Source organism: Lentzea terrae (genome assembly GCF_003265345.1).
GTDB classification, from domain to species: Bacteria; Actinomycetota; Actinomycetes; order Mycobacteriales; family Pseudonocardiaceae; genus Lentzea; species Lentzea terrae.
Genome location: NZ_QFWW01000034.1, coordinates 124,652 through 180,186 on the forward strand (window position 1 = coordinate 124,652; position 55,535 = coordinate 180,186).

At 68.5% G+C, this 55,535-nt stretch carries 59 protein-coding genes, 1 tRNA gene and 1 riboswitch (2 of these 61 running past the window's edge); of the genes, 35 read left to right on the plus strand and 25 right to left on the minus strand.

The window, feature by feature from the left end:
• The 3 genes in view from DI276_RS42320 to DI276_RS42330 are tightly spaced (each overlapping or abutting the next) and all read right to left on the minus strand, a layout consistent with a single transcriptional unit that may run on beyond the window.
• Positions 1-723, minus strand: partial view of an ABC transporter permease gene (locus DI276_RS42320; protein WP_112274593.1) — the 5' portion only. It extends 174 nt beyond the left edge of the window; only the first 723 of its 897 coding nucleotides appear in the window; it begins with the start codon at positions 721-723; its stop codon lies off the left edge, out of view.
• The gene (locus tag DI276_RS42325; protein ID WP_232837295.1) at positions 720-1,790 is read right to left on the minus strand and encodes an ABC transporter ATP-binding protein; all 1,071 of its coding nucleotides are present in this window, start codon (positions 1,788-1,790) and stop codon (positions 720-722) included. Before DI276_RS42325 ends, DI276_RS42320 begins: the two co-directional genes overlap by 4 nt.
• Positions 1,787-2,980 (minus strand): extracellular solute-binding protein, encoded by a 1,194-nt coding sequence (locus DI276_RS42330; protein ID WP_112274595.1) that lies wholly within the window; start codon positions 2,978-2,980, stop codon positions 1,787-1,789. The genes DI276_RS42325 and DI276_RS42330 overlap by 4 nt, the downstream gene beginning before the upstream one ends.
• 193 nt (positions 2,981-3,173) lie before the next feature.
• On the opposite strand from DI276_RS42330, the gene DI276_RS42335 reads away from it, so the two are divergent.
• Both DI276_RS42335 and DI276_RS42340 read left to right on the plus strand, forming a co-directional pair.
• Positions 3,174-5,249, plus strand: a complete 2,076-nt coding sequence (locus tag DI276_RS42335) for a PQQ-dependent sugar dehydrogenase (RefSeq protein ID WP_232837296.1) — start codon at positions 3,174-3,176, stop codon at positions 5,247-5,249.
• A 152-nt stretch (positions 5,250-5,401) separates the two neighbouring features.
• On the plus strand, positions 5,402-6,589 hold the full coding sequence (locus DI276_RS42340) for a glycosyltransferase (RefSeq protein WP_112274597.1): 1,188 nt from the start codon (positions 5,402-5,404) through the stop codon (positions 6,587-6,589).
• A gap of 40 nt (positions 6,590-6,629) precedes the next feature.
• On the opposite strand, the gene DI276_RS42345 is transcribed toward DI276_RS42340, so the two are convergent.
• A complete protein-coding gene (locus tag DI276_RS42345; RefSeq protein WP_157985311.1) occupies positions 6,630-6,953 on the minus strand; it encodes a hypothetical protein in 324 nt (107 codons plus the stop codon).
• A gap of 263 nt (positions 6,954-7,216) precedes the next feature.
• Between DI276_RS42345 and DI276_RS42350 the strand changes: the two genes are divergently transcribed.
• The 4 genes from DI276_RS42350 (at position 7,217) to DI276_RS42365 (ending at position 10,985) form a co-directional block, all read left to right on the plus strand.
• The gene (locus DI276_RS42350) at positions 7,217-7,444 is read left to right on the plus strand and encodes a ribbon-helix-helix domain-containing protein (RefSeq protein ID WP_112274601.1); all 228 of its coding nucleotides are present in this window, start codon (positions 7,217-7,219) and stop codon (positions 7,442-7,444) included.
• A gap of 136 nt (positions 7,445-7,580) precedes the next feature.
• Positions 7,581-9,155, plus strand: coding sequence for an FAD-binding oxidoreductase (locus DI276_RS42355; RefSeq protein ID WP_112274603.1), 1,575 nt, complete (start codon positions 7,581-7,583; stop codon positions 9,153-9,155).
• Between the two features lie 25 nt (positions 9,156-9,180).
• Positions 9,181-10,347: a sensor histidine kinase gene (locus tag DI276_RS42360; RefSeq protein ID WP_112274605.1), complete on the plus strand. Its 1,167-nt coding sequence runs from the start codon at positions 9,181-9,183 to the stop codon at positions 10,345-10,347.
• Positions 10,344-10,985, plus strand: coding sequence for a response regulator (locus tag DI276_RS42365; protein WP_198681250.1), 642 nt, complete (start codon positions 10,344-10,346; stop codon positions 10,983-10,985). The genes DI276_RS42360 and DI276_RS42365 overlap by 4 nt, the downstream gene beginning before the upstream one ends.
• Here the strand turns inward: DI276_RS42365 and DI276_RS42370 are convergent.
• Positions 10,942-11,493: a TetR/AcrR family transcriptional regulator gene (locus tag DI276_RS42370; RefSeq protein ID WP_112274845.1), complete on the minus strand. Its 552-nt coding sequence runs from the start codon at positions 11,491-11,493 to the stop codon at positions 10,942-10,944. The genes DI276_RS42365 and DI276_RS42370 overlap by 44 nt on opposite strands.
• A 100-nt stretch (positions 11,494-11,593) precedes the next feature.
• Here DI276_RS42370 and DI276_RS42375 point away from each other — a divergent pair, with 100 nt between their 5' ends.
• Positions 11,594-12,475: an alpha/beta hydrolase family protein gene (locus tag DI276_RS42375; RefSeq protein ID WP_112274607.1), complete on the plus strand. Its 882-nt coding sequence runs from the start codon at positions 11,594-11,596 to the stop codon at positions 12,473-12,475.
• Here DI276_RS42375 and araD read toward each other — a convergent pair.
• The 3 genes from araD to DI276_RS42390 are packed head-to-tail and all read right to left on the minus strand — an operon-like array spanning position 12,437 to position 15,679.
• Positions 12,437-14,143 (minus strand): L-arabinonate dehydratase, encoded by a 1,707-nt coding sequence (gene araD / locus DI276_RS42380; protein WP_408610627.1) that lies wholly within the window; start codon positions 14,141-14,143, stop codon positions 12,437-12,439. The two genes, DI276_RS42375 and araD, sit on opposite strands and share 39 nt — an antisense overlap.
• The gene (locus DI276_RS42385) at positions 14,140-15,045 is read right to left on the minus strand and encodes a dihydrodipicolinate synthase family protein (RefSeq protein ID WP_112274612.1); all 906 of its coding nucleotides are present in this window, start codon (positions 15,043-15,045) and stop codon (positions 14,140-14,142) included. The genes araD and DI276_RS42385 overlap by 4 nt, the downstream gene beginning before the upstream one ends.
• A complete protein-coding gene (locus DI276_RS42390) occupies positions 15,032-15,679 on the minus strand; it encodes a GntR family transcriptional regulator (protein ID WP_232837297.1) in 648 nt (215 codons plus the stop codon). The genes DI276_RS42385 and DI276_RS42390 overlap by 14 nt, the downstream gene beginning before the upstream one ends.
• Before the next feature lie 246 nt (positions 15,680-15,925).
• Between DI276_RS42390 and DI276_RS42395 the strand changes: the two genes are divergently transcribed.
• The 4 genes from DI276_RS42395 to DI276_RS42410 all read left to right on the plus strand — a co-directional run bounded on the left by DI276_RS42395 (position 15,926) and on the right by DI276_RS42410 (position 18,872).
• Positions 15,926-16,432: an anti-sigma factor gene (locus tag DI276_RS42395; protein WP_112274614.1), complete on the plus strand. Its 507-nt coding sequence runs from the start codon at positions 15,926-15,928 to the stop codon at positions 16,430-16,432.
• Between the two features lie 124 nt (positions 16,433-16,556).
• Positions 16,557-17,480: a DUF1996 domain-containing protein gene (locus tag DI276_RS42400; protein WP_232837298.1), complete on the plus strand. Its 924-nt coding sequence runs from the start codon at positions 16,557-16,559 to the stop codon at positions 17,478-17,480.
• Between the two features lie 133 nt (positions 17,481-17,613).
• Complete coding sequence (locus tag DI276_RS42405; protein WP_109637237.1) at positions 17,614-18,165, plus strand: sigma-70 family RNA polymerase sigma factor; 552 nt, start codon at positions 17,614-17,616, stop codon at positions 18,163-18,165.
• A complete protein-coding gene (locus tag DI276_RS42410) occupies positions 18,162-18,872 on the plus strand; it encodes an anti-sigma factor family protein (RefSeq protein WP_112274616.1) in 711 nt (236 codons plus the stop codon). The genes DI276_RS42405 and DI276_RS42410 overlap by 4 nt, the downstream gene beginning before the upstream one ends.
• A 110-nt stretch (positions 18,873-18,982) precedes the next feature.
• On the opposite strand, the gene DI276_RS42415 is transcribed toward DI276_RS42410, so the two are convergent.
• Positions 18,983-19,927, minus strand: coding sequence for a zinc-binding dehydrogenase (locus tag DI276_RS42415; RefSeq protein WP_112274618.1), 945 nt, complete (start codon positions 19,925-19,927; stop codon positions 18,983-18,985).
• A 79-nt stretch (positions 19,928-20,006) separates the two neighbouring features.
• On the opposite strand from DI276_RS42415, the gene DI276_RS42420 reads away from it, so the two are divergent.
• Entirely contained in the window at positions 20,007-21,821 is a 1,815-nt protein-coding gene (locus DI276_RS42420) for a penicillin acylase family protein (RefSeq protein ID WP_112274620.1), read from the plus strand.
• 45 nt (positions 21,822-21,866) lie between these two features.
• Here the strand turns inward: DI276_RS42420 and DI276_RS42425 are convergent, their stop codons facing one another.
• Genes DI276_RS42425 through DI276_RS42440 form a run of 4 tightly spaced genes read right to left on the minus strand, consistent with a single transcriptional unit; the run spans position 21,867 to position 27,298 of the window.
• Positions 21,867-23,255 (minus strand): aminobutyraldehyde dehydrogenase, encoded by a 1,389-nt coding sequence (locus DI276_RS42425; protein WP_112274622.1) that lies wholly within the window; start codon positions 23,253-23,255, stop codon positions 21,867-21,869.
• Entirely contained in the window at positions 23,252-24,868 is a 1,617-nt protein-coding gene (locus DI276_RS42430) for a thiamine pyrophosphate-binding protein (protein ID WP_112274625.1), read from the minus strand. Before DI276_RS42430 ends, DI276_RS42425 begins: the two co-directional genes overlap by 4 nt.
• 52 nt (positions 24,869-24,920) lie before the next feature.
• Complete coding sequence (gene speB, locus DI276_RS42435) at positions 24,921-25,859, minus strand: agmatinase (protein ID WP_112274627.1); 939 nt, start codon at positions 25,857-25,859, stop codon at positions 24,921-24,923.
• Positions 25,856-27,298: a sodium:solute symporter gene (locus DI276_RS42440; protein ID WP_112274629.1), complete on the minus strand. Its 1,443-nt coding sequence runs from the start codon at positions 27,296-27,298 to the stop codon at positions 25,856-25,858. The genes speB and DI276_RS42440 overlap by 4 nt, the downstream gene beginning before the upstream one ends.
• A gap of 82 nt (positions 27,299-27,380) precedes the next feature.
• Here DI276_RS42440 and DI276_RS42445 point away from each other — a divergent pair, with 82 nt between their 5' ends.
• From DI276_RS42445 to DI276_RS42490, 10 genes are all read left to right on the plus strand, one after another.
• Positions 27,381-28,715 carry a PucR family transcriptional regulator gene (locus DI276_RS42445; protein WP_198681251.1) on the plus strand — a complete coding sequence of 445 codons (1,335 nt, stop codon included), beginning with the start codon at positions 27,381-27,383 and terminating at the stop codon, positions 28,713-28,715.
• 144 nt (positions 28,716-28,859) lie between these two features.
• A tRNA-Glu gene (locus DI276_RS42450) sits at positions 28,860-28,931 on the plus strand.
• 119 nt (positions 28,932-29,050) lie between these two features.
• Positions 29,051-29,716, plus strand: coding sequence for an SAM-dependent methyltransferase (locus DI276_RS42455; RefSeq protein WP_112274633.1), 666 nt, complete (start codon positions 29,051-29,053; stop codon positions 29,714-29,716).
• Positions 29,717-29,743: 27 nt separating this feature from the next.
• Positions 29,744-31,207: a LuxR C-terminal-related transcriptional regulator gene (locus DI276_RS42460; RefSeq protein WP_112274635.1), complete on the plus strand. Its 1,464-nt coding sequence runs from the start codon at positions 29,744-29,746 to the stop codon at positions 31,205-31,207.
• A 79-nt stretch (positions 31,208-31,286) separates the two neighbouring features.
• Entirely contained in the window at positions 31,287-31,718 is a 432-nt protein-coding gene (locus tag DI276_RS42465) for a hypothetical protein (RefSeq protein WP_112274637.1), read from the plus strand.
• Positions 31,719-31,793: 75 nt separating this feature from the next.
• Positions 31,794-32,096, plus strand: coding sequence for a hypothetical protein (locus DI276_RS42470; protein ID WP_112274639.1), 303 nt, complete (start codon positions 31,794-31,796; stop codon positions 32,094-32,096).
• 36 nt (positions 32,097-32,132) lie between these two features.
• On the plus strand, positions 32,133-32,768 hold the full coding sequence (locus DI276_RS42475) for a DUF4383 domain-containing protein (protein ID WP_112274641.1): 636 nt from the start codon (positions 32,133-32,135) through the stop codon (positions 32,766-32,768).
• A gap of 81 nt (positions 32,769-32,849) precedes the next feature.
• Positions 32,850-33,524, plus strand: coding sequence for a M50 family metallopeptidase (locus DI276_RS42480; protein ID WP_198681252.1), 675 nt, complete (start codon positions 32,850-32,852; stop codon positions 33,522-33,524).
• Positions 33,525-33,828: 304 nt separating this feature from the next.
• Positions 33,829-35,562 (plus strand): arginine--tRNA ligase, encoded by a 1,734-nt coding sequence (gene argS / locus DI276_RS42485; protein ID WP_112274645.1) that lies wholly within the window; start codon positions 33,829-33,831, stop codon positions 35,560-35,562.
• Positions 35,563-35,631: 69 nt separating this feature from the next.
• Positions 35,632-35,931 (plus strand): WhiB family transcriptional regulator, encoded by a 300-nt coding sequence (locus DI276_RS42490; protein WP_112274647.1) that lies wholly within the window; start codon positions 35,632-35,634, stop codon positions 35,929-35,931.
• Here DI276_RS42490 and DI276_RS42495 read toward each other — a convergent pair whose 3' ends face one another.
• Positions 35,932-36,720 carry a SigB/SigF/SigG family RNA polymerase sigma factor gene (locus DI276_RS42495; protein WP_112274649.1) on the minus strand — a complete coding sequence of 263 codons (789 nt, stop codon included), beginning with the start codon at positions 36,718-36,720 and terminating at the stop codon, positions 35,932-35,934.
• Positions 36,717-37,115: an ATP-binding protein gene (locus tag DI276_RS42500; RefSeq protein WP_232837299.1), complete on the minus strand. Its 399-nt coding sequence runs from the start codon at positions 37,113-37,115 to the stop codon at positions 36,717-36,719. Before DI276_RS42500 ends, DI276_RS42495 begins: the two co-directional genes overlap by 4 nt.
• A gap of 131 nt (positions 37,116-37,246) precedes the next feature.
• On the opposite strand from DI276_RS42500, the gene DI276_RS42505 reads away from it, so the two are divergent.
• Positions 37,247-37,921, plus strand: coding sequence for an ATP-binding protein (locus DI276_RS42505; RefSeq protein WP_157985312.1), 675 nt, complete (start codon positions 37,247-37,249; stop codon positions 37,919-37,921).
• On the opposite strand, the gene DI276_RS42510 is transcribed toward DI276_RS42505, so the two are convergent.
• Positions 37,918-38,280, minus strand: coding sequence for an STAS domain-containing protein (locus DI276_RS42510; protein ID WP_232837300.1), 363 nt, complete (start codon positions 38,278-38,280; stop codon positions 37,918-37,920). The genes DI276_RS42505 and DI276_RS42510 overlap by 4 nt on opposite strands.
• 142 nt (positions 38,281-38,422) lie before the next feature.
• Entirely contained in the window at positions 38,423-39,088 is a 666-nt protein-coding gene (locus DI276_RS42515; protein ID WP_112274655.1) for an ANTAR domain-containing protein, read from the minus strand.
• 253 nt (positions 39,089-39,341) lie between these two features.
• Here DI276_RS42515 and DI276_RS42520 point away from each other — a divergent pair, with 253 nt between their 5' ends.
• The 9 genes from DI276_RS42520 to gcvP all read left to right on the plus strand — a co-directional run bounded on the left by DI276_RS42520 (position 39,342) and on the right by gcvP (position 47,350).
• The gene (locus DI276_RS42520; protein ID WP_112274657.1) at positions 39,342-39,545 is read left to right on the plus strand and encodes a hypothetical protein; all 204 of its coding nucleotides are present in this window, start codon (positions 39,342-39,344) and stop codon (positions 39,543-39,545) included.
• A gap of 110 nt (positions 39,546-39,655) precedes the next feature.
• On the plus strand, positions 39,656-40,237 hold the full coding sequence (locus tag DI276_RS42525) for a CDP-alcohol phosphatidyltransferase family protein (protein WP_112274659.1): 582 nt from the start codon (positions 39,656-39,658) through the stop codon (positions 40,235-40,237).
• Positions 40,238-40,279: 42 nt separating this feature from the next.
• A complete protein-coding gene (gene gcvH, locus DI276_RS42530) occupies positions 40,280-40,663 on the plus strand; it encodes a glycine cleavage system protein GcvH (RefSeq protein ID WP_112274661.1) in 384 nt (127 codons plus the stop codon).
• A 113-nt stretch (positions 40,664-40,776) separates the two neighbouring features.
• Complete coding sequence (gene garA / locus DI276_RS42535; protein WP_030476302.1) at positions 40,777-41,235, plus strand: glycogen accumulation regulator GarA; 459 nt, start codon at positions 40,777-40,779, stop codon at positions 41,233-41,235.
• Between the two features lie 3 nt (positions 41,236-41,238).
• The gene (locus DI276_RS42540) at positions 41,239-41,826 is read left to right on the plus strand and encodes a MerR family transcriptional regulator (protein ID WP_408610628.1); all 588 of its coding nucleotides are present in this window, start codon (positions 41,239-41,241) and stop codon (positions 41,824-41,826) included.
• A 124-nt stretch (positions 41,827-41,950) separates the two neighbouring features.
• The gene (locus DI276_RS42545; RefSeq protein ID WP_030468959.1) at positions 41,951-42,424 is read left to right on the plus strand and encodes a bifunctional nuclease family protein; all 474 of its coding nucleotides are present in this window, start codon (positions 41,951-41,953) and stop codon (positions 42,422-42,424) included.
• Positions 42,425-42,729: 305 nt separating this feature from the next.
• Positions 42,730-43,296, plus strand: a complete 567-nt coding sequence (locus DI276_RS42550; protein WP_112274664.1) for a MerR family transcriptional regulator — start codon at positions 42,730-42,732, stop codon at positions 43,294-43,296.
• A gap of 79 nt (positions 43,297-43,375) precedes the next feature.
• Entirely contained in the window at positions 43,376-44,146 is a 771-nt protein-coding gene (locus DI276_RS42555) for a Clp protease N-terminal domain-containing protein (protein ID WP_157985313.1), read from the plus strand.
• 56 nt (positions 44,147-44,202) lie between these two features.
• Positions 44,203-44,298: riboswitch (glycine riboswitch) on the plus strand.
• A 160-nt stretch (positions 44,299-44,458) separates the two neighbouring features.
• Positions 44,459-47,350 (plus strand): aminomethyl-transferring glycine dehydrogenase, encoded by a 2,892-nt coding sequence (gene gcvP, locus DI276_RS42560; protein WP_112274668.1) that lies wholly within the window; start codon positions 44,459-44,461, stop codon positions 47,348-47,350.
• 43 nt (positions 47,351-47,393) lie between these two features.
• Here the strand turns inward: gcvP and DI276_RS42565 are convergent, their stop codons facing one another.
• From DI276_RS42565 to DI276_RS42580, 4 genes are read right to left on the minus strand one after another with little or no spacing between them, the layout of a single operon-like run.
• On the minus strand, positions 47,394-47,573 hold the full coding sequence (locus DI276_RS42565; RefSeq protein ID WP_112274670.1) for a hypothetical protein: 180 nt from the start codon (positions 47,571-47,573) through the stop codon (positions 47,394-47,396).
• Between the two features lie 12 nt (positions 47,574-47,585).
• On the minus strand, positions 47,586-48,179 hold the full coding sequence (locus tag DI276_RS42570) for a class I SAM-dependent methyltransferase (RefSeq protein ID WP_112274858.1): 594 nt from the start codon (positions 48,177-48,179) through the stop codon (positions 47,586-47,588).
• A 22-nt stretch (positions 48,180-48,201) separates the two neighbouring features.
• Positions 48,202-48,861: a maleylpyruvate isomerase N-terminal domain-containing protein gene (locus tag DI276_RS42575; RefSeq protein WP_112274672.1), complete on the minus strand. Its 660-nt coding sequence runs from the start codon at positions 48,859-48,861 to the stop codon at positions 48,202-48,204.
• A 2-nt stretch (positions 48,862-48,863) separates the two neighbouring features.
• The gene (locus DI276_RS42580) at positions 48,864-49,241 is read right to left on the minus strand and encodes a DUF3224 domain-containing protein (RefSeq protein ID WP_112274674.1); all 378 of its coding nucleotides are present in this window, start codon (positions 49,239-49,241) and stop codon (positions 48,864-48,866) included.
• 49 nt (positions 49,242-49,290) lie between these two features.
• Here DI276_RS42580 and DI276_RS42585 point away from each other — a divergent pair, with 49 nt between their 5' ends.
• Both DI276_RS42585 and DI276_RS42590 read left to right on the plus strand, forming a co-directional pair.
• Positions 49,291-50,262, plus strand: a complete 972-nt coding sequence (locus DI276_RS42585) for a helix-turn-helix transcriptional regulator (RefSeq protein ID WP_112274676.1) — start codon at positions 49,291-49,293, stop codon at positions 50,260-50,262.
• Positions 50,250-51,062 carry an aldo/keto reductase gene (locus DI276_RS42590; RefSeq protein ID WP_112274678.1) on the plus strand — a complete coding sequence of 271 codons (813 nt, stop codon included), beginning with the start codon at positions 50,250-50,252 and terminating at the stop codon, positions 51,060-51,062. Before DI276_RS42585 ends, DI276_RS42590 begins: the two co-directional genes overlap by 13 nt.
• Here DI276_RS42590 and DI276_RS42595 read toward each other — a convergent pair.
• The 3 genes from DI276_RS42595 to DI276_RS42605 all read right to left on the minus strand — a co-directional run bounded on the left by DI276_RS42595 (position 51,049) and on the right by DI276_RS42605 (position 54,905).
• Entirely contained in the window at positions 51,049-52,206 is a 1,158-nt protein-coding gene (locus DI276_RS42595) for a glycosyltransferase (protein ID WP_112274680.1), read from the minus strand. The genes DI276_RS42590 and DI276_RS42595 overlap by 14 nt on opposite strands.
• A gap of 111 nt (positions 52,207-52,317) precedes the next feature.
• The gene (locus DI276_RS42600) at positions 52,318-54,024 is read right to left on the minus strand and encodes a substrate-binding domain-containing protein (protein WP_112274682.1); all 1,707 of its coding nucleotides are present in this window, start codon (positions 54,022-54,024) and stop codon (positions 52,318-52,320) included.
• A gap of 65 nt (positions 54,025-54,089) precedes the next feature.
• On the minus strand, positions 54,090-54,905 hold the full coding sequence (locus DI276_RS42605; protein ID WP_232837309.1) for a 3-methyladenine DNA glycosylase: 816 nt from the start codon (positions 54,903-54,905) through the stop codon (positions 54,090-54,092).
• A 76-nt stretch (positions 54,906-54,981) separates the two neighbouring features.
• Here DI276_RS42605 and DI276_RS42610 point away from each other — a divergent pair, with 76 nt between their 5' ends.
• Positions 54,982-55,428 carry an iron chaperone gene (locus DI276_RS42610; RefSeq protein ID WP_112274686.1) on the plus strand — a complete coding sequence of 149 codons (447 nt, stop codon included), beginning with the start codon at positions 54,982-54,984 and terminating at the stop codon, positions 55,426-55,428.
• On the opposite strand, the gene DI276_RS42615 is transcribed toward DI276_RS42610, so the two are convergent.
• A protein-coding gene (locus DI276_RS42615; RefSeq protein WP_112274688.1) for a hypothetical protein crosses the window boundary here: on the minus strand, positions 55,425-55,535 show its 3' portion. Its footprint extends 135 nt past the window's final position; only the last 111 of its 246 coding nucleotides appear in the window; the start codon falls outside the window, past its right edge; its stop codon occupies positions 55,425-55,427. The genes DI276_RS42610 and DI276_RS42615 overlap by 4 nt on opposite strands.

The window sequence follows — 55,535 nt, forward strand, 5'->3', positions numbered from 1 at the left end:
GGCCGGGTTGCCGACCATGACCGCCGAGGGGAACACCGAGAACGCGAGCACGAACGACAGGCAGAACGTGACCGCGAGCCCCGGTGCCAGCAACGGCATGGTGATCGTGCGGAAGCGTTGTCTCCTGGACGCTCCCAACGTCGCCGCCGCCTGTTCCAGCGTCGGGTCGATGCCGGAGAGGTACGACAGCGTGAGCAGGAAGGCGAACGGGAAGCCGGTGATGATCAGTGAGAACAGCACACCCCAGTAGTTGTGGGTGAGCTTCGCCGGTTCGTCGGCGCCCAGCGCCAGCCAGATGCGGTTGAACCACCCCGTCGGGCCGAAGAACGCGAGCAGTCCCTCCGCCGTCAGCACCGTGCCGAGCGTGATCGGGATGACCAGCAACGTGGTGAGCGCTCGCTTGCCGCGGAACCTGCCCCGCATCCGGAACGCGATCGGGATGGACGCAAGCACGTTGAACAGCGCCGCGGGCAACCCGAGCCGGAGCGTGATCCAGACGGTCTCCGCCAGGTACTCGTCGGAGAAGAACGTGATGTAGTTCTGGAACGGGTTGCCGCCGCCTTTCGGCTGGAACGACAGCTGCAGCCCGTACAGAAACGGGTAGACGAACAGGAGGATGACGAACACCGCGCCCGGCACCAGCAGCCACAGGACGCGGTCGACGCCCTTCTCGGCCAGCCGGTGCCTGACCGAGGCTTTCGGTTGCTCAAGCGTCGCCGTCACGAGAACACCAGCACACGCTCGACCGGCACCTTCAGCCTGATGGTGTCGCCGGGTGCGAGCCGCGAGTTCGTGCGGATGTGCAGCGGCGAGCCGTTGCGCAACCGGGCTTCCACCGCCTGCTCGCGGCCGTGGTACTCGACGATCTCCACCACCGCTTCGAGAGTGTTCTCGCCGACTTCGCTCACCACGGTGAAGTCTTCTGGCCGGACCGCGGCGACGGCTTGCCCGGTGAGTTCTTCCCGTTTGACGCCAACGAGTTTGATGCCGTCATCGGTGTGGACGGTCGCGTGCTCGCCTTCCTGGGACGTGACGTCGACCGGGATCATGTTGCGGTAACCCATGAATCCCGCCACGTACTGGTTGACCGGGTGCGCGTAGACCTCCTCCGGCGAGCCGACCTGCTGCACCTCGCCGAGCCGCAGCACCACGAGGCGGTCGGCGAGGGCCAGCGCCTCCTCCTGGTCGTGCGTCACGTAGACGGTCGTGAGGCCGAGTGACTGGTGCAGCCGACGGATCTCCGTGCGCATTTCGAGCCGCAAAGCAGCGTCCAGGTTGGACAGCGGCTCGTCCATGAGCACCAGCGGCGGTTCCAGGACGATCGCACGGGCGATCGCCACACGTTGTTGCTGGCCACCACTCAGCTGCGCCGGGAACTTGTGCTGGTGCTCCTCGAGCTGCACGAGCCGCACGGCCTCGTCCACCCGCCGCTTCAGCTCGGCCTTGGGCGTCTTGCGCATGGACAGCCCGAACCCGATGTTGCGCCGCACCGACATGTGCGGGAACAGCGCGTAGTTCTGGAAGACCATGCCGAACCCGCGCTTCTCCGGCGGCAGGTCGTCGATGCGCTTGCCGTCCAAGGTGATCCGACCGCCGGTCAACGGCAGCAGCCCCGCCAGGCAGTTCAACGCGGTGGACTTGCCGCACCCGGACGGCCCGAGCAGGGCGACGAACTCGCCGCCCTTGATCGTCAGGTCCATGCCCTTGAGGGCAACGGTGTCCCCGAACGCGCGCTGCACGTGGTCGAGGTGCAGCTCCGCGAAGCGTTGTCCAGAGATGTGCGAGGTCACTTCTTGCCGATCTCTCGGTCCCACCGCTGGAACGCCTTGACCTGCTGCGCGGCCGGCAGCGACGTCTCCTTCGGGTTCTCCGCGATCAGCTTGTCGTACTCGGGCCGCCCGAACTTCGCGATCGCGTCCTGTGACTCCTGCGGCGCCATCTTGAGCGTCACGTCCTTGACGGCGGGACCGGGGTAGAAGTAGCCCTTGTCGTACGCCTTCGCCTGCTGCTTGGGGTCCAGCATGAACTTGACCAGCGCCAGGTTCGCCGACAGCACGTCGCCTGATACGCCCTTGGGCACCACCGCGTAGTGCGCGTCGGTGACCCAGTGGAAGCCCTTGAACGTCGCGATCTTCATGCCCTCCGGCACCGAGCCGAGCACGCGCGGGTTGATGTCCCAGCCTGTGGTGGACGCGACCATCCACGACGTGCCGTTCGCCAGGTTCTTCATGACGTCGGTCGTGCCGCCGGGGTAGTTGTCGACGTACTGGCCGAGCTCCTTCAGGTACGCCCAGGTCTTCTCCCAGCCCTTTTCCGGGTCCTTGGGGTCGGAGTCGCCCAGCAGGTACGGCAGTCCCATGAGGAACGTCCTGCCCGGACCGGAGTTCGCGGGGCGCGCGTACTGGAACTTGCCGGGGTTGGCCTTGGCCCACGCGAGCAGTTCGGCCGGAGAGGTCGGAGGTGTGGGCACCTTGGCCGGGTCGTACTCCAGCAGCGGGCCCGCGGGGTAGTAGGTGACGGCGACGCCCTGGCCCTGGGCGAGCTTCTGCATCTCCCACGCGGGCGGGAGGTAGGTCTTCTCGAGGTCCGGCAGCTTCGCCGAAAATCCGGGGAGCAGTTCGTAGACCAGTTTTTGCTCGATGACCGACGACAATCCGTCGGTACCGGTCAGCACGAGGTGGGTCTGGGAGGTGCCGGAGTTCTGCTCGGCCTTGAGCTTGCCCGGCATGTCCGGCGCGGTCGCCTTGGTGTAGTTGACCTTGCTGACGTGGTCGGGGTTCGAGCGGACGAACTCGTCGATCATGCCCTGGGTGAGCTGCAGGTTGCCGGCCACGTCGAGCACGTTCAGCTCGACCGGTTTCGACGGCTTGTCCGGGACTGTCGTGGGTGCGTTCTGCGCCTGCGGGGCTTCCGGCGCACCACACGCCGTCACGACCAACAGGGCGGGGATGACGAGCTGTAACTTCCTTGTCCAGCGCATCTCGTGGCTCCCTAACTGACTCTGGACCTGGCGCTCGAAAACGTTTACGGTTTTTCTGTAACGGTCGAATGCCTACACCTGGTCTCCACAGTGAGTCAACAGATTGCGAGCATTCCTCCGATGACTGGCCCGCCGCCCGGTCGAACGCACTGCCGCCGCACAACCCATCCCCGAACGAAAGTGGGAGGCTCCTGTGGCACCCCGTTCCCGGCGGTTGCTGGTCGCCAGAACCGGCATCCTGGCCACTGCGCTCGCAGTGGCGGTGACCTCGCTCGTATCCGCCGCGCCGCACGCGGCCGCCGCGGATGTCCTGCTGTCCCAAGGCAAGCCCGCGACCGAGTCGGCGTCCGGCGGTGCGAACTACGCACCGAAGAACGCCGTCGACGGCAACTCGGGCACGCGCTGGGCCAGCAAGTCGAACACCGACCCGGCCTGGATCCGCGTCGACCTCGGCGCGTCCGCGAACATCAGCCGGGTCCGGCTGCAGTGGGACCTCTCGTGCGCCAAGGCGTACCGGGTCGAGACCTCTGAGAACGACTCGAGCTGGACGGCCATCCACACCACCGCCGACGGCAAGGGTGGGGTCGAGGACCTGACGGTCACCGGGCGGGGCCGTTATGTCCGGGTGTACGGCACGACCCGTTGCCGCACCGGCACGTCGTACGGCTACTCCTTGCAGGAGTTCCAGGTCTTCGGCAACAGCGGCCCCGTCGACGGTGAGCCGCCGACACCGCCGTCGAACCTCGTCGCGTCCGACATCAAGCACGACTCGGCGAAGCTGACGTGGAAGGCCGCGACGGACAACGTCGCCGTCGTCGCGTACGACATCTACAACCTCGGTCAGTTCCAGAAGTCCGTGCCGGGCACCGACCTGACGACGGTCATGACCGGCCTGAAGCCCAACGTGAACTACGGCTTCTACGTCAACGCGCGCGACGCCGCGGGCAACGTCTCGCAGGCCTCGAACACGGCGGAGTTCAAGACCCCGCCGGCGCAGGACGACCCGATCCCGCCGACCGCGCCGAAGAACCTCCGTTCGACCGGCGCGACGGCGAACTCGGCGTCGCTCGCGTGGGACGCGGCGACGGACAACGTCGGCGTGACCCGCTACGAGGTCTACACGGGAGCGACGAAGGTCGGTGACGCGACCGGCACGTCCGCCACGATCGGCGGCCGCACGGCGAACACCGAGTACACCTTCACCGTCAAGGCTTTCGACGCCGTCGGCAACGCCGGCCCCGCTTCCAACGCGGTGACGGTGCGCACGAAGTCCGGCGGCGACCAGGTCGGTGCCGTCACGCAGGTCGCGAGCGACAACGACGTGCCGTGGGGCCTCGCGTTCCTGCCCAACGGCGACGGCATCTACTCGCGCCGCGACGCGCAGGACATCGTGAAGATCACGCCGTCCGGCCAGAAGACCACGCTGGGCAAGGTTCCTGGTGTGAGTGGCACCAACGGCGAGGGCGGCCTGCTGGGCATCGAGCTCTCGCCGACGTTCGCCGCGGACGGCCTGATCTACGTCTACCACACGTCTTCCAGTGACAACCGGATCGTGCGGGCGAAGATCGAGGGCAACTCGCTCACCGGCTGGACGACGCTGCTGACCGGCATCCCGCGCAACAAGTTCCACAACGGCGGCCGCATCCGCTTCGGTGCGGACGGCAAGCTCTACGCGGGCACCGGCGACGGTCAGAACAAGAGCACGCCGCAGAACAAGCAGTCGCTGGGCGGCAAGGTCCTGCGGCTGAACCCGGACGGTTCCGCGCCGGCGGACAACCCGTTCTTCGGCGAGGGCGGCAACGCCCGCTACGTCTGGACCTACGGCCACCGCAACGTCCAGGGCCTCGCCGTGGACTCGCAGGGCCGCATGTGGCAGGCCGAGCTCGGCGACGGCACGATGGACGAGGTCAACCTGCTGCAGAAGGGCGGCAACTACGGCTGGCCTTCGTGTGAGGGAACTTCCGGCTCCTGCGGCGGTTTCATCGCGCCGAAGAAGACCTTCTCGGTCGGCTCCGCGTCCCCGTCGGGTCTCGCGATCGTGAACGACGTGCTGTTCCTCGCCGCCCTGCGCGGCGAACGCCTGTACCGCATGACGATCAACGGCTCGTCGGTCGGCACCACCACGTCGCACTTCCAGGGCACCTACGGCCGGCTGCGGACGCCCGAGCCTGCTCCGGACGGTTCGCTGTGGGTCACCACGTCCAACGGTGACAAGGACTCCACAGCGGGCAACAGCAACACCAGGCTCTTGAAGGTCGCGCTGAACTAGCTCTCGTACGAACGGAAGAGGCCCCGGACATCACGTCCGGGGCCTCTTCCCACTTCAACATATAGCGCACAGGGGGCCTTGCGGCAAGACCCCGTTCATGCCGCACACTCTGCGACCTCAGCAGGAATCAGTGAGGACTGGGGAGTCGCGAAGTGCGTGTTGTGCTGGCCGGGTACGGATCGCGTGGAGATGTGGAACCGCTGATCGCGCTGGCGGTGGCGGTGCAGAACGCGGGCGCGGAGGTGGTGGTGTGCGTGCCGCCGGACGAGGAGTTCGTTACCCGCCTGGACGAGTTCGGCGTGCCGTTCGTCGCGTTCGGACAGTCGGTGCGCGACCTGGTGACCAGCCGCCCCGTGGACCCGCCGCGCGTTGCGGCAGCGCTGGTCGACGAGTGGTTCGGCCCGGTCGCTCGTGCGGCCGAGGGAGCTGACGTGCTGGTGGCGTCCGGCCTGATGCCCGCCGGTGCGCCGACGGTCGCCGAGCAGTTCGGCCTCCGGTACGTGCTTGCGGCGTTCCACGACATCTCGCTGCCGTCGCCGCACCGCGCGCCGGGTCAGCGGCCGGGCAAGCCGTTCCCGCCGGGGGAGACCGACAACCGGGTGCTGTGGCGCATCGACGCGGAGAACGTGAACGCGATGTACGGCCCGGCGCTCAACACCCACCGTGCGGCGCTCGGCCTGCCGCCGGTGGACAACGTCCGCGACCACGTCTACGAGGGCCAGCTGTTGCTGGCGGCGGATCCGGTGCTCTGGCCGGTGCCGGAGCTGACGAATCTCGAGGTCACGCAGACCGGCGCGTGGATCCTGCCGGACTCCCGACCGCTCTCGCCCGAGCTGGAGGCGTTCTTGGCCGCCGGTGAGCCACCGGTGTACGTCGGCTTCGGCAGCATGCCGATGCACGCCTCGAAGGACGTCGGCCAGGTAGCGGTCGACGCGGTCCGCGCGCAGGGCCGTCGGGTGCTGCTGGCTCGCGGGTGGGCCGGCCTGGCCGAGCTCTCCGGTGACGACTGCTTCGTCGTCGGCGAGGTCAACCAGCAGGCGCTGTTCCCCCGAGTCGCCGCCGCTGTGCACCACGGTGGCGGCGGCACGACGACGACCGCGGCACGTGCCGGTGCGCCTCAGGTGCTCGTGCCGCAGATGGTGGACCAGCCGTACTGGGCACGGCGGGTGGCCGACCTCGGCATTGGGGCGGCGCACGACGGTCCGACACCGACGTTCGAGTCGTTGTCGGCCGCGCTGAAGACGGCACTGGACCCGGAGACTCGGGTTCGCGCGGCCGAGGTGGCGGCCCAGGTCCGGGCGGACGGGGCGGCGGTGGCCGCGAAGTTGTTGGTCGGCTAGAGAAACGCCTTGAGGGGCACCCGCGCGGTGCCCCTCATCGTCAGGCGGGTCGAGCCCGCCATCGGCGCACGAAGATCGTCGTGACCACGTACGTCAGAAACACCAGCTGCGCACCGGTCAGAGCCGCTGTCGCCCACACCGGCGTTCCCTCGGGAAGTGTTCCCAACGCCAGTGTCGGACCGGCCACGCCACCAACGGCGGCAACGGCCAACGACATCGAGTCGGTCAACTCGTGCAACCGGCTCGACGGCCCCTCGACGTGCACGGCATTGTCAGCGAACTCGATGCGCAGCTGTGCCGTGTCGCCAGGCTCCTCGTTCGGCTCCGGCTCGCCCACTTCCGGAGTCACAACACCTGTGCTCACAAGTGTTCCTTTCACCCCCTGGCGCAACCATTGCGCCCAATCTGAGCGCGGCGGCCAGATGGACCTCGGCGGTGTCTGAGTCGGACACCGCGTCACGCAACGCCAGCCGGAGGCCAGTCCCCCCGAACTCGGCCTGCAGCCAGTGCTTGCGCACGGTCCACCCCATGAGCATAGCGCTGCGGCCGACCGCAAAGTCAACCGATTTGCCACATTTTCTGTGTCAAAAAGTGGCCGAGGATGTGTTGATCTGCGAGGATGGAGGCATGACTCAGCAGGACAAGCCGGCCGTCGTCGAGCGGGTCAACGTCGCGTTGATCGCCGACTCCGCCGCAGCGCTGGGCAAGCTCCAGGCGCGCACCGGCATGAAGAAGGTCGACATCGTGAACCGGGCCGTGCAGCTTTACGAGTTCCTCGAAGCGGAGATGCGTGAGGGCAAGGAACTCGTCGTGCGGGACCCGGACGGCATCGACCGCCTGGTCAAGATCTTCTGACGAAGACAACCAGACGGTGGAGAACTCCACCGGACGGTGGACGCCCACGTTCCACCGCTGTTTCAGCAGCCGGGCTGATGCGTGCCGAGCCGTGCGATTGGGAGGTTGAAGACCTCACAGTCGTAAGGAGCGAGGCATGCGAGAAAACCAGGTGAGCCGGCGCGGCCTGCTCGCCGGCGCGGGCGCCGCGGCGGTCGTGCTGGCGGCGGGCCGGGGCGAGGCGGCAGCGGAGACCAGTGCAGCGGTGATCGTGCGCCCCGGCGACTCCCGCTACGAGAACCTGTTGCGCGGCAACAACTTCCGCTTCGTCAACCGGCCGGACGAGATTCGCGTGGCCGCGTCGGCGGACCAGGTGGTGCGGGCGGTGCGGGATGCGGTGCGCTCAAACCGGCGGATCGCCATGCGCAGTGGCGGGCACTGCTTCGAGAACCTCACCGCGGGCCAGGACGTCCGGCTGTTGCTGGATCTTTCGCCGATGAACGCGGTCGGGTACGACGCGGGGAAGCGGGCGTTCTTCGTCGAGCCGGGAGCGACGCTGGGCCAGGTGTATCGGGCGTTGCTCACCGGCTGGAACGTGACGATCCCCGGTGGCGGTTGTCCCGAGGTCGGTGCGGGCGGCCACATCGCGGGTGGTGGGTACGGGCCGTTGTCGCGGCGGTACGGGTCGGTGGTGGATCACCTGTACGGCGTGGAAGTCGTGGTGGCAGACGGCCGCACGGTCACGGCCACCCGCGAACCGGATGACCCGAACCGCGACCTGTGGTGGGCGCACACCGGGGGCGGCGGTGGGAACTTCGGTGTGGTGACGCGGTACTGGCTGCGGTCGCCGGGAGCCACCGGCGGGCCGGGGCAGCTGCTGCCCCCGGCGCCGAAGGAGATGCTGCAGCACGTCATTTTCTGGTCGTGGGAACACCTCACCGAGCAGACCCTCGCGAGACTGATCCGCAACTTCGGCGAGTGGCATGAACGCAACAGTGCGCCCGGTGCAAGAGAAGCCGGGGTGTACGGGATTCTCGAGGCGTCGCACCGCACGGGCGGCACTGCGTTCCTGTCCGTGCAGCTCGACGCGGGGCTGCCGGACGCCGACGGCCTGGCAACGCGGTTCGTCGAGGCGGTGACCGCGGGCGTCGACGTGCCCCGCGCTCTCGATCTGCGGCGCACGATGCCGTGGCTGCACCGGATGACGTGGCCGGGCACCGGTGAACCGGGTGACGTGCTCACCCGGCGCTACAAGATCAAGACGGGCTACCTGCGCCGCCAGTTCACCGAGGCGCAACTCGCAGCCGTGTGCCGCAACCTCACGAACGACGGTGTGCCCGGAGGCAGTCTGCTGCTCGTCGGTTACGGCGGCCAGGCCGGCGCGGTGGCGCCCGATGCCACCGCGATCGCCCAGCGCGACGAGGTGATGAAGGCGGTCTACCAGGCGATCTGGGCCGACGAGGCCGACGACGCGGCCAACCTGGCCTGGGTGCGCAACTTCTACCGTGACGTGTACGCCGAGACCGGTGGCGTTCCGGTGCCCAATGACGTCAACGACGGTTCGTACATCAACTACGCGAACGCCGACCTCGCCGATCCGGCGTGGAACACCTCGGGGGTGTCCGCGCAACGGCTCTACTACAAGGACAACTACCCGCGCCTGCAACGGGTGAAGGCGAAGTGGGATCCGCGCAACGTCTTCCGGCACTCCCTGTCCGTGCAGCCGCAGTAGATTGGCGGCCGGGGGAGGAGAGCGCATGTGGCCGATCCGGTTGTCGTGGTGGCCGTTCGCGTTGCTGGCGGCGCTGACCGCGGCCTGGACGATCGGCTGGGCGGCCACGCTCGCCGACCTGATTCTGGCCGCGTCCGTGGCCCTGTGGATGCTCGCGCCGCACGCGTTGCGGCCCGACTGGCAGGAGCGGGCATGGGTGCGCATGACGTTCTGCGTCGTACTCGTCCTGTTCGCGGCGGTTCTGGTGCTCAAGAACCCGTTGTTCGGGTTCTTCACGCCGGTGGCGTACTTCTGGGCGTTCCGGCTCGTCGGCTGGCCGTGGCAGCTCGTGGCCGTCGCCGCGGTGGCAGTGGTGGCCGGCACGGCGCAGTCGTACGGCGTGGACCGGACGACGCTCGGCGGCGTGGCGCTCTGGGCCGCGGTGGTGGTCGGGAACGCCGTGCCGTTGTGTGCTTACGCCTTCGTCGCCCGGCAGGCCGACCGGCAGAGCGACGAACGCGAGCAGGCCTACCGCAGGCTGGCGGAGTCGTTGGCGGAGAACGAGGCCCTGCACGAACAACTGCTCGCGCAGGCGCGTGATGCCGCGGTGCGGGACGAACGGCAGCGGATGGCGCGGGAGATCCACGACACCCTGGCGCAGGGCCTCACCGCCATCATCAGCCAGCTCCGCGCGGCCGAGACCGCCGGCGACGAGTGGCGCGGACATGTCGCCACCGCAACGGAACTGGCGGCGGAGAGCCTGCGGGAGGCCCGGCGGTCGGTGCACGCGCTGCGCCCGGAGCCGCTGAGCACGGCGCGGCTGAGCGAGGAGTTGCGGGGCGTCGCCGAACGGTGGTCGGCACTGCACGGGATTCCGGTCGAGGTCACGACGACGGGCCCGGCGCGGCGGATCCGGCCGGAGGCGGAGACCGCGTTGCTGCGGATCGCGCAGGAGGCGTTGACGAACGTGGCCAAGCACGCGCGGGCTAGCCGGGTGGGCGTGACGCTGTCGTACCTCGATCGCGAGGCGGCGCTGGACGTGCGTGACGACGGCACGGGGTTCGGGGCGCTGCCGGGCACCGGTGGGTTCGGGCTGATCTCGATGCGCCAGCGGGTCGAGAGCGTGTCCGGCACCCTGGAGATCGAGTCCGAACCGGGTGGCGGCACGGGCATCTCGGCCCGCGTGCCCGTCGAAGCGGAGGTGCACGCGTGATCACGCTGCTGGTCGTGGACGACCATCCGGTGGTGCGGGACGGGCTGACCAGCATGTTCGCCCGCGATCCAGACTTCGAGGTGCTCGGCGAGGCCGCGGACGGTGCCGAGGCCGTGCGGCTGGCGGTGGCCCTGCGCCCGGACGTGGTCCTGATGGACCTGCAGATGCCGGGGGTCGACGGCTTGAGCGCGATCAGGGAGCTCACCGAGGGGGCGTGCGAGTCGCGTGTGCTCGTGTTGACCACCTACGACACCGATGATCATGTCCTGCCCGCGATCGAGGCGGGTGCCACCGGTTACCTGCTGAAGGACGCCGGACGCGACGAGCTGGTGCGTGCGGTGCGGGCGGCGGCCCGTGGCGAGGCCGTGCTCGCACCGTCGGCGGCCGCCGTGCTGATGAACCGGGTGCGCAAGCCGGCGCCCGGACTGCTGAGCCAGCGCGAGCTGGAGGTGCTGCGGCTGGTGGCGGCCGGGGCGACGAACCGCGAGGCGGCGGCCAAGCTCTTCCTCACCGAGGCCACCGTGAAGTCCCACACGCTCAACATCTACGCCAAGCTCGGGGTGAACGACCGCGCGGCCGCCGTGGCCGAGGCGTTCAACCGCGGTCTGCTGGTCGCAGGCCGTCGAGGAGCAGAGTGATCAACCGGCGCGGGTTGTAGCGCGGGTCGTCGTCCCTGCCGATGCAGAGGTTGCCGATCCCGCGCATCAGCTCGTACGGCTGGATGTCCTCGATCCCGCTCGCTTCGAGCAACTTGCCGCACACCGGCCCGAGCCGATCGATGAAGTACGCGTGCAAAGACTCGAACCCGCTGCTGTCCGACTGCATCGCGCCGGCCAGCCCGTGCTTGGTCACCAGGAAGTCCACGAACAGGTCGATCCACGCGCGCAACGCCGCGAACGGCGAGTCCGAAGTGGACAGCAGTGCCGGGCCGGCCTCGGCGCACGCCTCGACCTGGTGCCGGTAGACGGCGACGACGAGGTCCGCGCGGGTGGGGAAGTGCCGGTAGATCGTGCCCATGCCGACGCCGGCCTCGGCCGCGATCTCCCGGATCGGCGCGTCGACGCCGGACCTGACGAACACCTCGGCCGCGGCCGCGAGCAACGTCTGCTCGTTGCGCACGGCGTCAGCTCGCTTGCGTGGTGGCACGCGCACTCCCCTCGAGCCCGGTTGACAAAGCGGAACAGCGCTCCGTATCGTTCCGGAACGTCGCTCCACTTACGGCGACAGACTACTCGAAGGGGAACCAATGACCGTGTTCACGGTTAGTCCTGTCGTGCTCGAAATCCCCGAAAGGCCCGTTGACCTGCAGTTGAAGGTGTCCGCGCCGACCGAGGGCAGCGGGTTGCCGATCATCCTGCTGTCCCACGGGCAGGGGCACTCGAACCACCTGTCCTCGCTGAACGGCTACGCACCGCTCGCGAACCACTGGGCCGAGCAGGGCTTCGTCGTGCTGCAGCCGACCCACCTGAGCTCCCGCACGCTCGACCTGCCCGCCGACACCCCTGGTGCACCCATGTTCTGGCAGGAAAGGGCCGAGGACATGGCGCACATCATCGACCGGCTCGACGAGATCGAGAAAGCCGTGCCACAGCTGCAGAACCGGCTCGACCGCACGAAGATCGCGGTCGCCGGCCACTCGATGGGCGGGCACACGGCGAGCCTGCTGCTGGGCATGAAGACCGAGGGCATCAGCCTCAAAGAGCCCAGGATCAAGGCAGGCGTGCTGCTCGGCACCACCGGCCGCGGTGACGGCCTCACCGAGTTCGTCGCGACCAACTACCCGTTCATGCTGAGCGCCGACTTCACGGACATGACCACGCCCGCACTCGTCGTCGCGGGCGACAAGGACGGGTCGGAGCACCTCACGGTCAACGGCCCCGAGTGGCACACGGACCCGTTCCACCTGTCGCCCGCCCCGAAGGACCTGCTCGTCCTCGAAGGCGGGGAACACGGGCTCGGCGGCGTCTCCGGGTACGACGTCGCCGAGACCACGGACGAGAGTCCCGAACGGGTCGCGGTCGTGCAGCAGCTGACCACGGCCTACCTGCGCAGTCAGCTGCTCGGGACGGCTGACTGGCAGCAGCAGGCCTCAGTGGGCGTTGGGTTCCGGGTTGACTCCCGGCCGTGACAGGAACTCGAAGTCGCAGCCCTCGTTGGCCTGCGTGATGTGCTCGTAGTACAACGCGCCGTACCCGCGTTCGAACTTCGGCGGCGGCGCGATCCACTCGGCTCGACGCCGTGCCATCTCCTCGTCGGAGATCTCCACGCGCAGCACGCGCGCCTCGACGTCCAGCGTCACGAGGTCGCCGTCCTGCACCAGCGCCAGCGGCCCACCGACGTGCGCCTCCGGTGCCACGTGCAGAACGCAAGCGCCGTAAGAAGTTCCGCTCATCCGCGCGTCTGACACGCGCACCATGTCCCGGACGCCTTCTTTCAAGAGCTTGTCCGGGATCGGCAGCATCCCGTATTCCGGCATGCCGGGCCCGCCCTTGGGGCCACCACCGGCCAGCACGATCACCGAATCCTTCGTCACGTCCAGCGAAGGCGAGTTGATGCGTGCCTGCAAATCCTGGTAGCCGTGGAAAACCACGGCGGGCCCGGTGTGCTTCCACAGCAAAGGATCAGCCGCCACGTACTTGATCACCGCACCGTCCGGCGCCAAGTTGCCGCGCAGCACCGCCAATCCACCTTCCGGCGAGATCGGGTCGTCGACTGACCGGATCACCGAGGAGTCGTACACCTCGGCACCGTCGAGATCCTCGCCGAACGTCCGCCCCGTCACCGTGATCCGCTTGAGGTGCAACGAATCCCGCAACCGTGACAGCAACCCGCGCAGCCCGCCCGCGTAGTAGAAGTCCTCCATCAGACAGGAGCCTGCAGGCTGAACCGAGGCCAGCACCGGCACTTCCCGCGACAACCGGTCGAAGTCGTCCAGGGACAACGGAATCTGCGACCGGCCGGCCATCGCGATCAGGTGGATGTACGAGTTCGTCGAGCCGCCCAACGCCAGCACGGTCCGGATCGCGTCCTCGTACGCATCAGCCGACAACACATCACCGATGGTCAGACCCTCGCGAACCATCTCCACGACTCGCATGCCCGAAGTCGCGGCCATCCGGTAGTGCGCCGAGTCCACAGCTGGAATCGACGACGCCCCAGGCAAAGTGAGGCCGAGCGCCTCAGCGGCGGCCGTCATCGTCGACGCCGTGCCCATCGTCATGCACGTGCCAGGGGAACGGGCCAGCCCGGACTGGATCTCCGCCCAGTCCGCAGAAGAGATCGTCCCCGCGCGCTTCTCGTCCCAGAACCGCCACATGTCGGTGCCGGACGCGAGCTTCTCGCCACGCCAGTTGCCGCGCAGCATCGGTCCGGCAGGCACGAAAACCGTTGGCAGCCCAGCCGAAGCCGCGCCCATCAGCAGTGCGGGCGTGGTCTTGTCACAGCCACCCATCAGCACGCAGCCGTCGACCGGGTACGACCGGAGGATCTCCTCGGTCTCCATCGACAGCATGTTCCGGTACAGCATGGGCGTCGGCTTCTGGTACGTCTCCGACAGCGTGGAGACCGGGAACTCCAGCGGATATCCGCCCGCTTCCCAGACACCGCGCTCGACCTGCTTCGCGCGCTCGCGCAAGTGCATGTGGCACGGGTTGATGCCGCTCCACGTGTTCAGGATCGCGATCACGGGCTTGCCGAGGTGTTCGGCGGGGTTCATGCCCAGCTGACGCATGCGGGCGTTGTGCGAGAACGCCCGCAGTCCCTCGCCGTCGAACCACTCCGCGCTGCGCAGGGTCACAGCATGCTCCACGAGTTCAGCAGCACACCGACAGCCGACCGGTCGGCCTCACTCAGCACGCTGGCGGGCGGCCGCACGTCCCGGCGGCACAACCCGAGCTGTGCCAACGCTTCCTTCACCACCGACACGTTGTTCGCCGACTCGTTCGCCGCCCGGAGCTCCTCGAACTTCCGGATGAACTCCCAGAACTCCGTCGCCGCACCGAACTCGCCGACCTTCAGCGCGTTGAACATCCGCACCGACAGCTGGGGCGCCACGTTCGCGAGCCCGGACGTGAATCCCGTTGCCCCGACGGCGAAGTAGCCCGGCGCCGACAGCTCGGCCAGCCCGGCGACCCACGTCAGCCGGTCAAGCCCGGCATCCCGCGCGACCGTGGCGAAGCGAACCGGGTCCGGCACCGCGTACTTGACGCCCACGACGTTCGGGCAGTCGTCCGCCAGTGCGGCGATCTGCGCGCCACCGATCCGCGGGTTCCGCACGTAGAGGATCACGCTCAGCTCGGGTACCGCAGAAGCGATCGTGCGGTGGTAGTCGACCCACCCGTCCAGCGACACGTACGGGTGCACCGGCTGGTGGATCATGATGCCCTGCGCCCCGGCCCGGTCGGCGAACCGAGCGGCCGCGACGGCGGTCCCGAGATCATGGCCGACCCCTGCAACGATCGCGGCGCGGTCCCCGACCGTGTCGACCGTGATCTTCAGCGCGCGTTCGGTCTCGGCGGCGGACAGCGTGTAGAACTCGCTGGTGTTGCCGTTCGGCGTGACGACCGAGACGCCGCCCTCCACCATCCGGTCCACGATCGCGGCGTAGTTCTTCTCGTCGATCGCGCCGTCGGCGTCGAACGGCGTGACGGTGATCGCCACGACGGAGGCGAGCTGCTCGGACAGGTCATCGAACGCCATCGGGAAGCTCCTCGACTACTCGGTCGGCGAAGGTCTGGATGTGGCGGCGGAGCAGCTCGAACGCGAGGTCGGCTTGGCGTTCCAGCGCGGCGGCGAGGATCGCGTGGTGCTCCGCGGCCTCCTCGTCCCAGGTAGGGCAGATGCCCCAGCCGGCGACGGTGATCAGCGCGGCCTGGTCGCGCAGGCCGTCCAGGATCTCGACCAGCAACGGGTTGCCGCACCCGGCGTAGAGCGCGCGGTGGAAGCGGCGGTTGGCCAGCGAGCGTTGCGCCAGGTCGGAGACGTCCTGGAGAGCCAGCGCGGCGTCCTCGAACGAAGCCCCGAGCTGGATCGAGCGCCGCAATGCCTCGGGTTCCATCAGCATGCGCACGTCGTAGACCGAGTCGGCCATGGCGGCGTCGACCGTGCGGACCGCGGCTCCCTTGTACGGGCTCATCACGACGAGCCCCGACCCGGCGAGCGTCTTCAAAGCCTCGCGCACCGGCGTCTTGGAGACGTTCAACGCGGCCGCGAGATCTGTTTCCACGAGCGCCTGACCGGGCTTCAGCTTTCCGTTGAGAATCGCTTCTTTGATCGATTCCAGAACGAAGTCGGTACGCGACGCGGGAGGCGCTTCCACCCGGTCATACATCATATACGAGACCCTAGGAGCTGGCGGAGGCCCAGGTCAAGCGTCTCGTGTGGGCTGCACAACTGCCCTGTATCTGCGTTGAACCAACTTCCTCGCGGGCTCGTTTTGAAGGTGTCGGTCACCGCAACTGCGCGGGACTGGAAGAAGGAGAAATGAGTGAGTCGTTCCGCGTAACCGTGTCCATTGCCGCGTCCGCCAGCGCATGGCACCGAACGTCCTGGGCACCAACGAGTTGAACGAGATCGACACATGCTGATGGAAGAACTGCCACCGGAGGCCGCACTCGACGGCGCTCCGCGCGACGCGGACCACCTGCTGCAGCGCACGCTGGGCACGGTCCGCGCCGAGAGACACCAGGCCGTGCGACGCCGAGGGCGCGTCACGGCCCTGACATCGACCTTCGTGGTCGCCGGCGTGCTCGCTGGAGGCGTCTGGCTCGGCCAGGGCCTGGGCGTCGGTGGCACGGACGTTGCCGCGGTTCTGCAGGGGACCTCGGCCGCTGGGGCGCACCTGGCCGTGAAGGTCACGGACACCGAGGGCGGCCTGCGCCTGGTCGCCACCGTCGACGGCATGCAGGACGGGGAAGCCTGCTGGCTGGTCGTGCACACGAAGGACGGCCGCACCTTCACCGCCGGCTCCTGGCGGGCGCACGCCGGTGAGGTGACGCTGGCCGGGTCCGCGATGGTGCGGTCAGGAGACGTGGCCGGCGTCAGCGTCGTGAACCACGATCACCAGCCGCTGGTGACCGCGAACTAATGCTCGATGAACGGTGCTTTTGTCCACGTCAGGTGTACAAAAGCGCCGTTCATCGAGCAACGGTGAATGTTCGAAGTGAGACATTGGGCTGTTGTCTTGATGGCGTGCTTGGCAAGCTGTGGCCGTGGCCCCGAACAAACCGATGACCCTCGCAGTCGCGGCGGTCGCGGTCATCGTCCTCGTGGCCTCCGGCGTCCTCCTGTGCGGGAAATCCAGCGCTGACCAGTACGTGAGCGACCTCGACCAGGTGCAGACCGAGCCGCAGACGCCCAACTTCGTCATTCAATGCGGCACCAACGAAGAGCGGCACCTCAACGCGGACAACCCCGTCGTCTCGCCCGGCATCCCGTTCGGCGCCCACCACACACACGAGTACGTGGGCAACAAGTCGGCCGATGCGAAGTCGACGAACGCCTCTCTTGAAGCCGCGCCCAGCACGTGTGAGAAGGACGACCGCTCCACCTATTACTGGCCGGTGTTGCGCCTTACTGACGGCACGGGCCACGACGCGCACGCCGAGGGCGGTGGCCTGCACGGCAACACCGGCCAGGTGCTCAAGCCGACGAGCGTGGAGATCCGGTACGAGGGCAGCCCGGTGAGCAACGTGCTGCCGATGCCGCGGTTTCTGCGCATGATCACCGGCGATCCGATGGCGTTCACCAACAACTACGGCCCAAACACCAGGGCCAAGTGGGGCTGTGCGAACCAGCCGGGCCGGTACACCAGCAGGTACCCGCTGTGTGGGAGCGCGACCACGCTGCGTACCTACGAGTTCGCCAGCTGCTGGGACGGCAACAACACCGACAGCGCGTCGCACCGCACGCACGTGGTGTTCCCGCTCGCGGGTGGTGCGTGCCCCGCGAAGACGTTCCCGATCCCGCGGTTGCGCATCACGGTCGGCTACGACATCCCGGCGGGGCGCCCGTTCGCCATCGACAGCTTCCCCGAGGAGCTGCGCGATCCGGCGACCGACCACGCCATGTTCATCAACGTGCTGCCGGAGCCGTTGATGAACGCGCTGGTCGGGCACCTCAACCGGTCGCGGTGACGCCACAGCACTAGCATTCGCCTCAATCTTTTGAAACCTCGTTTGAACCGAAGCCCGCCGTTGCTCGTGTGTCGGCTGAGGTCTTGAACAGAACGCCCGCAAGAGGTGTTCGCGGGCGGGGAGGAGTGGGTGGATGGCGGCTTTGTTCTCCCGCAAACGGGAGACCGCGGCCGACGAGGCACTGATCCGGTCGCTCTACGAGGAGCACGGTCGGGCGCTGCTGGCGTACGCGACGCGGCTGACCGGCGATCGGGCGGCTGCCGAGGACGTGGTCCAGGAGACCCTCGTCCGAGCGTGGCGCCATCCCGACGCCCTCGTGAACGGCAAGGGATCGGTGCGCGGCTGGTTGTTGACCGTGGCGCGCAACATCGTCACCGACCGGGTGCGGGCCAAGGCGGCGCGCCCGCAGGAGGTGGCCGAGTCTCCGGCGACGCCACCGATCGAGCGCGACCACGCCGACCAGGTGGTCGACTCGGTCGTGGTGCTGGAGGCGTTGGACAGGTTGTCCTCCGACCACCGCGACGTGCTGATGGAGATCTACTTCCGCGGCCGCAGCGTGACGGAGGCGGCAGAAGCGCTCGGGGTACCACCGGGCACGGTTAAATCAAGATCGTATTACGCGTTGCGAGCCCTGAGAGAGACGTTCGTCGGTCAACAGGTCGCACTGAAGGGGGTGGCCGGATGACCACGCAGCACGACCCGCAGCTGCTCGGTGCCTACGTTCTCGGAGCGATGGACGAGCAGGAGGTGCGCGAGATGGACGAGCACTTGGCGTCCTGCCCCGACTGCACGCGTGAGCTCGAGGACCTCCGCGCGATGGAGGCCTACCTCGGCGAAGTGCCGCCGGAGGCCATGCTCGACGGGCCACCAGAAGGCGGCGATCTGTTGTTGCAGCGCACGCTTCGCCAGGTGCGTTCGGAACGAGGCGGCGTCGCGCGACGTCGCCAGTTCGCGTTGGGTGCCGCGGCAGCCGTTGTCGCAGCGCTGGTGCTGGGTGCCGGCGTCTTCGTCGGTAAGGCCACCTCACCGGACAACATCGGGGCGGCACCCCCGCCGACCACGACGGCCCCGGACCCGACGGGAACGAAGCTCGCCACGTTCACCGACCCGGTGACCAAGGCGTCGATGACCGTCAAGGTCGTCCCCGCCGCGGGCTGGGTGCGCACGAACATGTCGATCAACGGCATCCCCGAGGGCGAGAAGTGCCGGATCTTCGTGGTCGCGAAGGACGGCAGCCGTCAGGAGGCGGGTTCCTGGGTGGTGTCCAAGAAGGGCGCCGCCGAGGGCACGAACCTGGACGGTTCCGCGTTGGTGGCTCCCAACGACGTCAAGTCGGTGGTGGTCGAGAACTTCGCGGGCAAGAAGTTCGTCGAGGTGCCGGTCCAAGCCTGACCGAGGGGTTGGAAATGGAGGCGGCGGTGACGTCCCGCTGTGGGACGCCACCGCCGCCGCCGACGTGGCCAGGATGCGCGGTGTTCTCCCGCCACGTCGCTCCCCCGGTGTTATGGCTTGAGCACCACTTTCCCCACGGTGGCGCGCGATTCCAGCGCCTCGTGCGCCAGCGCGGCGTCCTTCAGTGCGAACGGCGGGTTCACCAACGGCACGAACCGCCCGCTCGCCAGCCCCGCCATCGACTCGTCCTCCAACACCCGCAGCCCGCGCCGCATCAGCCCGGGCCCGAGCGCGACGGTCGCGGTGAGGCTGTTGGCCCACAACGCTTCCGTGCTGATCTGCGTCATCTCCCCGGACGCCCAGCCGTAGATGATCTGCCGCCCGCCCACGCCCAGCGTCTTGAGTGCCGCCGCACCGACCTCGCCCCCGACGCCGTCGAGCACCACGGTCATGTCCTTGACGCCGTCCGCCCAGTCCGGCCGGGTGTAGTCGATGGCGGCGTCGGCGCCGTTGTCCATGACGTGGTCGAGCTTCTCGCCGCCCGCGAGGCCGATGACCTGCGCGCCGACGTTGCGCGCCTCCTGCACGAACAACGCGCCCATGCCGCCCGCCGCCGACGTCACGAGCACCACGTCGTCCTTGGTCAGCTTCGCGGCGTGGAGGACTCCGACGACCGTGCGGCCGGTGCCGATCATCGCCACCGCCGCCTCGAACGACACGTCGTCGGGCAACGCGTGCAGTGCGGACACGTTGGCGACGGCGAGCTCCGCGTAGCCGCCGTTGGCCTGGCCGAGGTGGGCGGTGACGCGGCGGCCCAGCCAGTCGGGCGAGACGTCGTCGCCGAGGGCCGTGACGACGCCGGCCACCTCGCGGCCCGGCGTCATGGGGAAGTCGACGGGGCCGAAGCCGCCCTTGCGGATCGTGGTGTCGACGAGGTGGACACCGGCGGCGGCCACGGTGATGCGCACCTGGCCCGCCGCGGGCTCCGGGTCGGACACCTCCTCGAAGAGCAGGTTCGACGCCGGACCGAACTCGTACTGCCGAATCGCGAACATGCCGGCGACGCTATGAGCTCGACCTAGCTGGAGGTCAACAGGTGGCCTGTTATGACACGAGTGTGCTAAAAACGGTGATGTGTGGAACACCGTCATCGCGAGCCTGCTCCTGGTCACATCGGCGCCTGTTGCCGTGGCCGGTCCGGAGCAGGTGCCGCACGTCGTCGCGTCGGACTACCGCGGCCTGGGGGACGGCATCGGGTTCGGGCAGGCCAAGGCCCGTCTGTGCGATCTCGCCGAGCTGTTCACCGACTTCGCCGCCGACCCGCAGTTCCGGGATCTCGAGCAGAGGCAGGTGGTCGAGCGGATAGTCGCGCAGCCACCGCCCATCGGGCCCACGAAACAGGTCCGCGACCTGTTCACCGGGTACGTCCGCGGCTACAACCGTTACGCCGCAACACATCCGAGGTGCAACAGGCAGATCAGCGAGGCCGAGCTCTACCGGTTCAACCACGTGGCCTTCAACGAGGGGATCTTCCGGGCGTACGAGGGCATCTGGCCGGCACCGCCCAAGCCGGTCAACGAGCGGGGCAGCAACACGATCGCCGTTGGTTCTCGGGGTACCAGCGGAGGTCGTGGCGTATTGCTGGGCAATCCGCACGTGCCGTGGCACGGCATGATCTCGTTCTGGCACGCCCGGTTGACCATTCCGGGCAAGGTGGACGTCGACGGCGCCATGCTGCTCGGCATCCCGGTCGTCTTCAACGGGTACAACCGCGGTGTCGCGTGGTCGGCCACCGTGTCGACGGCGACGAGCTACACGCTCACGAAGCTGAAGCTGGTCGACCGGTACACGTACCTGGTCGACGGCAAGCCGGAGCGGATGATCGACCGCGGCACCCACTGGGACACCCGCTACGGACCGGTCACCAGGCTCATCCGCACGAACCCGCACCTGACCGGCCACGAGATGACGCCGCTGCCGTGGACCGACGCCGAGGCCTACGCGGTCACCGACCTCGCGGCCGACCGGCTCGCGGCGGTGAACGCGGCGGCGGGCTTCCTGGAGGCGCGGACCACTACCGACCTCAAGGCGAGCCTCGACCGGTACGGCGGCACGGTGCGCACCAACATCGTGGCGGCGGACAAGCGCGGCCAGACCCTCTACGCGGGCATCCAGGTCGTGCCGGACGTGGCCGACGAGTGCGTGGTGGACCAGGAGTTCCTGACCCGCACCAGCGTGGCGATCGTCGACGGCGCTCGTTCGTCGTGCCGGGCGGGACTGCTGGCCATGGACAAGATGCCGTGGATCGAGAGCGACACCTACGCGACGAACTCCAACTCCACGCACGCGTTCGTGCGGGCGGACAAACCGTTGACCGGGTTCCCGCGCGTGTTCGGGGACGAGAGCGTCGCGAACATGCGGACCTCGTTCGGGCTGAAGGAGATTCCACGTCACCTCGGGCGCTATGACGCCGCGACGATGCAGAAGCTGGTGTTCGAGAACAGGAACACCGCCGCCGAGATGTATCTCGATCAGCTGCCGTGCACTCGTGAGGAGTGCGAGGTGTTGCGGAAGTGGGATCGCCGCAACGAGATCGACAGCGTCGGAGCGTTGCTGTTCGACCGGTGGTTCGCGGCCGGTGGTACGGCGGAGGCCTTCGACGAGGTGGTGCGTGAGCTCGGGCCGAAGATCCACCAGCCGTTGGGGGAGGTCCAGTACGTGGTGCGGGACGGCAGGAAGATCCCGCTCCACGGCGGGCCCGGATCGTCCGGGGTCTACAACCTGATCAACATGGACTGGCAGCACCAGGAGGTGAGCGACGGGTCGAGCTTCGTCTTCGCGGTCGAGTACACGGACAAGGCCTGTCCGACCGCGTACACGTTGATGGCGCCGGCTCGCCCGGATCTCTACTCCGCGAAGAAGTGGCAGAAGGGGGCTCTCTGCCACTAGGTGCTTGAGGCTCGCGTCGTCGGGGGCGCGAGCCTCAAGTTCCGGCTAGTGGGCGATCATCACGTGCTTCACGCGCGTGTAGTCCTCCAGGCCGTGCATCGAGAGGTCCTTGCCGTAGCCCGAGGCGCCGAAACCACCGTGCGGCATCTCGGACGCCACCAGGCCGTGCGTGTTGACCCACACGATGCCGAAGTCGAGCCACGCCGTCAGCGTCGCGGCCCGACCCGCGTCACGGGTCCAGATCGACGACGCGAGCCCCTGCGGTACCCCGTTGGCCAGCGCGACGGCCTCGTCGTCGTTCGCGAACGATTGCACGGTGATCACCGGCGCGAACGGTTCCTCCTGCACCAGCTCGTCCTCCTGCGCGAGCCCGGAGATCACGGTGGCCTCCAGGAAGAACCCGGCCGGGCCGTGCTGCTTTCCTCCACAGTGGACCGTCGCGGCCGAACGCGACAGCATCCCGAGCACGCGGTCCAGCTGCGCCTTGCTGTTCAGCGGACCGAAGTCGGTGCCCGGCACCTGCGCCGACGCCGCTTTCGTCAGCGCGGCAACGAACTCGTCGTGGATCGCGCGGTGGACCAGCACGCGCGTGGCGGCAGTGCAGTCCTGGCCGGCGTTGTAGAAGGCCGCGCCCACGATCCCTTCGGCGGTGGCGGTCAGGTCCACGTCGTCGAACACCAGAACCGGCGCGTTGCCACCGAGTTCGAGGTGCGTGCGCTTCACGGTCGCGGCGGCGCTGCGGGCCACCTCGATGCCGGCCCGCGTGGAGCCGGTCAGCGAGACCATGGCCGGCACGGGGTGCTCGACCAGCAGCCGGCCGGTGTCGCGGTCGCCCAGCAGCACGTTGAACACGCCCGCGGGCAACACCTGCGCGGCCAGCGACGCCAGGAGCACCGTCGACGACGGCGTGGTGTCGGCGGGCTTGAGCACCACCGTGTTGCCCGCGGCCAGGGCCGGGGCGATCTTCCAGACGGCCATCATCAGCGGGTAGTTCCACGGCGTGATCTGCGCGATCACGCCCACCGGCTCGCGGCGCTGGTACGAGGTGGCGCCGGGGACGTACTCGCCCGCCGCAGCGGTGCCCAGGGCGCGGGCGGCACCCGCGAAGAACCGGATCTGGTCCACGCACTGGGGGATCTCGTCGCCGAGGACGACCTCGCGGATCTTGCCCGTTTCGCGGATCTCGGCGTCGGCGACCGCGGCAGCGTTGGCCTCCACCAGGTCGGCGAGCTTGAGGAGCGCGAGCTGGCGTTCGCCGGGGGTGGTGCGCGACCACGCGGGGAACGCCGCTTCAGCCGCACGAACAGCGGCCTCGACCTCGCCGGCACCGGAGATGACGGCGCGGCCGAACTCCTCGCCGGTGGCGGGGTCGACGAGTGGAGAAGTCTCGTCGGCGGAAACAGAGGTGCCGTTGATGAAGTTCGCGACGATCACGTGTGCTCCAGATGCGTGGGGGCGAACATGCGCAACACCGCGGGCAGCACGACCACGTGCGGACCGTCCCCGGCGAACGCCTTGGCGAGATCTTCGCGCAGCGTCTCGGGCGTGCTGCGGGTGGCGGGCACCCCGAACGCCTCGGCGAGCGCCACGAAGTCAGGACGGGCCAGCTCGGTGGCGGTGGCCTGGCCGAACGTGTCGGTCATGTACTCGCGCAGAATGCCGTAGCCGCCGTCGTCGACGATCAGCCACACCACCCGCGCGCCGTGCTGCGCGGCGACGGCCAGCTCCGAGATGCCGTACATCGCGCCGCCGTCACCGGACACCGCGAGCACCGGCCCGTCCACCGCCGCCGCGACACCGAGCGCGGCCGGGAAGCCGTAGCCGAGCCCGCCGGCGCCCTGGGCGGAGAACTGCGCACCACCGCGCGGATCCCACGCCGACCAGGCCCAGTAGGCGAGGATCGTCATGTCCCAGCAGGTCGGCGTGCCGTCCGGGACCGCCGATCGCAGCGCGGACAGCACCTGCCACTCCAGGTCCAGCGATTGCTCGGAAAGCCGCGCCCGCACCAGTTCCAGCAGTCGACTGACGAGCGACTCCGAGACGCCGTCCGCGGCCCGTGCCGTCACGCCGGACGTCAAGGCGCGCAACGCGTGGCGGGCATCGGCGTGGATGCCCAGCGCGGGGTAGTTCGACTCCAGCTTGCCCAGGTCGGCCTCGATCTGGATCACGGAACCGGTGGGGCGGAACGTCCGGTAGTTGCTGGACAGCTCGCCCAGCCCGGACCCGACGACGAGCAGCACGTCGGCGGAAGCCAGGAACTCCGTGGTGTGCCAGTCCTCCAGCCACGACTGCGCGGACAGCGGGTGGTCCCACGGGAAGTTGCCCTTGCCGCCGAACGTCGTCACGACCGGCGCCCGCAGCTTCTCGGCCAGCTCCAGCAGCTCGTTCGAGGCCCGCAAGGCACCACCGCCGGCGAGGATCACCGGCCGGGACGCCCCGTCCAGCAACCGAACCGCTTCCGCCACCAGCTCCGCACGCGGGTAGAGCTCCCGCGAGGACCAGGAAACCGACGTCACCGGCGGCACCGAAGCCGGGCCGAGCAGCACGTCCTGCGGGATCTCCACCCACACCGGCCCGAACGGCGCGGTCAGCGCGATCTCCCACGCCTCGGCCAGCGCCGACGGGATCTGCGACGCGTGCCGCACCACCCGCGCGTGCTTCACGACGTCCCGGAACGACGCCAGCTGGTCGGTGAGCTCGTGCAGGTAGCCGCCGCGCACGCCACCGAGGCCGGCCGAGGGGATCTGCGACGAGATGCCCAGCACCGGCGCCGAGGCGGCGGCGGATTCCTGCAGTCCGGCAAGGGTTTGCAACGCGCCGGGCCCGGTCGACACCAGCAACGGTGTGACAGAGCCGGTGATGCGGGCGTGGCCGTCGGCGGCGAACGCGGCGTTGACCTCGGTCCGCGAGCCGACGTACCGCAGTTCGGAACGGCGAAGCGCGTCGAAGAGGCCCAGTGCGTGCTGACCGGGGATGCCGAAGACGGTGTGCGCGCCGAGAGCCTCCAAGGTCTCGACCACGACATCGCCGCCGTTGCGGGTGCTCACTTGCTCTCCTTCAACGCCAGCACGCTCAGCAGGTCGGTGGCCGCGCGGGGGATCACTGCCCCTCCTTCAACGCCATCAGGCTCACCAAGTCATAGGCCAGGTGCGATGCCGCCACCGACGTGATGTCCGCGTGGTCATAAGCAGGCGCCACCTCGACCACGTCAGCTCCGACCAGGTTCAACCCGCGCAGTCCCCGGATGATCTCCAGCAGCTCCCGCGACGACATCCCACCGGCCTCGGGCGTCCCGGTACCGGGCGCATGCGCCGGATCCAGCACGTCGATGTCGATCGACACGTACAACGGCCGCGACCCGATCCGCTGCCGCAACGCGTCAACGGTCTCGTCCACACCCCGCCGCATGACGTCCGACGAGGTGACGATCCCGAACCCGAGCCGCCGGTCGTCCTCGAGATCCTTCTTGCCGTACAACGGACCCCGCGTGCCGACGTGCGAGATCGCCTCCGTGTCCAGGATCCCGTCCTCGACCGCGCGCCGGAACGGCGTCCCGTGCGTGTACGGCTCGCCGAAGTAGGTGTCCCACGTGTCGAGGTGCGCGTCGAAGTGCAGCAACGCCACCGGCCCGTGGATCCGCGACACGGCCCGCAGCAACGGCAGCGCGATCGTGTGGTCGCCGCCGATCGTCACCAGCTTCGTGCCCTCGCGCTGCAGGTCAGCGGAAGCCTGTTCGATCGTCTCGATGGCCTCGCCGATGTGGAACGGGTTGACCGCGATGTCCCCGCCGTCCGCGACCTGGATGCGCTCGAACGGCGACACGTCCAGACCGGGGTGGTACGGACGCAGCAGCCGGGACGCCTCCCGCACGGCCGAGGGCGCGAACCGCGCTCCCGGCCGGTACGAGACGCCGGTGTCGAACGGGACTCCCACCACCGCGACGTCCGCGTGCGCCACCTGGTCGAGGCGCGGCAGCCGGGCGAAGGTCGCCGGTCCCGCGTAGCGCGGGACCTGGGAGGAGTCAACGGGGCCGATCATGCCTTCACCAGTTCCTCTTCTGATCCTTCACCCGCCACCCTGCGGTCCCACTGAGCCAGCACTGCCGGATCGGTGGCCGGGGTGGCCAGACTGACCACGACGTACGTCACGAGCGACGCGCCGAGGCTGTAGTAGATGGCTTCGTTGGCGTAGACGTCCACGAACACCATGAACCAGATCGCGGTCAGCGACCCGACCGCCATCGACGTCATCGCGCCGAGCCGCGTACCGCGCTTCCAGACCAGACCGCCGATGATCGCGACCAGCAGCCCGCCGACGAGGATGTTGTAGGCGACGGTCAGCGCGGCCACGACGTCGTTGAGAGCCACCGCGATCGCGATCGCGACGACACCGATCCCGAGCGTGAACATCCGGTTGTCGTGGACGTCCGAGGCAGCGTTGCGACCGGCCTTGGCTTTGCGACGCCAGATGTCGTTGGACGCCACCGTGGCGCAGGCGATGAGGGCACCCGACGAGGTCGACATCATCGCGGCCAGCGCGGCGGCGAGGACGAGCCCGCGTACCCCGGTCGGCAGCAGGCCTTCCACGATCGTCGCGAACGCCTCGTCCTTGTTGGCGATGTTCGGGTACAGCGCCTTGCCGGCCAGGCCGATCAACGCACCCGCGACCGCGTAGACGAGGCAGTAGAGCCCGGACGTGATGCCGCCCCAGGTCGCGACCTTCGGCGACTTCGCGGTGAACACGCGCTGCCAGATGTCCTGGCCGATCAGCAGGCCGAACACGTAGATCAGCAGGTAGGTGATGATCGTGCCGGTGCCGATGTTGGTGGTCTCGAACAGCGCCGGGTCGTCCAGCCGCGCCTGGATGCCGTCGATGCCACCCGCCGCGAACAGCGAGATCGGCAGCAGCAGGAACAGGATGCCGATCGTCTTCACGACGAACTGCACGATGTCGGTCAGCGTGATCGACCACATGCCGCCGAGAACGCTGTACAGCACCACGATGCTGCCACCGATGATCACGCCGACGGACTTCGGCAGTCCGAAGAGGACGTTGAAGATGGTGGAGTACGCGATCGTGGACGTGACGGTCAGCATCAACGTGTACGCGGCCATCACCAGGCCGGAGATCGTGCTGGAGTTGCCGCCGTACCTGAGATCCAGCATCTGCGAGACGGTGTAGACCTTCAACTTGACGATCCGGCGCGCGAAAAGTGCACTCAGCAGCAGGATGCCGAGGCCGATGGCGAACACCATCCAGGCGCCGGAGATGCCGTACTTGTAGCCGAGCCCGACACCGCCGATGGTCGACGCGCCACCGAGCACGACGGCCGACATGGTGCCGGAGTACATCGCGAATCCGAGCCTGCGTCCAGCGACCAGGTACTCGCTCTTGGTGGTGGCGCGGCGCATGCCCCACCAGCCCATGCCGATCATGCCGAGCACGTAGGCGGCGATCACCGCGTAGTCGAGAGCCACTGTTGGACCTCCTTGGGTTGCAGGTCACAGTAGGAACGCGTGCTGGCGCTGGTAAGTGGTTGTTATGCACAATCGTCGGACCATGGTTGTGCAAACCGTCCCACTGCGCGATCTAGTCGCGCGAGTCGATCTCGGGCTGACCGTCCTGTGTGGATCGGACGCTCTGGACCGGCCGATCCGCTGGGCGCACGTGTCCGAGCTCGAGGACCCGACGCCGTACCTGGTCGGCGAGGAGTTGCTGCTCACGGCCGGGGTGCGCTTCCCGTCCGACGTGCCGGCGTACGTGCGCGGATTGGTGTCCTCTGGCGTCTCCGCGATCGGGTTCGGCGTCGAGCCGGAGTTCCCCACGGTGCCGTCTTCGCTGGTGGAGGTGTGCTCTGAGCAGGGGATGCCGCTGGTGGAGGTGCCGCCGTCGACGCCGTTCCTCGCCGTGTCGCAGGCGCTCGGGGCGTTGCTCGCGGAGATCGCCGTGCAGGAGCAGCGGATGCTCGCGGACAGCCAGCGCGCGCTGACCCGTGCAGCCACGCGCGTGCGGCCCGTGGAGTCCGTGCTGACCACTCTGGCCGTTGTTTTGAACTGTCGCGCGGATCTTGTGGACGCTTCGAACGCGCCTGACGACGTTTCCTCTCTCGTGGCGCGCGTTGCGTCGGGCACCGGACCTCGTTCGGCTTCGGCCCAGGTGGGTGAAGACCACGTGACGCTGGACCCGGTCGAGGCCGCGGTGCTGGTGGTGCGGCGGTCGTCGCCGCTGTCTCCTGCCGAACGGGCGGTGGTGGCGGTTGCGCTGGCGTTGCTCGGGTTGCTGCGGCGCGATGTGGAGAGTGAGCGCGGCCAGATCGCTCGGCTCGCGGCCTCGGCGTTGTTGCGCTCGACCGCCACGGGCCTCGGGGGAGTGCTGGGAGCCGGCCCGTACCGGGTCGTCGCGGGGGAGTCGCGGGCTGACTACGACGTGTTGGCGCAGAGGTACGGGCCGTTGGTGTCGAAAGACGGGGACGGGTTCCTCGCGCTGGTGCCCGCAGCCTTCGAGGTCTCCGGTCCTGTCGGAGTGTCCACACCGACCGAGGACGCAGGCCTCGAGCACGCCGTGAACGAGGCTTCGGCGCTTCTCGCGCGAGCCAAGGCCACCGGAGAGCCGGCGTTCCCCGCGTCCGATTTGTCCTCGCTCGTCGACCCCGTGGCCGCCCGCGAGTTCGCCCGCCGCGAGCTCGCCGCCCTCCTCAACCGTCCCGAACTGATCGACACCCTCCGGGCCTGGCTCGGCCAGCACGGCAGCTGGGACCGCGCCGCAGCGGTTCTCGGCGTGCACCGCAACAGCGTTCGGCACCGAATCTCGCACGTCGAGCGACTGCTCGGTCGTGATCTTGGGACGGCCGACGCGCGGGCCTCGCTGTGGCTTGCGCTGACGTGGCTCGATTAATTCCTTTGCGACGTGCCTGCGTCGTCGGTCATCATTGTTCCATGATTACCGCAGAGGAATGGGCCGGAGCGCCCTCGAAGCTGTGACCTGCTAGTTCACTTTCTTCTATTTCCTGCGAGCATTTGTGTATCAATGCTCGTTCCAGGCGTGTTCGTCTAGTGGTCAGGACGCTGGACTCTCAATCCGGAAACACGGGTTCGATCCCCGTACGCGCTACGTGGCCCGGTCTCTGTGGGGTGGACCGGGCCCTCCCGCATCAGTGCCTGCCTCAGACGGGCCCAAAGAATCTTCCAAAACTTCGCCCGAATGGTCTAGGCGCCAGTTACGCTCTGCGAATGGCTGCGGTCCCCGCCTTCGCACGCTACGAGGTCGACGTACGTCGGCCGAACGCCGCACGGATCCATGACTTCTATCTGGGCGGCGCGCACAACTACGCCGCCGACCGGGCCTTCGCCAAGCAGGCGGTCCGGATCGACCCGGAGCTGCCGCTCGCGACCCGAGCGCACCGGGCGTTCCTCAAGCACGCCGTCCGGCACTGCTGGGCGGCCGGCGTCCGGCAGTTCCTCGACCTCGGTTCGGGCATCCCGACGTGCGGTGCGACGCACCAGACGTTGCCGGACGCCCGTGTCGTCTACGTGGACTCGGACGCGGTGACGGTGGCGTTCGCGCGCGGTCTGCTGCGCGGCGAGCCGCGGACGTGTGCGATCGAGGCCGATCTCCGCCGTCCCGAGCAGGTGCTGCGGCATCCGGGCGTGGTGTCCCATCTCGACCTGCGCGAGCCATACGCGGTGTTGATGGTCGACGTCCTGAGATACGTCGACGACGCCACCGGGCCAGGGCGGGTGGTGCGCCGGTATCGGCACGCGATGCCGGCTGGAGGGTTCCTGGTGGTGTCGCATCCGGCGCCGGTCGAGCAGCTCATGGAAGGGCTGTCGATCGAGGCGCCGTGCGTGGTGCCGGGCGCGTACGCGGGGATCGGTCGCAAGCCCGGTCGTATCTGACCGTCTTCGCGCGCCTCCTAAGGGAACGTGCGGGAAGCACTCGAGCGGGCGAAGGCGTTGCGGTGGGCGGGACGGCCGGAGGACGCGGCTCTGGAGCTGCGCAGGGCACTCGCTCACGAGGGTGACCGGTGCGAGCTGCTGTACCTGTTGTGGGACTGCCAGTACGTGCTGGGCGACCGGGCCGCGGCGTACGAAACCCTGCTGGAGGCCAAGGGATTGGCCACGGGAGCGATGGTGCCGCGCATCGCCGTCGCCGAGGCCAGCTGGCTCATGTCGCAGGGCGACTACGCCCAGGCAGTGCGGAAGATCGAGGCGGTCGTCACCGACGACGACGCGATCCTCGCTTACGCGTTGAGCGTGCGTGGTGTGTGCGAGGCGTTCCTGGGTGATGTGGAACGCGGCACCGCCACTTTGGCGGACGCGCGCACGGCCGCGCATCGCAGCGGTTGCATCCGTGAGCTCACCAGGGCCGTTGGCAACCTGACTTACGTACTCAGCAGCTCCGGCCAGCACGAACGCAGCGCGCGCATCGGCAAGGAAGCGTTGACGCGCCTCGGGATTCAGGGGCTGGCGCCGACGTTCAGCGCGGTGATCCGCTACAACCTCGCCGCCAGCCTGCTCGCGCTCGGACGGTGGCAGGAGTTGGACGCCCTGGCGGTACCGGACGCCATCCCCGGCAACAAGGCCGCGCGGATCATGTTGTTCCAGGCGGAAGCGCTGGCGTTGCGCGGGCAGGACGCGGACGACCTGATCGAGCAGGCCGAGAAGGCCATCGACGGGCCGGACGCGCTCTTCCTGGCCCAGTGCGCCTACACGAGAGCCGTTGCGGCGCGGGCGAAAGGTCAGTTCCGGGCCGCTGTCGAGCTGTGCCGCGAGACGGTCGCCGACCTGCCGGAAGCGTTGACCGGCGGCGAGGTGCTGCGGCTGTGCGCGGCAGGTCTCGGTGCTGCACGCGACCTTCAGGCGGCCGGGGGTCGCGTCACCAAGCTCGATGATCCGGAAGCGACGGTGCAGGAGCTGCTGGCCCGGTTGCCGCCGCCGCACGGGCCGGAGGACGAGGTGTGGCGCCGGCTCGCGCTCGCGGAGGCCGACCTCGACTCGTGGGAGGAAATCGCCGCCGCCTGGGATCGGCTGAAGATGCCGTACCCGGCCGCGTACGCGCGAACCCGTTGTGGTGAACCGGAAGCGCTGCGTCACGCCGACCGGGCCGCGCGGCGCCTCGACGCGCTGCCGTTGGTCAAGATGATCGACCGCGAGGGGCGGCGGCAACGCATCCCGTTGCTGCACAAGGACAAGCCGCGGCTGGGCACGTTGACCCCGCGTGAGCGCGAAGTGCTGGAACTGCTGGGCTGGGGCCGCACCAACAAGGAAATCGCCCAGGAGCTCGTGCTCAGCGTGCGGACGGTGGGGCTGCACGTGTCGCACGTCCTGGCGAAGCTCGGCGCGAGCAACCGTTCGGAGGCGGCGCGGATCGCGCGCGACCAAACCTAGGTATTGCTCTGGATGTGCCGGTGGTCGTCCATGAGTTCTCCTTGAGGGGTAACGGAAAACCCTGCTTAAGGAGAACGAGATGAACCTCAAGCGCTTCGCGGCCGTGATGTCTCTTGCGGGCGGCATCGCTGCTGCCACCGCGGGAACGTCGCACGCACAGACGGCCATGGCCGGTGGGTGCGAGCTGCGCATCACCGAAGTGCGGGCGCTGGACCTGCAGGAGACGCCCACGGACGAGATCTACCTGCGGGTCGGTGACGAGAGAACCAACACGCGCACGTTCACCGAAGGTCAGACGAGGGAGGCGACTGACCTCGGAAACGCCGACCAGATCACGGAGTTCATCGCGCCCGGCGGCTTCGTCGTGGTGTCCGTGCTCGAGGACGACGCGGTGGTCGACACGACCATCGGCACGTTCCGGGTGCCGTGCCGCACCGCGTCCGTCGAGAAGGACGTGGCCGGTGCCGGCGCGTTCTACCGGGTCTCGTACGTCGTGACCCAGCTGCCGTAACAGAATTCCGGGGCGCCGAGCGGTGGGCGCGGCGTCCCGGAGCCCACCATTCCTGCGTTGAGGGGGAAACCGCCCATGAATCCGATCGATCCACCGACCAACCTCGAGCTCTGGGCCGTGCTGAACGTGGACGAGTTCCAGTTCCGCCTGGTCAAGCCGTGGAACCTGGACACGCTGGCCGCCGCACTGCGCAACGCCGCCGCACGCGGCACGCAGGTCGAGGTCCGTGCGTACAACGACCAGAACGCCGAGATGACGGTCCTCGTGAACCCCGCGCGGGCCCGTGTGGTGCACATCGGCAAACGCAATGTCGTAGTACCGCGAAACGGCATGCCGGACGTGTCGCTGAACGGTTTGACCGAGGTCAACGCGGGGTAGTCAGCCGGGCGACAAGTACGGAGCCTGGAGGGCGTCATGACCCACCGCGTCACTGTCAAGGTCGCCGGTCTGCAACCGGTGCAGATTCTGGCCGCGCTGGCCGGTATCGCGTTCATCGTGTTCGGCGTCGTGGGCTTCACCCGCACCGGGGTGGGCGACTGGTCCACCCACTCGTTCGTGCTCGGGTTCTCGGTGAACCCGCTGCACAACCTGGTGCACGTGGCCGTCGGCGTGCTCGGTCTGCTCATGGCTCTCGGGTCGGGCCTCGCCCGGCTGTACGGATGGCTGCTGTTCCTCGGCTTCGGCGCGATCTTCGTGTGGGGCCTGATGATCACCGGAATCCTGGCGCAGAACCCGGCGTCGGAGTTCGGCAACCCGTTGGCGCTCAACACGAACGACAACTGGCTGCACCTCGGGATCGCGCTCTTCGGTCTGCTGCTCGCGGTGCTGCCCGCGCGCCGCAAGGTGATCGAGGAGGAGGAGCCGGTGCTGCCGGAGCAGCGTTCGATGGCGTTCCGCGACTCGTACGACGAGAAGCCGCGCGAGCACCGGATCGAGGAGATGGACCCCACGGTCAGCCCGCGGGAGCCCATCACCAAGGAGCAGGCCGTGGTCGACCCGAAGACTGACCGCGTGAGCAAGGACAAGATCAAGGACAGGATCAAGCACTGAGGAGCCCGCTCCCTCTGTCGGGGAGGACGCGCCGTGAGAGCCCACATGCGGCTCTCACGGCGCGTCTGTTTCTATGTGCCGATGCCTGAGCTGACTCATGAGGTTGTGATCACCTGGGGTACCGCGCTGGCCGCGTTCCTGGCGGTGGCGTTGCACGGGATCTGGCGGTTGACCCGCAACGTCATCACCATCGCCCATGAGGGTGGGCATGCGCTGGTTGCTGTGCTTACTGGGCGTCGGCTCAGTGGGATCAAGCTGCATTCGGACACCAGTGGGCTCACTGTGTCTCGGGGGAAGCCTCGGGGGCCTGGGATGGTGCTCACTGCTCTTGCCGGGTATGTCGCGCCGTCGCTGTTGGGGTTCGGGGCGGCTGTTTTGATCACCAACGAGCAGATTCAGTTGATGTTGTGGATCAGCATCGGGTTCTTGCTCGCGATGCTGGTGATGATTCGGAACGTGTTCGGGGTGCTCTCGATCATTGTTACCGGTGGGGTGTTCTTCTTCGTCTCGTTCTACGCGTCTCTTGAGGTTCGGGACACGGCTGCGTACGTGTTTGCCTGGTTTTTGCTGCTTGGGGGCGTGCGGCCGGTTTGGGAGTTGCAGGTCAAGCGGTGGAGGCGGCAGGCTCCTCGGTCGGATGCTGATCAGCTGGCTTGGCTCACCGGGGTGCCTGCGCTGGGGTGGGTGACGTTCTTCGGGCTGGTCAGCGTTGCTGCTCTGGTGGGTGGAGGGGCGCTGCTGCTCGGGCGGTGGTGATTTGGGGTGCGCGCCGGTTTCGTAGCGTTCCCCAGTTGGGCTGGCGGGTTGCTGTTGCGTAGGTGGTGCGGTCCGAGCGGGCACGGCTCGTGACGGGGACCCGCCCGCACCGCGTTTCAAGCTTTCAAGCGCCTCGGCTTCGCCTTTGGGGCGGCTCGGCTGCGCCATCGCCGCTTGGCCTCGCCTTCGCGGGAGGTCTGGTGTCTGCCGGTGCTGCCAGCTGTGGCGTTGGCGGGCGCTGTGGGTATTGGGTTGGCCGGGGTGAAATACTGAGCTGAACTAGCCGTGGTGAGAGGTGGGTTCAGTGCTGCGTGGGGATGTCGGGCTCGAACTGGGCCAGCGGGTCGCGCGGGCGTTGCGCGTCGCGTTGGATGTGGACATCACTGCTGAGGAAGCGCTGATCCGACCGTCCAACCGCGACGGTGCGGACTACCAGTGCAACGTGGCCATGAGTCTCGCCAAGAAGGTCGGGAAGAACCCGCGTGAGGTCGCCGCGTTGATCGTGGAGCACCTCGACTCGGCGGACGCGGTCGAGGCGCCTGAGGTTGCTGGGCCCGGCTTCATCAACCTCAAGCTGAAGCGTGAGTGGCTGGAGCAGCAGGCGGCTGGCTTGCTCGCTGACGACCGGCTCGGCGTGCCGGTGACGGCAGAGCCTCGGCGGATTGCGATCGACTACAGCAGCCCCAACGTCGCCAAGGAGATGCACGTCGGGCATCTGCGGTCGACGATCATCGGTGATGCGTTCTGCCGGTTGTTGACGTTCGCCGGGCACGAGGTCATCCCGCACAACCACCTCGGAGACTGGGGAACGCCGTTCGGCATGCTCATCGAGCATCTGACGGATGAGGGGCACGGGGCTGATCATGAGATCAGCGACCTCAACCAGTTCTACCAGCAGGCTCGGCAGAAGTTCGACAACGAGCCCGGCTTCGCGGATCGGGCGCGTCGGCGGGTTGTGCTGCTGCAAGGCGGCGACGAGGCGACGCTCAAGTTGTGGCACGAGCTGGTCGGGGAGTCGCAGCGGCACTTCAACCAGATTTACGAGCTGCTCGGCATCGGGTTGTCGGCGGAGGACAACTACGGGGAGAGCTTCTACAACCCGTACCTCGCGGACACGATCACCGAGCTGCAGCAGAAGGGGCTCGTCGAGACCAGCGACGGGGCGCTGTGCGTGTTCCCGCCCGGATTTACGAACCGGGAGGGTGACCGGCTGCCGTTGATCGTGCGGAAGAGCGATGGTGGCTACGGGTACGCCACGACGGACTTCGCCACGGTTCGGTACTGGGTGCGGGAGCGCAAGGTCGACGAGCTGATCTATGTGGTCGGCACGCCGCAGGCGCAGCACTTCCAGATGATTTTTGCCACGTCCAAGCAGGCCGGGTGGCTGGACGACGCGCACACGGCGGTGCACACCGGGTTCGGCACGATTCTCGGGTCCGACGGCAAGACGATTCGGACTCGGGCCGGCGGCACCATCAAGTTGATCGACCTGCTGACCGAGGCGGTCGAGAACTCGTACAAGGTCATGCCCGAAACGTCCGAAGTGGAGGGTGCGGAGAAGGACGCGCTCGCGAAGACCATTGGACTCGGGGCGGTGAAGTACGCGGACCTCTCGAACGATCGGGAGAAGGACTACGTCTTCACGTGGGAGAAGATGCTCGCCACCACCGGCGACACGTCGGTGTACATCCAGTACGCGAACGCCCGGATTCTGTCGATCGGGCGCAAGGTGGGGCGGCAGGCTCCCGCCGAGGCGCCGCTGGTTCTGCAGGAGCAGGCTGAGCGCGACCTGGCGTTGAAGCTGCTGCAGCTGCCCACGGCCATTCAGGCGGCCATCGACGAGCTCGCGCCGCACAAGCTCACGAACTACCTGTTCGAGACGGCCACGGCGTTCTCGACCTTCTACAACCACTGCCCGGTGGCCACGGCGGAGAGCCAGGAGCTGCAGGACTCGCGCCTGCACCTGCTCACGCTGACGTCCCGGGTGCTCACGCTGGGTCTGTCGTTGCTGGGTATCGGAGCACCTGAACGCCTCTAGCAGGTTTACCGCTGGTCAGACCACGGGTACGCAGTGATCGCAACTCTTCCGCCCAGCAAGGGAGTCGCGATGACCTGCACGACCCGTCTGCCCAAGCCGGTCACCGACGTGTGGGACTGGCAGATGGAAGGTCTGTGCCGAGGACAGAACAGCGCTGTCTTCTTCCACCCCGACAACGAACGCGGCTACGCCAGGGCCGCGCGCGAGGAGAAGGCGAAGGCGATCTGCGCGCACTGCCCTGTGCTGGCGCAGTGCCGCGAGCACGCACTGGAGGCGCAGGAGCCGTACGGCGTTTGGGGCGGAATGGGCGAGGACGAACGGCGCCAGATCATCGCTGCGACCCGGCGCCGTGTCCGCGTGGCGTCCTAGTCATTCCTCCAGCACGTCTCGCAGTTGCCGCAACGTCTTCGCGAGCAACCGCGAGACGTGCATCTGCGAGATGCCGACCTTCTGCGCGATCTGCGTCTGGGTCATGTTCCCGAAGAACCGCATGATCACGATTTTTCGCTCCCGCTCCGGCAGCTTCTGCAGCAACGGGTGCAGAGCTTCCCGCTGCTCGATCATGGCGATCTCGGGGTCTTCCTCGCCGATGGTCGAACCCAGCGAGATGGACGAGTCCTCCGACATCAGCATGTCGTCCAGAGACGCGCTCTGGTAAGCGTTTCCGGCCGCGAGTCCTTCGTGGATCTCCTCGCGCGAGAGGCCGAGGTGCTCGGCGAGCTCCGAGGGTGTCGGGGCACGGCCGAGCGACTGCGACAACCGCGAGGTGCCCGCGTTGATCGCCAGGTGCAGTTCCTTCAGGCGGCGCGGCATCCGGACCGACCAGCTGGAGTCGCGGAAGTACTTCCGGACCTCGCCCATGATCGTCGGCACTGCGAACGACAGGAAGTCGCTGCCGCGGTCCGGGTCGAAGCGGTCGACCGCGTTGATCAGGCCCACCGTCGCGACCTGCACCAGGTCCTCGTGCGGTTCGCCGCGGTGGCCGAACCGGCGGGCGATGTGCTGGGCGACCGGGAGGTGCTCGGTGACGAGCCGGTCCCGCAGGGTCTCCCGCGCGGGGCCGGGAGGAGTCTCCGCGAGTTCGGCGAACAGCGGGGCCAGGTGGTCGTAGTCACCGCCCGACTTGGTCGTCGTGGTCGCCTCTTCCGAGCCGGTCACGCATCCACCGCCCCTGCCGAGGACTTCACGAGGTCGATGTGGACCACGAACCCCTCGGTCTCATCGACTCGGGTCTCCACGGCGTCGACGAGGGCCGTCAGCACGCGCCACCCGAAGCTGCCCTCGTCCGGCCCGGAGGCCGACTTGGCCGCCACGCGGGCGGAGACTCTGACCGCGCCGTTGCCGTCCACCGCGAAGTGGCAGCTGAGCACCGCGTCCTGAGCCGCCAGCGTGATCAGCGTCGAGCACGTCTCGTCCACGGCGAGCTTCAAGTCTTCGATCGAGTCGAGGTCGAAGTCCTGCCTCATCGCGATGTCCGCCGCGACGGCGCGGACGATGGACAGCTGCGTGGGATCCGCGGCCATCCGAAGTTCGACCCCTGACAATTGAGTCACACCCACCTCGTTGTCCGTTCTGCTGAAGGCCGGCATGTCATTGCCGTACCCGAATCGATCTCGTTTCTAACGTGTATTGCTCCGGCGGCCTGGGAAATCACCTGGCAGAGGCAATCCAGGGGAGGAGCGTTGTGCTGGTGCACGAGGACTTCCTGGCTCTCCGCTTCCCCGCGGACGCGCGCGAAGTGGCGCCGGTGCGACACCAACTCCGCGAGTGGCTGCAGGGCAGCGGTTTCGGTGAGGACGAGGCAAGCGATCTCGTCCTCGCGGTGAGCGAGGCGGTGAACAACTCCGTCGAACACGCTTATCCCGCCCCTGCGCGCGGCACCGTCGAGGTGCGCGCCCGGCTCGGCAGGGACGGCACGGTCGACATCGACGTCACCGACCACGGCCAGTGGCGTGTCCCGCCGCCCGCACTCACCATGCGCGGCCGAGGACTCCTGCTCATGCGGGAGAGCGTGGACGAGGTCGTGATCGACCGCTCGGCGAGAGGCACGACCGTGCGACTGCGCCGCGCCCGTTCTCCGGTGGCGCTCGATCCGCAGGTGGAGCCCGGCTGCAAAGTCCACGTGTACGAGACCTCCTCCGGCGTCGTCGCCGTCGTCCGGGGCAACGTGCCCGCGGAGGCCGGACCGTCTCTGCGGCGAACACTCGTCACGGCTGCGCGAGGCGGGACCGTGCCGCTGACCGTGGACGTCACTCACCTGGGTGAGGAGCGGTCCGGCGTCGAGCACGCACTCCGCGCGGTCGCCGAGGCGCTGGAGGCGGCTGGAAACCGCCTCACCGTGCGGGACGGGCTGAACTAAGCGCTCAGGGCAGCGTCCACGGACTCGTGCACGCTGAACACCTCACCGAGCCCCGTGGCCTCCAGAGGCCGGGTAACAGCCCGTGCGGTGGCCACGACCTTGAGAGCCGCGGAATGTTGTGGCGCGAGCCGCGCGGCCTCCACCAGCACCGCCAGTCCGGCCGAACCGAGGAACGTCACACCCTTCATGTCGATCACGAAGGTGCCGCCGTCGGCCAGGCCGTTGACCAGGGCGTCGCGCAACGCGGGCGCGGACACCATGTCGACCTCGCCGGACACGGCGAGCACCGTGACACCGGCCGCCGGCTGAGTCGCCGACAGTGCGATGGTCTGCTCCGCTCGCGGGTCCTGCACAGTCACCGATGTTCTCCCTCTCGCACCCAGGGAGCCGCCACTGCAGCGGCTCCGTCGCGGCTGCTGGCTCAACCGCTGCGACGTCACCGTACGGGAGAGGCCGCTCGCCAGGACAGGTCGGGGAGTTCGTACCCGTGCAGGAGAAATCTCAAACGTGCAGCGCCTCCCAAAGTCGCTGCGCGGTGTCGTAGGCGATCTTCGGTGGCGGGGTCATGTTGTCGGCGTCCTCCAGCTCCCCGGCGGCCACCAGGACCAGCGCCATCGCCACGTCCCGCAGCTTCACGTTCGCGTGCTGGCTGGCCCGCACGAGCAGCTCGAAAGCATCACCCGGTGTGCAGGGCCGCGCGCCCATCAGCAGACCCTTCGCCTGCTCGATGTAGCGCCGGTGCTGCACCATCCGCACCATCTGGTCCGCTCTGAGCACCTCGCCGGCGCAGAACTCCACCACCGCGGCGGCCGTCGCGACGAGCGGCTCGACCTCCTCGATGGCCTTGAGGTCCTCCGGCCGTGGCGGGTGGTCCAGGTACACGGTCAGCACCACCGGCCCACCGTCACCCCAGCTGCCCGGCACCGCCACGACGTCGAGGTCGCCGATCTTGCCGGTGACCTGCCGCTCGTCGCGCGAGGCGTCGACGAGCGGACCCTCCTGCCCCTCCACCTGCGCCTGGTCCAGCTCTTTCGCGACGCCGACGGTCCTGAGCACCGCCCCGTCCGGCCACACGCTCAGCCCGACGCCGCGGCACCCGTCCAGTTGCTCGCACAGGTGGTCCATCAAGCGCGTGATCAGCTCACCACCGAATTTCACCTGTTCCACCAGGCGAGGTTATGCCCTGCCGATGCCCGGCACGAGACGTGCGGTCGTCGGCGTACGACGAACGGTTGCGCAGGCAAGCACCCGTTCATCCGTCCCACTTCGGGCCCGAACAGCTCGGCGCGCGGTTTGATCCAGTTAACGCTTAGGACCCAAACAGGACACGTGTTCTGAACCACAGTCCGCCAGAATTCGTTCTCAGGGATAACGCCGGAGCCCCGGTGCACGACATCCCTGATGTCACGGAGGGACTGAAATGAGAACCGCCATGGAGACCCAGCCGCAGCAGGCAGCGGAACTGCCCACGACGCCGTGCAGCGTCGTGTGGAGCCGAGGCCACGCGTACGTGCTCGAGGGTCTTCGCGCGCGCTGGGTGGGCCGGGACGACCGGGGCCGCCCGCACGCCATCTCCGGCGCCGAGATGCAGCGCCGAGGCTGGACGCTCTTCAAGACAGCCTGAAGTTTTACCTGCAAGAAACGAACGCTCCGCACGAAACCCGCAACCAGACGCACCGCGAGCCGTGACGCCATCCGGCAGCCAGTGCGCAGTCACTCGTTTAGAGTGCGGGTGTGCGTGATCCGGCTGATCGCCTGCTGACGATTCCGAACCTGCTCAGCGTGTTGCGGCTGGCCGGTGTTCCGCTCTTCCTGTACCTGTTGCTCGGACCCCGCGCAGACGGCTGGGCGCTGCTCGTCCTCGTCTTCGCGGGGCTTTCCGACTGGTTGGACGGCAAGCTCGCGCGCTGGCTCAACCAGATGAGCAACCTGGGCGCGCTGCTCGATCCCGCCGCCGACCGCCTCTACGTGTTCTGCACGCTGTTGGCGTTCGTGATCAGGGACATCGTTCCGCTCTGGATCGCCCTGGTGCTCGTGGGGCGAGAGGTCGTCGTCGGCATCTGCCTGCTGGTCCTGCGCGGACGGGGCTGGGGCCCGTTCGAGGTCACCTACCTGGGCAAGGCCGCGACGTTCAACCTGCTGTACGCGTTCCCGCTCCTGCTGCTCGCGCAGGGCGACTCGGCGTGGGCCCAGGTCGCCCAGCCGTTCGCCTACGCGTTCACTGTCTGGGGCGGGGCGCTCTACCTGTGGTCGGCGCTGCTGTACGTCTACCAGTTCTTCCTGGCCCTGCGGGTCACTCCCACCAAGGCCGCGTGAAAAGATCACCCCATACAGGTTCAGCACGAGGAGCGCAGTGAGTTGATTCCCGAGGAGCTTCGCTACACCGAGGAGCACGAGTGGGTCGCCAGCACGGGCGAGAACACCGTGCGCGTCGGCATCACCGACTACGCCCAGGAACAGCTCGGTGACGTCGTCTTCGTCCAGCTGCCCGAGGTCGGTCACACCGTCTCCGCCGGCGACACGTTCGGCGAGGTCGAGTCCACCAAGAGCGTCTCCGACCTCTACTCGCCGCTCGACGGTGAGGTCGTCGCCATCAACGACGCGTTGGTGCAGACGCCGGACTCGGTCAACACCGACCCGTACGGCGAGGGCTGGATGGTCGAGATCCGCGTGAACGACCCCGAGGCGCTGGAAGGCCTGCTGGACGCGGACGGGTACAAGGCGTTGGTGGAGAAGGAGTGACGTCGATCTTTCGCCGGATCTTCGGCCGGAAGGGGAGCCGCTCCTCGGGTGGCGACCCGAACGCGATAGGTTTTACCGGAAGTGACGGATCCAGCAGCAGGAGGAGAGCTCAGGTGAGCACGAACGACGGCCCAGGCGTTCCGCCGGAGCAGTCCCCGGAGCGGACCTCCGTCTTCCGGGCGGACTTCCTCCAGGAGATGGAGGGCGGCGCCGAGGCGCCCGCCCAGGAGCCGGCCGTTGCCGGCGTTGACGCCCTTCCCGCCGGTTCCGCGCTGCTCGTGGTGAAGCGCGGCCCGAACGCCGGTTCCCGGTTCCTGCTGGACCGCGACACGACGAGCGCCGGGCGCCACCCCGACAGCGACATCTTCCTGGACGACGTGACGGTCTCGCGCCGCCACGCCGAGTTCCGCCGGGAGAGCGGCGAGTTCGTCGTCATCGACGTTGGCAGCCTCAACGGCACCTACGTCAACCGCGAGCCGGTCGACCAGGCCGTCCTCGCGAACGGCGACGAGGTCCAGATCGGCAAGTTCCGCCTCGTCTTCCTGACGGGTCCTGGCTCCGCGGGAGCCTGACGAGTGCCGGCCGGGCGGCCACAACGTGGGGGACTGAGCATCGGGGCGGTGCTTTCGCAGCTCCGCCCCGAGTTCCCAGAGGTCACCATCTCCAAGATCCGCTTCCTGGAAGCGGAGGGGCTGGTCCGCCCGGCGCGCACGGCCTCCGGCTACCGCCAGTTCTCCACGGCGGACGTCGAGAGGCTGCGTTTTGTGCTGTCCGCACAACGCGACAGATACCTGCCCCTCAAGGTGATCCGCGAACAGCTCGACGCCGCCCAGGTGGACTCCACTGCGGTTACGCGCGTGGAACTGCTGGCCCAGACCGGAATCAGCGCCGAACAGCTGTCCCAGCTGGAACGTGACGGTCTGCTGCGCGCCGGTCCGGGTGGCCGGTTCACCACCGAAGACATCACCGCGCTCCGCACGATCCGGACGATGACCGGACTCGGCGTCGAGCGCGAACACCTGCGCGCTGTTCGCGCTGCGGCGGACCACGAGGTGGTTCTGCTGAAGTCTTTCTCAGATCCCGAGACGGTCCGGGAATTGGCTGACCTGTTCACCTCGTTGCACACGTTGTTGGTAAGAGCAGGCTTGCGCCAATCATCTTGATCACTTTCTGCCCGCAACGATTGAGCACACGGCCCGCTTGGCGGGTAGCGTCGAACGCATACGCCGGGGGATGCTCGGAGACGTTCCGGGTACTCCCCAACGAGTCAGAGGGAGGCGAGACCCGATGAGCGAGATGCGCGTCGTGGGCGTCCGGGTGGAGCTGCCCCAGAACCAGCCGATCCTCCTGCTGCGCGAAACCGAGGGTGAGCGCTACCTGCCGATCTGGATCGGCTCGGTCGAGGCCACGGCCATCGCACTCGAGCAACAGGGCGTACGGCCGGCCCGCCCGCTGACACACGACCTGCTCAAGGACGTCATCGGAGCGCTGGGCCGCAACCTCGAGCAGGTGCGGATCACCGACCTGCAGGAGGGCACCTTCTTCGCCGAGCTCGTGTTCGACGGCGACGTGCGGGTCTCCGCGCGGCCCTCGGACTCGGTGGCCCTGGCGTTGCGCGTCGGCGTGCCCATCCACGCCGAGGAGTCGGTGCTGGCAGAAGCCGGCCTGATCATCCCCGACGAGCAGGAGGACGAGGTCGAGAAGTTCCGCGAGTTCCTCGACTCGGTCTCGCCGGAGGACTTCCGCGGCGCCGACACCTGAGTTTTGCAGTGTGTCGCTGTCTGTCTCGTTTGGAACCGCGGTAACCCACCGGCATGTCGCTCATTCGGGCTACTTTCTGCTCGATTTGCTCGCTAAACGATCACTAAACGTCACCTGAACGTGTTAGTTCGGGTGACGGTATGACTCTCCACTTGAGGTTGAGGGTCGACACTCCCCGCGCGTCGCGTTGACCTGCCCTCTGACCGGTCTTACCGTCGAACTCGAGTGGACGTCGCTGGTTTGCGTGAGCTGACGTAGCGGCTTGACGGCCATGAGTTTCGTGGCCGTTCCGAGGGGAGGCAGGCGTGGTCGAGGAAGCGCCCGTTCGGGCCGAATCCGGGCAGCAGGGTGAGCTGTTCCCGGACTCCTCGCTGCCGGACGAGCTCGTCGGCTACCGGGGTCCCGCGGCGTGTCAGATCGCGGGCATCACGTACCGGCAGCTCGACTACTGGGCCAGGACCGGGCTCGTCGCTCCGACGGTGCGGATGGCTCACGGCTCCGGCAGCCAGCGGTTGTACTCCTTCAAGGACATCCTGGTGCTGAAGGTGGTCAAGCGGCTGCTGGACACCGGGGTCTCGCTGCAGAACATCAGGGTCGCGGTCGACCACCTGCGCCGCCGCGGCGTGCAGGACCTGGCTCGCATCACCCTCTTCTCGGACGGCACGACCGTCTACGAGTGCACCTCTCCGGAAGAGGTCGTCGACCTGCTGCAGGGCGGTCAGGGCGTGTTCGGCATCGCGGTGTCCGGTGCGATGCGGGAGATCAGCGGCACGATCCACGAGTTCCCGGCCGAACGTGCGGACGGCGTGGAGATCGCTCCCATGACGGAGGACGAGCTGGCCCGTCGCCGGCGGGAACGCGCGACCGGCTGAGCGAACGTGGCCGACTGGCTCTCCCTCGTGGCCGGTCGGCAGCAGCGTTGTGATCATGGCGCTCCCTAGCGTTGAGCGCATGAACTGCACACCCTCCGCGCAGGTCGTGAAGGTGCTCGCGGCCGCGGTGCGGCGAGCGTCCCAGCAGGGGGCCGGCTTCGTCAGCTGGACCGATGACGACAGCGGTGTCCTCGCCGAGCCTGATCCGGACGTCATGGCGCTGATGCGCACCGCCCACCACCACGCTCGCGTCGATCCGGCGTTGCCGCTGAGCCGCGCGCTGGACGAGCGCTTGCGGGCCGCGATCGCCGAGGCCGGCGACGGCGTGCTGACCACGGCCCATCTGTCGCCGGGGCTCAAGGGTGCGGAACCGGAGGAAGCTCCGGTCGTGTGGCTGCTGCGCAAGGCAGGGGCGCTGGAAGGCGACTCCGGTGGCTGGTACGTGCGTTGGCTGACCAAGCTCGCCGCGCGCGGCGGCGGACCGGTGCTGCCGGCCGTGCGCGCCGAGGCCGAGCGGCTCGCGGTGGCCGCCGGACGCACGGAGGCCACGGCCGCGGACCTGGTGGCGGCGGTGCTGACGATCGACCACCAGCTGACCGTCGCTGGACGACGCTTGCGCCAAGAGTTCGAGTCCGGCGGCGCGGCGGCGTTGCGTGCGGCTGGCGTGGATCCGGCCACGTTGCCGGCCGCGACCGGGGCCGGGATCGAGCGGTTCATCGAGGGCGCGAGGCTCGTCGCGGCCCAGCGCGGAGACGACGTCGTGGGCACCGCGCACCTGCTCATGGCGGTGCGCGACGACCTGCTGGACCCGGTCGGGCGGGTGCTGCGAGGTCTCGCTGTTGAGACGTAGGTCGCGTCCCTAGCGACTAGCCGGGCTGCCTGCGGGTATTCTTCGCGGGTAGTCGCTGAACTCAGGCGGGAGAGACCGGGTTTCGAGCCCGGCGCCGAAGGAGCAAGTCCCTCCCCGGGAACCTCTCAGGCATCCAGGACCGCCAGAGCGAGACGCCTCTGGAAAGTGGACCTCTGTGCTTGATCATTTGGGGTCCCGCCGACGGTGAAAGCCCGTGCAGTTGCGGGTGAACCTCTCAGGCGCCCGATGTCGGGTACGGACAGAGCGGGGAGGGCACAAGACACGTGTGCCCGCAGCCCCCGGAGGCGTTTGATGACGCAGGACCGCATTCCACTCGCCGCTCTCGAGCACGGCACCCCGTTCGCCGACCGGCACGTCGGTCCGCGCCCCGCTGAGCTCGCCCGCATCCTCGACGTCATCGGCGTCGGGTCGCTGGAGGAGCTGGCGCAGCACGCGGTGCCGTCGTCCATTCACGAGCGCGACCTCGTGCTCGACCTGCCGGCGCCGGCCACCGAGACCGAGGCGCTCGCCGAGCTGCGTGCGCTCGCGGCGCAGAACCGGCCGATGACGCAGATGATCGGCCTCGGCTACTACGACACCGTCACGCCGGGCGTCATCCTGCGCAACGTCCTCGAGTCGCCCGCCTGGTACACGGCCTACACGCCGTACCAGCCGGAGATCTCGCAGGGCCGCCTCGAAGCGCTGCTGAACTTCCAGACCATGGTCGGCGACCTGACCGGCCTGCCGGTGGCGAACGCGTCCATGCTGGACGAGTCGACCGCCGCCGCCGAGGCGATGACCCTGGTGCGCCGCGCGGGCCGCTCGAAGTCCAACAAGTTCGTCATCGACGCCGACACGCTGCCGCAGACGCTGGCCGTGATCGAGACACGCGCCGAGCCGCTCGGCATCGAGATCGTCGTCGCCGACCTGTCGCAGGGCATCGAGGGCCTCGGCCTGGGCGGCGACTTCTTCGGCGTGCTGCTGTCGTACCCCGGCGCGTCCGGTGTGGTGCGCGACCAGGCCGCGCTCATCGAGGAGATCCACGCGGCGGGCGCGCAGGCCGTCGTGGCTGCCGACCTGCTGGCGTTGACGCTGCTGCGCGCGCCCGGCGAGATCGGCGCGGACGTCGTCATCGGCACCACGCAGCGCTTCGGCGTGCCGATCGGGTTCGGTGGCCCGCACGCCGGTTACATGGCCGTGCGGTCCGGCTTGGAGCGTCAGCTGCCCGGCCGTCTCGTGGGTGTCTCGGTCGACGCCGACGGTTCGTTGGCCTACCGCTTGGCCCTGCAGACGCGCGAGCAGCACATCCGCCGCGAGAAGGCCACGTCGAACATCTGCACCGCGCAGGTGCTCCTGGCCGTGATCGCGTCCATGTACGCGGTCTACCACGGTCCCGAGGGCCTGCGGGCGATCGCGACCCGCGTGCACCGCCTGGCGACCGTGCTCGCCACCGGCCTGTGCGAGGCCGGTCTGGACGTCGTGCACGGCGAGTTCTTCGACACCGTCCAGGTGCGCGTCGAGGGTCGCGCGGCTGAGGTCGTTTCGAAGGCCCGTGAGGCCGGCATCAACCTGCGTCAGGTCGACGCCGACGTCGTGGCGATCGCTTGCGACGAGAAGACGACGCGGGCGCACCTCGTCGCGGTGTGGGAAGCCTTCGGTGTCACGGGGTCCGATGTGGACGCCATCGACGCCGACACCGCGGACGGCATCCCGGCCGACCTGCGCCGCACGTCCGACTACCTGACCCACCCGGTCTTCCACGCGCACCGCTCCGAGACCGCGCTGCTGCGCTACCTGCGTGCGTTGTCCGACAAGGACGTCGCTCTGGACCGCAGCATGATCCCGCTCGGTTCCTGCACGATGAAGCTGAACGCCACCGCGGAGATGGAGTCCATCACGTGGCCGGAGTTCTCGACGCTGCACCCGTTCGCGCCCGTCGAGGACGCGGCCGGTCTGCTTCGCATTGTTTCCGATCTTGAAGCTTGGCTCGCCGAGGTCACCGGCTACGACGCGGTTTCCCTGCAGCCCAACGCCGGTTCGCAGGGCGAGTTCGCCGGTTTGCTGGCGATCCGCGCGTACCACCGCGCGAACGGCAACGCCGACCGCGACGTCTGCCTGATCCCGTCGTCCGCGCACGGCACCAACGCCGCGTCCGCCGTCATGGCCGGCATGCGCGTCGTCGTCGTGAAGTGCGACGACAAGGGCAACATCGACATGGGCCACCTGCGCTCCACGGTCGCCGAGCACGCCGACGACCTCGCCGCGATCATGATCACCTACCCGTCGACCCACGGCGTGTACGAGGACACCGTCCGCGAGGTCTGCGGCCTGGTCCACGACGCGGGCGGCCAGGTGTACGTCGACGGCGCGAACCTCAACGCCCTGATCGGCCTGGCGCGCTACGGCAAGTTCGGCTCGGACGTCTCGCACCTGAACCTGCACAAGACGTTCTGCATCCCGCACGGCGGCGGTGGCCCCGGCGTCGGCCCGATCGGCGTCCGTTCGCACCTCGCGCCGTTCCTGCCGAACCACCCGCTGCAGCCGACCGCCGGTCCCGCCACGGGTGTCGGCCCGATTTCCGCGGCCCCGTGGGGTTCCGCGTCGATCCTGCCGATCTCGTGGGCGTACGTGCGCATGATGGGCGGCGACGGCCTGCGTCGCGCGACCCTGACCGCCGTGGCCGCCGCGAACTACGTGGCGCGTCGCCTCGACGAGCACTACCCGGTCCTCTACACCGGTGAGGGCGGCTTCGTCGCCCACGAGTGCATCCTCGACCTGCGGCCTTTGACGAAGGCCACCGGCGTGACGGTGGACGACGTGGCGAAGCGTCTCGCCGACTACGGCCTGCACGCCCCGACGATGTCGTTCCCGGTCGCCGGCACGCTGATGGTCGAGCCCACCGAGTCCGAGGACCTGGCCGAGATCGACCGGTTCATCGACGCCATGATCGCCATCAAGGGCGAGATCGACCGCGTCGGCGCCGGCGAGTGGCCCGTAGAGGACAACCCGCTGCGCAACGCCCCGCACACCGCGGCCTGCGTGACCGTCGGCGAGTGGAACCACCCGTACACCCGCGAGGAGGCCGTCTACCCGGCCGGCACTTCGGCTCCGAAGATCTGGCCGCCGGTCCGCCGCATCGACGGCGCGAAGGGCGACCGCAACCTGGTCTGCTCCTGCCCGCCGCTCGACGCGTACAGCAGCTGATCCGTCTGGTGGAAAGGGGCGCACTCGGGGGTGCGCCCCTTTCTCATGCACCAGAAGGGCAGACGGGGTCGCCGCAGTCCTCGTCCTCGCTGATGCCGGGCTTGTTCAGGTCGTGCTCGAACGCGTAGTGGAAGCACTCGAAGTGCATGCGTTCGAAGATCTCGTAGTCGTCCTGGCTCAGCTCGACGGTCTCACCGCACCGCTGGCAGATCTGGTCGTTCACCGGCAGATGGTCTCACCCGCGCCGGGCGAAGACGACCGCGCCGTCGTCGCCGAGCAGCCACTGCGCCTCGACGTCGAACCCGGCGTCCCGCAACCACCGCGCCACCCGCTCCGGCCGGCGCAGGTGGACGTGCACCCGCATCGGATGCCCGCCGTAGCCCTGCGTCTTCAGCCGCGTCTCGTCGCCGACGTGGAAGCCGAGCTGCAGCAACCCGTTGGGCGCCAGCGCTTCCCGGAAGTGCCCGAACACCACGGGCACCTCCTCGTCCGGCACGTGGATCAACGACCACCAGGCGATGATGCCGCCGAGCGGGCCGGTGAGCGGCTCGGTCATCGACCCCACCTCGAACCGCAGCCCGGGGTGGTTGCGGCGGGCCAGCTCGATCATCGCGGGGGAGAGGTCGATCCCGAACGCGTCCACGCCGAGCTCGTGCAGGCGCGCCGTGATCGTGCCGGGCCCGCACCCGACGTCGGCGACCGGACCGCGCACCTGCTCCGCGAACAACCGCAGCGCCGCCTGCAGATGTGGCAGTCCGGCCAGCAAATCCCGCGTCTGGTCGGCATAACTGACCGCCACCGTGTCGTACGAGTCCCTCGTGTCGATCATCCAGTCGCTCACGACCGGCAGGCTACTCGTCGAACGGCTCCGGCCGGTGCCGCCCGAACAACGCCAGCGCGGCGATCCACGTGTCCGGGTCGCCGTCCCAGTCCATCGCCTTGATCTGATCGACCGACCGCCGCCCGCCGATGGCCCGCATCAGCTCGAACGACGTCGTCCGCAACGTCCCCTCGGGCTCACCGTGCCCGAGCACCCGATCCCCGTGCTCCAGCGTGATCCGCAACGCCGGCACGTCGTTGTCCCGCATCCGCTGATCCAGCTGCTGCAACGGTTTCGTCAACGCCGCCCGCACCGCCACGCCGTCCCGGTCGCCGGGAGCCTTCAGCGCCGCACGGAGATCGTGCTCGTGCTGGACGACCTCCGAGATCAGCACGGATCCCATGGGGGAGTCGAACAACGGCTCGGCGAGCTCGCGGTTCGCGTCCCACTCGGCGAAGGCGTCGTCCAGCGTGTTGGCCCTGCGGTCGCGGACCTGCCGTTCGCCCCACTCGCCGGACTCGACGCCGTCGAACCGGCGGTCCACGAAGTCACGCAGACCGCCGGCCAGATGCGCCACCACGTCCTTGACGGACCAGCCCGGGGTCGCCGCCACGGGCGTCTGCGGGTCGCTGCCCTGAACGAGCTCGGTGATCCGCTGTTTGGTCGCGTCGTAGACGGGGGCGTTGGTCATCGTCAGACCTCGTACTCCAGGGTGTAGGTGCCGCTGCCATCCTCCGCCCAGTCGACCGTCGCCGCACCTCGCGCGCCCGCGTAGGCGCCGGTGCCGTCCAGGATCTCGATCACGGCCTCGACGCCGGTCCGGTACGCGCCGACGTGCCGCAGCACCAGCGTGCCCCCGTCGGCCGTGATCTCCTCGAGCGCCGTCGTCCAGGCCACGTCGTCGCCGTAGGACATGAGGTACCGGCAGCTGCCCGTACCGGTGACGTCGCCCGTGTAGGTGAACTCGACGTGCGCCTCGGTGAGCTTGCGGCCCTCGACCTCTTTGTAGTCGCGGCCGTCCCAGGTCTGCTCGTCCCAGCTCTTCACCGCGATGGTTCCAGTTGCCTTCATGTGGACCACTCTGCTGGCAGATCCTGACAGTTCGTGTCAGGTTTAACGCGTGAAGTCCAGCCGCCTCATCCAAGTTCTCCTGCTCCTCCAGTCGAGGGGCCGGATGACGGCGGACGAGCTGGCTGCAGAACTCGAGGTCTCGCCGCGCACGATCTACCGCGACATCGAGGCGTTGAGCGGTGCCGGCATCCCGATCTACGCCGACCGCGGCCCCACCGGCGGCTACCAGCTGATCGACGGCTACCGCACCCGCCTGACCGGCCTGACCAGCGCCGAGGCCCAGTCGCTGTTCCTGGCCGGCCTGCCGGGTCCCGCCGAAGAGCTGGGCCTGAAGGAGTTCGCCGCGGCCGCCCAGCTCAAGCTGCTGGCCGCGCTCCCGACCGAGCTGAGGTCCCGCGCCGAGCAGATCCGCCAGCGCTTCCACCTGGACACCCCGACGTGGTTTCGCGGCGACGAGCCCACCGAACACCTCGCCACGATCGCCGACGCCGTCTGGGAGCAGCGGCGCGTGCGCATGACCTACCAGCGCTGGGGCAACCAGACGGTCGAGCGCGAGGTCGACCCGTACGGCCTGGTCCTGAAGGCGGGCACCTGGTACTTCGTCGGCAGCGGTCGCACCTACCGGGTGTCGCGCGTGCTGGCCCTGGAGGCCACTGCGGAGGGCTTCGAACGACCGGCGGACTTCGATCTCGCCGCGTTCTGGGCCGAGTGGTCGGAGCAGTTCGAGGCACGCATGTACGGCGAGCGCATCACGGTCCGGATGACGCGAGCCGGCCTCGACAAGACCCAGTACCTGCTCAGCGGCTATCAGGCCCGCGTGATCCGGCAGCTCGCGCCGGAGCCGGGGGAGGAGTTCGGTTTCCCGACCGAGTCGACCAGGCACGCCCTCGCTGACCTGCTCAAATTCGGCGCCGATGTGGAAGTGATCGCCCCAAACGAGCTGAGACACGAAATCTTCGAGGTCATCAAGGCGATGCACGACGTCTACAACGATGCCAAGCTACGCGCATGGTTCCGCTGATCTCGTTGAACAACGGAGTACGGATCCCTCAACTCGGCTTCGGCGTCTTCCAGGTGCCGGAGGACCAGGTGGCCGGTGCGGTCACGACGGCGATCGAAGCCGGCTACCGCAGCATCGACACGGCGGCCGCCTACCGCAACGAGTCCGGGGTCGGCGACGCCATCGCCGGCGTCCCCGACCTGTTCATCACGACCAAGCTGTGGAACTCCGACCAGGGCTACGACTCGACACTGCGCGCGTTCGACGAGAGCATGCGCCGCCTGCGTCGCGACGTGCTCGACCTCTACCTCATCCACTGGCCGACCCCGTCGCGCGACCTCTACGCCGAGTCCTGGCGCGCGTTGGAACAGCTCTACGCCGACGGCCGGGTCCGCGCCATCGGCGTCTCGAACTTCCACACGCGACACCTGCAGCGGCTCTTCGACGAGTTCCCGACCACCCCGGCGGTGAACCAGATCGAGCTGCACCCGTTGCTGCAGCAGGAAGAGATGCGCAAGGTCCACGTGACCCACAAGATCGTCACCGAGGCCTGGTCACCGCTCGCCCAGGGCGCGCTGCTGAACAAGCCGGATCTCACCGGCCTGGCCGAGAAGTACGGCAAGACCCCGGCCCAGATCGTGCTGCGCTGGCACGTCCAGCTCGGCAACGTCGTGATCCCGAAGTCCGTCACGCCGTACCGGATCAAGGAGAACATCGACATCTTCGACTTCGAGCTGGCGCAGGACGACATGACCGTGATCGCCGAGCTCGACAACGGCACGCGAACCGGCCCGGACCCGGACCGCTTCAACGTCGCCTGAGCAGCTCCTCGATGTGGTTCGCCGCTGTGGCCGCGCCACCGGCCGCCTTGATCGCGCCGCCCAGTTGCCGGGCGCGTTCGCGGTGGCGCGGCTCCGACAGCACCTGATCAACGGCTTGCTCGAGGGACTTCGGTCTCCTGCGGGTGATTCCGGCTCTTGATCTGGCCACGCGTGCGGCCACCTGGGCCTTGTCCAGCTCACCGGGCACGACGACGAGCGGTACACCCGCCGCCAACGCAGCCAGCACGCCGCCCCACCCGCCGTTGGTGATCATCAGGTCAGTTCGGGGTAGTAACAGGTCGTGGGGGATGAACTCTGCAGCACGCACGTTGTCCGGCAGTGCTCCGAGGGTTCTGACCGGCGCGCCTCCGGTGGTGGCCACCACCAGCGCGTCGTGGCCGGCGAGCGCCTCGATCGCGGGCTTCAGCAGGTCGTCCGCGCCGGTCTCCAGCGTCCCCTGGGTCACGTGCACGACGGTCCGCCCGTCGAGATCGGACCACCAGTCGGGCAGGCCGATCGGCTTCGCGGGACTGACCAACCGTCCGACGAACTGGGTTTGGTGAGGTGGTTGCACGGTCTCGAGGTGCCGGACCCCTTGTGCCAGCACGAGTTCCGGCGAGTAGAACGCTTCCAGCGCGCCTGGTTTGGGCTTGAGGCCGACCTCCGCGCGCATGCGGTTGAACATTCCGTCGACGATCAACCTCGACACCACGCGGGCGAACGGGCGGCTGGCGACCAGCGGCGTCACCGCGACCGTCGCCCACGGCACGTTCCTGATCTCGGCGGCCATCGCGGCCCCGAACGCCAGGTGATCCGTGACCACCAGGTCGAACTCGGCTTCCAGGACATCCTTCGCCTGCGCCGCACCGGTTCCGACCAGCACGTCGCGGACGTTCGCGAAGTTCGACCGCATGCCCTTGCCGTCGCCGACGCTCGGGAACGCCTTGTTGAGCTCGGCGTCGTCGAAGTCCGGCGCGTGTTGCCACGGCAACCACTGCGCGCCCTCGAACTTGTCGCGGTATTTGGCGCCCGTGTAGGCGACGACCTCGTGCCCGCGCCTGACCAGCTCACCCGACACCGCCGCCATCGCGCCGACGTGCCCCGCGAACGGCAGTGACGCGATCAGAATCCGTGCGTCCCCCATGACGGGGCAACGACCAGCGTTGCCGCGCAGTTCCCCTATGGCTGCGCACCACACACACGACTCTGGCCGGGTTCCCCCAATTTCAATTCTAGGGGGCGGGTCTGACAGTGGTCAGGCGTTCGTCGACAGGGCCTGTCCGAGCGCGGCTTCGATCCCGTCCACGTTCTCCACCACGGACACCGAACCGCCGGTCGTCGTGGCGATGTCCGTCAGCGCGCCCTTGTCGACCTCGCCGCCGATCGCGATGAAACTGATCGCCAAGTCCTTGCCGTGCAAGCGACTCTTCAACGCGGCGAGGTCGATCCCGCCGTCCGAGGTGCCGTCGGTGATCACCACGACCCGATTGATCCGCCCGGCCACAAAACCGTCGTGCGCCGCCTCGTAGCAGGCCGCCAGCGAGGTGTAGAGCTGGGAGCCGTCAGAGGTCTTCAGCCCGTCGATCGACCGGCGCAGTGCGTCGCGCTTCTCCGTCACCGGCCCGGTGCCGACCAGTTGCTTGTAGGGCTTGGAGCCGTCCAGGTCGCGCGCGAACTCCCAGAGCCCGAACGACCCGGACACCGATCTGTCCACCTGACCGCGCAGCGCGGCCTTCACCTTGTCCAGCCTGGGTTTCATCGACGTCGACACGTCGGCCAGCACCGTCACGACCTGCCCGCCGCGATCGGCCGAAGCCCACGCCGACGAGATCTGCTGTGTCGTGACAGCGTCGGCGGCAACGAGGTTCTCCGTGACCGGAGACCAGGACACGCCGGGGGAGCGCGACGGTCGGTCCTGAGTGGACTCGACGCGCAAGCCGCCGGTTGCCAGGATCTTCTGTTGCGCGGGCTGGGTCATGAACTCGCGGAACGCCTGCGCCGCACGCACTTCCGCCTCGCCGACCGCGGAACCGCCCAGCGCGATGTACGGGAAGTCCGCCATCGGTGTCGGGCCCACCGGAAGCACGCCCACGAGCGGCTTCGACGGCGCTTCCTTGCCGGTGTTGTGCTTGTAGAGGTCCACTTCGGACACCGGCGTGACGCTGAAGCCCGCCGCGTTGACCGTGGCGCTGTCACCCAAGCGTCGCAACGCATCGCGCGTCGTCGGCGGTACCTCCGGCGGCACGGTGGCGGCGAGCTTGGACAGCGCTGCCTTGGCCGCGTCCGAACCCAGCGACTCGGCCGTCACCGGTCCCTTGCCGCCGGCCAGCGCCGACTGGATCGCCAGCGCGGACGCCGTGTTCGCGGACGGGTCCGGCATCGCGACGCTGAAGCGGCCCCAGCCCTGGCCGAACTTCTGCCAGTCCGTGACCTCCGGCATGTCGGTCCACTTGAAGTCCTTCAGCACCGGCGCGGCCGCCTCGGGCGCGGCCAGCAGCACGGGGGAGGTGCCGATGGACTTCGGTGCCGAGCCGACCAGCTTCGCGTTCAGCGCCGTCAGCCGGTTCGCCCACAACGTCGAGTCGGGCAGCCACGCGTGGGGGCGCCCGCCGAGCTTCGTCTCGTCCCAGTTGGTCGTCAGGCCCTCCAGCACGGCCGACGAGTCCGCGGAGGTGACCTCGACTGCGATGCAGTGGTCGTACACAACGGGCCGCGTGGCGCTCCATGCGCGCGCGACGTCCGCAACCGACTCGGCAACGCTCGGCGTGGCGGCCACGCGCAGCACCGAGTTGCCCTCGCTGCAGTTCTGCGCCAACGCCCTGGCACGGCTGTCGAGCACACCGCCGGCCCACGACCAAGCGAGCCAGCCGAGGCCGATCAACACGACGAACACGACGATGAGCACGGGCCACTTGGCGATCCCGCGCCGCACCCTCGCCCGCAGCGCGCGGTGTCGAGACATCGATCCCTCACAACTACTCAGCGGCCCCCGGACGACCAGCCAATCACGCTAACAGGTGAACTCCGTCAGCGAAGTGAAGTCACTGAGTGTATCGACTGGCACACGAAGATGAGCCGTTCTCGCAACGGTTGCGCCCGCTCAGCGAACGCCGCCTGCCGCCGCACGTACTCCGCGCGCCCGTCCGGGGTCTCGATCGGCACCGGCTCGTAGCCCAGCCCTGCCAGGTCGTACGGGGACGCCTGCATGTCGAGTTCGCGCACGTCAGCGGCCAGTTCGAAGCAGTCGGCGACCAGGTCGGACGGCGTCGCCGGCTCCAGCTTGTACGCCCACTTGAACAGGTCCATGTTCGCGTGCAGGCACCCCGGCTGCTCGTTCGCGACCTGGTCCTCCCGCGTGGGCTGAATGGCGTTGCGAGGCCGCGCGGGCTGCGTGAAGAACCGGAACGCGTCGAAGTGCCCGCACTGGATCCGGCTCGCCTCGACCAACTGGTCGGTCCCGTCGCTGCCGAGCCGCAACGGCCACGCGTTGTGCCGGACCTCCTCCGGCTGCTGGCGGTAGACCATCGCCCATTCGTGCAGCCCGAAGCACCCCAGCCGCGCCGGCCGGCTCAGCGTGGCCGTGAGCAGCTCCCGCACGAACTCCACGGTCTTCTGGCGCTGTTGGCTGAAGCTCTCGACGTCGAGCGTCACGCCGTCCGGAGTGGCCTTGTAGTGCGGAAACTCCAGATACTCGGCCGCGTCCTCGAGGACGATGCCCGGCCCCGGATGCCACCGTTCCAGCCTGATCGGCCGATGGCTGTAGTACGTGAAGAGGAAATCCATCACCGGGTGCTTCTCTTTGCGAAGCTTCCGCTCCTGGTGCGGCCCGGTGAACCGGCGCATGCGCGCGACGTGCGCATCACGCAATTCGTGCCATTCGGCTCGTTTCAGGACCTCCACGAGCGATTACCGTACGCGCATGGTGCAGAGCAAAGCCTCCACGGTCGCCGAGTACCTCGCCGAACTGCCTGATCAGCAGCGTGCCGAGGTCAGCGCTGTGCGCGACGTCATCGTCGCCAACCTCCCCGACGGCTACGTCGAGGGCATGCAGTGGGGAATGATCACCTGGCACGTGCCGCTGGAGGTGAGCGGCCCGACCTACAACAAGCAGCCCCTGAGCTACGTGGCCCTGGCCGCCCAGAAGAACTACTACTCGGTCTACCTCACCACCGTGAACGGCCCCGGCGAGGACTCGTTCCGCTCCAGGTACGCGACCACCGGCAAGAAGCTCGACATGGGCAAGTCCTGCGTCCGCTTCAAACGCGCCTCGGACCTGGCCCTCGACGTCATCGGCGAGGAGATCACCCGCCACTCGGTCCGCGACTTCCTCGACTGGCACCGCGCAAACGGCTCGGTGAAGACCTAAAGCGGCGGCACCAGCCCGTTGAACGTCCGCGCGCCGTTGCAATGCGGGCACTCCCGCCCGTTGTCCACGGTCCGCGGCGCACCGCCGATGAGCGCCAGCGTGGGCGA

What these genes read in the sequence shown, in the direction of transcription:
- DI276_RS42330 (WP_112274595.1), bottom strand. Translation starts at nt 2,980, where the DNA reads ATGCGCTGGACAAGGAAGTTACAGCTCGTCATCCCCGCCCTGTTGGTC.
- DI276_RS42350 (WP_112274601.1), top strand. Translation starts at nt 7,217, where the DNA reads ATGACTCAGCAGGACAAGCCGGCCGTCGTCGAGCGGGTCAACGTCGCG.
- DI276_RS42355 (WP_112274603.1), top strand. Translation starts at nt 7,581, where the DNA reads ATGCGAGAAAACCAGGTGAGCCGGCGCGGCCTGCTCGCCGGCGCGGGC.
- DI276_RS42360 (WP_112274605.1), top strand. Translation starts at nt 9,181, where the DNA reads ATGTGGCCGATCCGGTTGTCGTGGTGGCCGTTCGCGTTGCTGGCGGCG.
- DI276_RS42375 (WP_112274607.1), top strand. Translation starts at nt 11,594, where the DNA reads ATGACCGTGTTCACGGTTAGTCCTGTCGTGCTCGAAATCCCCGAAAGG.
- DI276_RS42385 (WP_112274612.1), bottom strand. Translation starts at nt 15,045, where the DNA reads ATGGCGTTCGATGACCTGTCCGAGCAGCTCGCCTCCGTCGTGGCGATC.
- DI276_RS42390 (WP_232837297.1), bottom strand. Translation starts at nt 15,679, where the DNA reads ATGATGTATGACCGGGTGGAAGCGCCTCCCGCGTCGCGTACCGACTTC.
- DI276_RS42395 (WP_112274614.1), top strand. Translation starts at nt 15,926, where the DNA reads ATGCTGATGGAAGAACTGCCACCGGAGGCCGCACTCGACGGCGCTCCG.
- DI276_RS42405 (WP_109637237.1), top strand. Translation starts at nt 17,614, where the DNA reads ATGGCGGCTTTGTTCTCCCGCAAACGGGAGACCGCGGCCGACGAGGCA.
- DI276_RS42410 (WP_112274616.1), top strand. Translation starts at nt 18,162, where the DNA reads ATGACCACGCAGCACGACCCGCAGCTGCTCGGTGCCTACGTTCTCGGA.
- DI276_RS42415 (WP_112274618.1), bottom strand. Translation starts at nt 19,927, where the DNA reads ATGTTCGCGATTCGGCAGTACGAGTTCGGTCCGGCGTCGAACCTGCTC.
- speB (WP_112274627.1), bottom strand. Translation starts at nt 25,859, where the DNA reads ATGATCGGCCCCGTTGACTCCTCCCAGGTCCCGCGCTACGCGGGACCG.
- DI276_RS42445 (WP_198681251.1), top strand. Translation starts at nt 27,381, where the DNA reads ATGGTTGTGCAAACCGTCCCACTGCGCGATCTAGTCGCGCGAGTCGAT.
- DI276_RS42455 (WP_112274633.1), top strand. Translation starts at nt 29,051, where the DNA reads ATGGCTGCGGTCCCCGCCTTCGCACGCTACGAGGTCGACGTACGTCGG.
- DI276_RS42465 (WP_112274637.1), top strand. Translation starts at nt 31,287, where the DNA reads ATGAACCTCAAGCGCTTCGCGGCCGTGATGTCTCTTGCGGGCGGCATC.
- DI276_RS42470 (WP_112274639.1), top strand. Translation starts at nt 31,794, where the DNA reads ATGAATCCGATCGATCCACCGACCAACCTCGAGCTCTGGGCCGTGCTG.
- DI276_RS42475 (WP_112274641.1), top strand. Translation starts at nt 32,133, where the DNA reads ATGACCCACCGCGTCACTGTCAAGGTCGCCGGTCTGCAACCGGTGCAG.
- DI276_RS42480 (WP_198681252.1), top strand. Translation starts at nt 32,850, where the DNA reads ATGCCTGAGCTGACTCATGAGGTTGTGATCACCTGGGGTACCGCGCTG.
- DI276_RS42490 (WP_112274647.1), top strand. Translation starts at nt 35,632, where the DNA reads ATGACCTGCACGACCCGTCTGCCCAAGCCGGTCACCGACGTGTGGGAC.
- DI276_RS42520 (WP_112274657.1), top strand. Translation starts at nt 39,342, where the DNA reads ATGAGAACCGCCATGGAGACCCAGCCGCAGCAGGCAGCGGAACTGCCC.
- DI276_RS42545 (WP_030468959.1), top strand. Translation starts at nt 41,951, where the DNA reads ATGAGCGAGATGCGCGTCGTGGGCGTCCGGGTGGAGCTGCCCCAGAAC.
- DI276_RS42555 (WP_157985313.1), top strand. Translation starts at nt 43,376, where the DNA reads ATGAACTGCACACCCTCCGCGCAGGTCGTGAAGGTGCTCGCGGCCGCG.
- gcvP (WP_112274668.1), top strand. Translation starts at nt 44,459, where the DNA reads ATGACGCAGGACCGCATTCCACTCGCCGCTCTCGAGCACGGCACCCCG.
- DI276_RS42570 (WP_112274858.1), bottom strand. Translation starts at nt 48,179, where the DNA reads ATGATCGACACGAGGGACTCGTACGACACGGTGGCGGTCAGTTATGCC.
- DI276_RS42575 (WP_112274672.1), bottom strand. Translation starts at nt 48,861, where the DNA reads ATGACCAACGCCCCCGTCTACGACGCGACCAAACAGCGGATCACCGAG.
- DI276_RS42580 (WP_112274674.1), bottom strand. Translation starts at nt 49,241, where the DNA reads ATGAAGGCAACTGGAACCATCGCGGTGAAGAGCTGGGACGAGCAGACC.
- DI276_RS42590 (WP_112274678.1), top strand. Translation starts at nt 50,250, where the DNA reads ATGGTTCCGCTGATCTCGTTGAACAACGGAGTACGGATCCCTCAACTC.
- DI276_RS42595 (WP_112274680.1), bottom strand. Translation starts at nt 52,206, where the DNA reads ATGGGGGACGCACGGATTCTGATCGCGTCACTGCCGTTCGCGGGGCAC.
- DI276_RS42600 (WP_112274682.1), bottom strand. Translation starts at nt 54,024, where the DNA reads ATGTCTCGACACCGCGCGCTGCGGGCGAGGGTGCGGCGCGGGATCGCC.
- DI276_RS42605 (WP_232837309.1), bottom strand. Translation starts at nt 54,905, where the DNA reads ATGCGCCGGTTCACCGGGCCGCACCAGGAGCGGAAGCTTCGCAAAGAG.
- DI276_RS42610 (WP_112274686.1), top strand. Translation starts at nt 54,982, where the DNA reads ATGGTGCAGAGCAAAGCCTCCACGGTCGCCGAGTACCTCGCCGAACTG.